Genomic DNA, 55370 nt, shown 5'->3' with positions numbered 1-55370 from the left:
GGCGATTTCCTTGACCATCTGCGGGATGACGCCCTTGCTCAGCACCAGCTGATGCGCGGTAGTCTCATTGGTGGTCAGCGCCAGGATCACCGCGTTCGGGAAGTATTTACGCACGGATTTTGCCGACTTGCCGCCGCTGGTGGCGACCACGATCAGCGGCGCGTCCAGTTTCTCGGCGGTTTCAACCGCGCCGCGGCACACCGCTTCGGTGATGCGCAGCTTGCGACGATCGTTCAGGGTGTCGATACGGCTTGGCATCACGCGATCGGTACGCTCGCAGATGGTCGCCATGATGTTGACCGCTTCCAGCGGGTATTTGCCCTTTGCGCTCTCGCCGGACAGCATGACGGCATCGGTGCCGTCCAGGATGGCGTTGGCAACGTCGCCGGCTTCCGCGCGGGTAGGGCGCGGGTTTTTGATCATGGAATCGAGCATCTGGGTGGCGGTGATGACCACTTTACGCGCACGGTTACATTTCTCGATCATCATCTTCTGGGCGAAGATCACTTCTTCTACCGGGATTTCAACGCCCAGATCGCCACGGGCAACCATGATGCCGTCGGACGCTTCGAGGATTTCGTCGAAGTTGTTCAGGCCTTCCTGGTTTTCAATCTTGGAGATGATCTGGATCTGCTCGCCGCCGTGGGCTTTCAGGTGCTCGCGGATCTCCAGCACGTCGGAGCGTTTACGGATGAAGGACGCTGCCACGAAGTCGACGCCTTGCTCGCAGCCGAAGATCAGGTCGCGTTTGTCTTTCTCGGCCAGCGCAGGCAGCTGGATGGACACGCCCGGCAGGTTAACGCCTTTGTTCTCGCCCAGGTCGCCGTTGTTCAGCACCTTACAGATGACTTCGTTCTCGGTCACGTTGGTGACTTCCATGCCGATCAGGCCGTCGTCAACCAGCACGGTGTTGCCGATCTTCAGGTCGGCGGCGAAGCCGGCGTAGGTGACCGCCACGCGCTCGCTGTTGCCGATCACGCTCTGGTCAGTGGTGAAGGTGAAGGTTTGGCCGGCGACCAGCGAGGCGTCTTTGCCGCCTTCCAGCTTCATGGTGCGAATTTCCGGGCCTTTGGTATCCAGCAGGATGCCGGCGTTGATACCGGTTTTCGCCATCACGGCGCGCATGTTCTTGATGCGGTTGCCGTGCTCTTCATAGTCGCCGTGAGAGAAGTTGAGACGCATCACGTTCATGCCCGCATTGAGCAGGTTGGTCAGCATTTCTTCCGATTCGGTTTTTGGACCGATGGTACAAACAATTTTGGTCTTTTTCATGGCGGAGTTTTCTACAAGTTGTGATGGATAAAAAAACGAATTTGACCGGCGCGGTTTACGCCGGTAGGGAATTTGGGCCGTGCCTGGTGGTGAAAAACATAGTTAAGGATAGGTGACGACAGTTGAAGTGGGGCGGAAAAATTCAGCCCGCGCGGGGGCGCGGGGATGCTGCGCAACGGGGTAAGATCACATCGTGTTGTTATTGCGTTTTCGCAGATCAAGGGCTGAAACCATTCAACTGATAGACGTTGCGCATTATAAAGGCTAAGCGGCGGGAAACAAAATAAAAAACCGCGGCGGTGCGGCGGATAGAGCAAAACGGGGCTAAATGTGGCGCAAATGCAACGCGTTGCGGGCCGCTTGTTGCGCAAATAACCTTGCTGTAAATGCAGGTTTAACGCGTTTGGGGAATTTCCAGCAGCGTGCCAGCGCTCAGGCAGAAGCAGCCGCTGGCGACGTTGGCCGGCAGGGTAAGGCTCTCACCGGCACGTACTATCCGGGTGTCGCCGCCGAGGGTGAACTCGAATTCGCCGGATATCACCCGGGTTTGCAGCGCGTGCGCGGGCTTTTGCAACTGGCCGAAGGCGCCGGCCTCGAAACGCACTTCCGCCGCCGGCGAACCGTCGCTCATCACGCCTTCACGGCGGGCAAGGCCATTGTCGAGCGGCAAAAAGGCGGTTTTGGCGGTGAAGGTGGTCATGTGGCGTTCCTTATGGCTGATGGCGGTAGTTCGGCGCAATCGACATGAAAAATCGAACGGTCGGGCAGAGACGATACAACGGGAAGTATAACGTGACAGGGAGAGATGAATCAGCAATATGGTGCGTCCGAGTGGACTCGAACCACCGACCCCCACCATGTCAAGGTGGTGCTCTAACCAACTGAGCTACGGACGCATCTTTTCCTGTCTGTCATGGCTGACAGCGGGGACGAATATTAACGAGCTACCCGCGCGCTGGCAAGGGGAAAAGCGCAATTTTATTCGGTATTTCACGCGATTGCTGAGGTTGTGCGCAGTCCGGCGTTTTTTTCCGCAAACCGCAGCCCGGCCGGGGAGGAAACCGGCCGGGTTGCGGGTTCAGCGTGTGGATCGCTGCAGGATGACGGTGGTCGGCTGTTTCTGCAGCCAGCGCATGCGCAGCGCCATCATGATGGCGGCGAAGGTCAGTCCGATGATAAAGCCGATCCAGAAACCGCTTGGCCCCATCGCCGGCACCAGCGCATCGGTTAACGCCAGCAGATAGCCGCTCGGCAGGCCCAAAACCCAATAAGCGATAAAGGTGATGAAGAAGATCGCGCGGGTATCTTTATAACCGCGCAGCACGCCGCTGCCGATCACCTGGACCGAATCCGAGATCTGGTACAGCGCCGCCAGCAGCATCAACTGCGAGGCCATCGCCACCACCGCCGGGCTGTCGTTGTACAGCAGGGCGATCGGTTCGCGGAAGGTGGCGGTAAACAGCGCGGTGCAGACGGCCATGGTGATGCCGACGCCGATGGCGGAGTAAGCGGCGACGCGCGCGCCTTCGACCGAACCTTCCCCCAGACGATAACCGACGCGGATGGTGGCGCCGACGCCCAGCGACAGCGGCAGCACGAACATCAGCGCGCTGAAGTTAAGTGCGATCTGGTGGCCGGCGACCGCGACGATCCCCAGCGGTGAAACCAGCAGCGCCACCACCGCGAACAGCGTGACTTCGAAGAACAGCGCCAGCGCCACCGGCATGCCGATGCCGATCAGGCGCCTTAGCGCCGCCCAGTCAGGGCCACCGAGATCGCCGGCCTGGCGTTTGATGTCGCGCTGCGACGGCGCGCGCTTCACGTACCAGCGCATCATCAGGAACATGATCCAGTAGACGCTGCCGGTGGCGACGCCGCAGCCGACGCCGCCCAACTCCGGCATGCCGAATTTGCCGTAGATAAAGATGTAGTTGATCGGGATATTCACCAGCAGGCCGAGGAAGCCGATCACCATGCCGGGTTTGGTTTTGGACAGCCCCTCGCACTGGTTGCGCATCACCTGGAAGAACAGGTAACCCGGCGCCCCCCACATGATGGCGTGCAGATAGCCGACGGCTTTATCCGCCAACTGCGGATCGATGTTGTGCATCATGTCGATGACAAACTTGCAGTTATACAGCACGACGATCAGCAGCACGGAGACGCCGGAGGCCAGCCAGAAGCCCTGACGCACCTGATGGGCGATGCGATCGCGACGGCCGGCGCCGTTGAGCTGGGCGATAACCGGGGTCAGCGCCAGCAGCAGGCCGTGGCCGAACAAAATGGCCGGCAACCAGATCGAGGTGCCGACCGCCACCGCCGCCATGTCGGTGGCGCTGTAAGCGCCGGCCATGATGGTATCCACCACGCCCATGGCGGTTTGTGATATTTGCGCGATGATGACCGGGATAGCGAGAGCCAATAAACTACGCGCTTCAATTAAGTACTTCTGCACGCATACACCTTTTCTATTTATATATGTGGGAGGGAGGGCTGCCGCGAGAGGACAACAATTAAAATAGCGGAATTTTGTCAAAAAGATTGTACCTGCTCGGCGTCGTTAAGCAAACGCCGCAGATAAATAGTTATTAAATGCGCAGCCATTCTTTTTTTGCCGTCGCGGATTTGGTTTTCAGCGCCAACTGGGGCAAACTGCCGGTAGCGTTTTAACCTATTTAGCAAGAAGAGGCACATATGTTCACCGGTATCGTACAAGGCACCGCGCCGCTGGTCGCCATTGATGAGAAACCCAATTTCCGCACCCACGTGATCGAAATGCCTGCCGAGCTGCTGCCGGGGCTGGAGCTGGGCGCGTCGGTGGCCCACAACGGCTGCTGCCTGACCGTCACCGCGGTGGAAGGCAACCGCGTCAGCTTCGATTTGATCAAAGAAACGTTGCGCCTGACCAACCTCGGCGATCTGGCGCTGGGCGACATCGTCAATATCGAGCGCGCGGCGAAGTTCAATGACGAAATTGGCGGCCATTTGATGTCCGGCCATATTATCTGCACGGCGGAAGTGGCCAAGATTTATACCTCGGAAAATAACCGCCAGGTATGGCTGCGCATGCCGGATGCGGAATTGATGAAATATGTGCTGCACAAAGGTTTCATCGGCATCGACGGCATTAGCCTGACCATCGGCGAAGTGGTGAATAACCGTTTCTGCGTGCACCTGATCCCGGAAACGCTGGATCGCACCACGCTGGGTAAAAAACGCCTCGGCGACAAGGTGAACATCGAGATCGATCCGCAAACGCAGGCGGTGGTGGACACCGTCGAGCGCGTGCTGGCCAATCGGGAAGCGACGTTGGCCGCGGCGATGGCGCCGGCGCACAAAGACTGACAGCGATTCTGGCGTGACCGCCGGCATCGAATCATAAGCAGAGAGGAGAAACGCGTGAAGTTTTATGGGAAAACGTTGTTGTTAACCGCGTTGCTGGCGCTGAGCGCTTGCAGCAGTTCGCCTGAGCAGGGCGCGGGCGCGCAAATGGCCGATGCGGACGATACCTGCGGCGCTTCGCAGTATCAAAATTTTGTCGGCAAACCGATGACCTCGCTGGAAGGCGTGCGGATCGACGGCAAGGTGCGAGCCATTCCGTATAACTCTGCCGTCACCATGGATTTCAACCTGCGCCGTCTGAACTTCCTTGGCGACAGCGACGATAAAATTATTCGCGTTTATTGCGGTTAACCCGCAGGGTTCGAAAGAGCAAAAAAAAAGCCCCGGCGAAGATGTTGCCGGGGCTTTTTTATCGGGAAAGCGTTCAGCGGGCGACGCGAATGCCGCCTTCAACGCCTTTCGGGCTGAACACCACCTGCCATAACTGCAGATCGCGCGCCCGGAACGCGCCGGCGCAGGCGTTCAGGTAATAGCTGAACATCCGTTCGAAGCGTTCGGAATAGCGCTCGGCGAGCTGCGGCCACGCCTGTTTGAAGCGCTCGAACCAGGCCATCAGCGTGCGATCGTAGTCGGCGCCGATGTTGTGCCAGTCTTCCATCACGAAATGGCCTTCGCTGGCCTCGGCGATATGCCTCACGGAGGGCAGGCAACCGTTCGGGAAGATATATTTGTTGATCCAGGGATCGACGTTCATGTCGGTCTTGTTGGAGCCGATGGTGTGCAGCAGGAACAGGCCGTGCGGCGCCAGATTGCGCTCCACCACGTCGAAATAGGTGCGGTAGTTTTTCGGCCCGACGTGCTCGAACATGCCGACCGAGACAATGCGATCGAACTGCTGGTGCAGATCGCGGTAATCCTGCAACAGGATCTGCACATCCAGCCCGGCGCAGCGCGCCTGAGCCAGCTTCTGCTGTTCGGCGGAAATGGTCACGCCGACCACCGACACGCCGTAATTTTTCGCCGCATAGGCGGAAAGGCCGCCCCAGCCGCAGCCGATGTCCAGCAAACGCATGCCCGGCTGCAGCTGCAGTTTCTCGCAGATCATCCGCAGCTTGGCTTCCTGCGCTTCCTCCAGCGTGGTGGCGTCTTTCCAGTAGCCGCAGGAATACTGCATGTAAGGATCGAGCATCAGGGTAAACAGATCGTTGCCGAGATCGTAATGTTCTTTGCCGACGATCCAGGCGCGCTTTTTCGATTGCAGATTGGTCAGGCGCGCGGCGGCGATACGCAGGGTATCTTTCAGGTGGTGGGGGAGTTTCTTCTCCAGCCCGGCGCTGACCACGCGCTGGAAGAACATATCCAGCCGCTCGCACTCCCACCAACCGTCCATATAGCTTTCGCCCAGGCCCAGGGATCCTTGCTGCAAAACGCGTTTAAAGAATTCGGGATTTTTAACCTGAATATCGAAAGGGCGCGATCCGTTGATTTCGATACCGGCCAGACCGAGCATTTCGTGCGCGATACGGTACCACTGATTATCCTGGATGCTCAGATCTTCTATACACGATGAACTCATAGCTTCTCCATCACCTTCTTCTGACTGATGACCCGTTAGGAAACAGCTTAGACAATTTCTGCGGGTGCATACCTATACCAACGGGAAATAAGCCCGCGGCGTCTGATATCCGACTATGAACAGAGGAAATTTAAAGAAACGGCCCGACGCAAACGGCGCAGGATTAACGCCCCTTTAAAAAAAAGAGTGTGACGCAAGGCGCGTACACAATAGCTGATTGAGATATAGAGATTATAAGGTGTTACTTTACAAGGTTGTTTTTGAGTATAGGCGTGCCGAGGCGTTGACTCAACTGTAAATCGCACTCGGCACACATATTCTTTAAGTGATTATTAATCTTGGCAATTATGACGCTGAGTTAGCATGTTCCCGCTGTGCCTTTTGCTGCGCATCGGCCGCTTTTCCCCGCTGCAGGAAATAACCCAGCGCGGCCAGGACTACCGTAGATACCATCACCGTCACCGTCGCCAACAGCGGCTGGGCAATAAACGCCGACACCAGCATGCTTGCCACAAAACACAGCCCCAATTGCAGCGTATTTTGCAGCGCGGCGGCTTTGCCGCTGCTTTCCGGGAACGGCATCAGCGCATTCGCCACCATGATCGGGTAGCCGGCGCCGTTGACCAGCGCCATCACGCAGAACGGGATCAGCAGCGTGGTGAGCGTCGGATTGGTCAGGGTCGCCACCAGATACAGCGCCACCATGCTGACACCATAAGCTACCAGCAGCCACGGCAGCAGAGTTTTGCCATTGATGCGCTTAAGCGCGGCGCGGCAGCCGTAGCCGCCCAGCAGGAAGGCCAGCGTTTGCGGCACATAGCTCAGACCGATGTCGCTCGGGCTATAGCCCATATCGCCGAGGATGAACGGCGAACCGGTCAGCCAGGCGAAGAAACCGGCCGAGCAGGCGGCGTACATAGCGACGTTGCCGCTGAACACCGGAGATTTCAACAGTTGCCAGAAGCTGACGCCGTTTTTCGGCGCGTCGGCGGCGGGGGGCGTTTTGGCGCGCTCTTTGAGCAGCAGCGTCGGCAGCAGCAGCAGTGCGGTGATCACCAACAGCGCGGCGAAGATCGCACGCCAGCTGGCGTGGTTCAGCAGCCAGGCGCCAAGCAGCGGCGCCAGCGCTGGTGACAGCGCCACCAGCGGCATGATGGTGGCGAACACGCGGTTGGCCTGGCCTTCGCGATAGCGGTCGACCACCAGCGCTTGCCAGATGGCGGTGGCGGAACAGACGCCGACGGCCTGAATAAAGCGCAGTATCCAGAGCTGCACGGCATTTTCTACCCACAGCATGCCCAGGCAGCCGAGCGCGAACAGCGTCAGGCCAATCAATAATACCGGTTTGCGGCCCAGTCGGTCGGAGAGGGGCCCCCACAGCAGTTGCGCGAAGGCGAAGCCGGCCAGAAAGATGCTCAGGCTGGCGCTGACCGCGCCGGCGGAAATTTGCAGTTCCTCCCGCATGGCGCCGAAGGCGGGCAGGTACATATCGGTCGCCAGATAACCCAGCATGCTCAGGCCGGCGAGGTAGAACATAAAGCCAAAAGAATTTCGCATGGTATTTCTCGTTAATATTTTAGTGTCGCAGGTTTTTAGCGCCGGCCAGTGTATCCGGCTGGATCTCTGCTTGTGAAACGGTAATATTTGCAAAGTGCTGTTAAAAAAATTGAAGGCAAAGCGATGTGGTCTGAATATTCTCTTGAAGTTGTTGACGCGGTCGCGCGCACCGGCAGTTTCAGCGCGGCGGCGCAGGAGCTGCACCGGGTGCCGTCGGCGGTGAGCTATACCGTGCGGCAACTGGAACAATGGCTTGCGGTGCCGCTGTTTGAGCGGCGTCACCGTGATGTGGAGTTGACGCCGGCCGGCGCGCTGTTTATCAAGGATGCGAGAGTTGTTATCAAAAAAATGCTCGACACCCGTCGCCACTGTCAGCAGGTGGCCAACGGGTGGCGCGGCCAGCTGAATATCGCAGTCGACATCATCGTCAAACCCCAGCGCAGCCGCCAGCTGGTGCTGGATTTCTACCGCCATTTCCCCGATGTTGAACTGATGCTGCAACCCGAAGTGTTCAACGGCGTTTGGGATGCGTTGGTGGACGGCAGGGTGGACATGGCGATCGGCGCCACGCGCGCGGTGCCGGTCGGCGGCGGCTTTGCCTTCCGCGATATGGGCTACATGAACTGGCTGTGCGTAGTCAGCCCACAGCATCCGCTGGCGCAGCTGGCAGGGCCGTTAAATGACGATCGGTTGAGGCCGTACCCTGCGCTTTGTCTGGAAGACACCTCGCGCAATCTGCCCAAGCGCGTCACCTGGACGCTGGATAACCAGCGGCGGCTGGTGGTGCCGGACTGGACATCGGCGCTCGACTGTCTGTGCGCCGGGCTGTGCGTCGGCATGATGCCGGCGCATCGGGCGCTGCCGCTGGTGCAGCGCGGTGAGCTGAAGGCGTTGCAGCTGCAGCAGCCGTTTCCCGCCAGCCCTTGCTGCCTGACCTGGCAGCAGGATAAACCGTCGCCGGCGATGAGTTGGCTGCTGGCGTATCTGGGCGATGGCGAGACGCTGAATCAGGAGTGGCTGAGCGAGGCGGCGCCGGAAGCCGTGCAGGCTTCCGGCTCAGGGGATTAGCGGCGGTAGTCGATGAACGGACCGTCGGCGACCGAACGGCGTTCCACCAGCTTCGGATGCACTTCGATCACCTGCGATTCTTCGCGCTTGCTGATGATGCGATCCAGCAGCATGGTGAAGGCCATTTCTCCCAGGCGCTCTTTAGGCTGGTGAATGGTGGTCAGCGCTGGAGTGAAGTAGCGGGCGTTGCGCACGTTGTCATAGCCGATCACGGAAATATCCTGCGGCACTCGCAGCCCCAGCTCATCAGCGGCGCAGATGGCGCCCATCGCCATGATGTCGCCGCCGCAAAATACCGCGGTCGGCCGCTGTTTTTGCGACAGGATTTGGTGCATCGCCTTGTAGCCGGACTCCGGCTCGAAGTCACCCTGGACGATCCACTCTTCGCGAATGTCGATATGCGCTTCCTGCAGCGCCTTCATAAAGCCCTGATGACGGCCGCCGCCGGTGTTGCGCGACAGCTGGCCCGGGATGGCGCCGATATCGCGGTGACCGCGCTCGATCAGGTAACGGCCGGCCAGATAGCCGCCTTCGAACGCGTTATCGATGATGGTGTCGGTGAAGTCGCCGCGCGCAGCGCCCCAGTCCATCACCACCATCGGGATATTACGGTAGTCCTCCAGCATGCCCAGCAGTTGATCCGGGTATTCGGAACACATGACCAGCAGGCCGTCGACGCGCTTTTGCGCCAGCATCGCCAGGTAGGCGCGCTGCTTGTCCAGATTGTTGTGCGAGTTGCACAGGATCAGGGTGTAACCTTTGCTGTAGCAGCTGTTTTCCACCGCCTCGATCACTTCGGCAAAATAGGGCGCTTCGCTCGAGGTGGCCAGCAGACCGATAGACTTGGTGTGATTGACTTTCAGGCTGCGCGCCACGGCGCTCGGCGAGTAGTGCAGCTCTTTGATCGCGGCCCACACGGCCGCTTTGGTCTCTTCGGCGACGAAACGAGTCTTATTGATGACGTGCGAAACGGTGGTGGTGGAAACGCCCGCGCGTTTGGCCACATCTTTAATCGTTGCCATGTAAGGAATGACTCCTGAACTCACATGTTTACAGCATGTAAGTGTGATGTTAATCGTTTGCCTACGTAGATCCTTCTCCAGAGAAGCGAAAACTGAGTTTTTAGTGTGTTGAAGTCTTCAGCGCTTAATCAGGAGGGGCATGGATGCCGGTACGCAGTTGTGAACTGCGAATTTTGTCGCATATTGAACAAAAGTGGAAGAGGTAATCGAGATTATAAACCGGGAAATGATAACAAGATTTTATCGGCGAACTGTGGGAAAATGATTTGACGTACTAATTGTGCGCCTTTTATCCTTAGGAAAGCCCATTTTAAAGGAGTTGTCATGGATACCGATCTGAAGATGTCTCTGTTCACTACCGTCGGCGCGTTGGCGATGATCATCGCTTTCAGCTTTGTCGCCGCGTTGAACTGATCTCCCGCCGGTTTTAAAAAAGGCGCAGCCTGGCTGCGCCTCGTCACTTCGGCAAGGCCTGCGTTTACGCCAGGTTTTCCGCCGCAAATTTCCAGTTGACCAACGCCCAGAAGTTTTCCAGGTATTTTGGACGCGCATTGCGGTAATCGATGTAATACGCGTGTTCCCACACGTCAACGGTCAGCAGCGGTTTATCTTCACCGGTCAGCGGAGTTGCCGCGTTGGAGGTGTTGACGATCGCCAGCGCACCGTCTGGTTTTTTCACCAGCCAGGTCCAGCCGGCGCCGAAGTTTTTCACGGCGGCATCGGTGAACTGCTCTTTGAACGCAGCGAAAGAGCCGAAGGATTTGACGATCGCCGCCGCCAGTTCGCCCTGCGGTTCACCGCCGCCCTGTGGCGACAGGCAGTGCCAGTAGAAGGTGTGGTTCCACACCTGCGCGGCGTTGTTGAACACGCCGCCGTTGGAGGTCTTGATGATCTCTTCGAGCGATTTGCCCTCGAACTCGCTGCCTTTCACCAGGTTGTTCAGGTTAACCACGTAGGTATTGTGGTGTTTGCCGTAGTGGTATTCCAGGGTCTCGGCGGAGATGTGCGGCTCGAGCGCGTTTTTCTCATACGGTAATGCAGGTAATTCAAACGACATTGCTTCCTCCTTTACAGCGCCACTTTCTTCCCGCCCAGGCGGGAGCCAGATGGGCCGTTTTTTATTGTGGTCATTCAATCTTAACAATTTTCATCATAAAAAACAGGAGGAAAAGCGAGAAATGCGCGTGGGGGAGTGCGATGGGCGATAGCTTGAGCAGGCGGTTGCGACCGGGGCCGCAACCGCGCAGAACAGGGAATTAACGGATGGTTTTCGGCGTCACTACGCGGCGTGCGCCGATGTAATGGTTTTGCCAATAATCGTTGTCGAGCTGGCTGATGCGGATCTCTTCGCCGGTGCGCGGCGACTGGATGAATTTGCCGTTGCCGAGATAGACGCCGACATGGTCCGCCACGCCGCGGTTGTTGATGCGGAAGAACACCAAATCGCCGCTTTCCAGTTCGCTTTTCTTGATCGGCGCCGCGTCGCGAAGGTGATACATTTCGTTGGCGGTGCGCGGCATCTTGATTTTCACCACGTCCTTATAGGCGTAATAGATAAGGCCGCTGCAGTCGAAGCCGGTGCGCGGCGAGCTGCCGCCCCAGCGGTAAGGCTTGCCCATCTGATCCATCAGCTTGGCCATCGCGGTCTGTTTGGCATGCTGGTAACGTTTTTTGTGCGCCGGGCTGAGTTTTAACGGCTTTTCTTCACGCGCCAGTTTGGCGGTGGCCATACCGGCGTCGCGGTGGCGGCCATAGCCTTTTTTATAGCCCTTTTTCGGCGGGGTGACTTTAATCTTGGCGGTTTTCTGCGCTTTGGCCTTGGGTTTGGCGCTGACGATCTTTTTCGCGCTTTTCTCGCTTTTGGCCTTGGCGGTCTTGGTTTTTTTCTCGGGGGCCGTCACTTTGGCTTTTTTGGCGGCTTTATCCGCTTTCTTTTTTCTGCGGTCATCGGGCCGCGCTTCATTAGCATGGCTTTTACGCTGCTCGGCGGCAACGCGCGCCTGTGGCGCAGCGTGCGCCAAATTGAAGAAGAGCTGCGTAAACAGCAGCGCAAAGAGCGTAAGAATTAAACGCATGTCGACGTCACCAACCTTGGCCCCGAAACGGATATCGAAAGAGTTACAGTATTCCCGAACTTCACCATATAAAACAGCGAAGAACTCATAAATAATAATCCATATTGTGAGAAAACGTTAATGACATTTTTTTTGGTTTAAAATCAGCCTGTTGATGTATAAAAAAGCGCCAGGCGACGGTGGCGGATATAATTAAGCCGCGCCGGCATCGCGGCGCAATATATTAGTGAAATGGTCGGATTAAAAATGTTATTCTCAACGTATGTTTTGACCGGAATGACGTGGCCGGTGAAACGCGATCGGCGGCGGGCGAATATCCTTGCAAAAGATGGCGTTTTCTTGCGACTGTTCCAGCCGCTACAATAGCCCGCGTGATGCATGTTGTAGCCATGAAATGTGGCTTGAGGAAGCAATAAATGACGACGACACTTGAAAAAATTCAGCACCAGATCGCTGAAAACCCGATTCTGCTCTACATGAAAGGTTCGCCAAAGCTGCCGAGCTGCGGCTTTTCCGCGCAGGCTGTGCAAGCGCTGTCCGCCTGCGGCGAGCGTTTCGCCTATGTGGACATTTTGCAGAACCCGGACATCCGCGCCGAGCTGCCAAAATACGCCAACTGGCCGACGTTCCCGCAGCTGTGGGTAGATGGTGAGCTGGTCGGCGGTTGCGATATCATCATCGAGATGTATCAGCGCGGCGAACTGCAGCAACTGATCAAAGAAACGGCAGAAAAGTATAAAGCGCAGGAAGACCAGCAGTCTTAATCGACGGGCTTGCGATTATCGCGTAACGGGCGGCGCCAGTGTAACTGGGCCGCCTTTTTTGTTGGTTTTATTCGGCGAGATCGCCGTCGGGCAGCGGCCAGCCGCCGAGACGTTTCCAGCGGTTAACCAGCTCGCAAAACAGCAGGGCGGTTTGCTCGGTGTCGTACAGCGCGGAGTGCGCCTGGCTGCTGTCGAACGGCATGCCGGCGGCGATGCAGGCTTTGGCCAGCACCGTTTGCCCCAGCACCAGGCCGCTCAGCGCGGCGGTGTCGAAGGTGGCGAACGGATGGAACGGGTTGCGCTTCAGGCCGGCGCGTTCGGCCGCGGCCATCAAAAAGCTGTGATCGAAGTTGGCGTTGTGCGCCACGATAATGGCGCGATTGCAACCGCGATCCTTGAGCCCTTTGCGCACCGCTTTGAAAATGGCGTGCAGCGCGTCATATTCGCTGACCGCGCCGCGCAGCGGATTGTGCGGATCGATGCCGTTAAACGCCAGCGCTTCCGGCTGCAGGTTGGCGCCCTCGAAAGGCTCCACGTGGAAGTGCAGGGTTTCGTCCCGCTGCAGCCAGCCGTCCTCATCCATTTTCAGCGTGACGGCGGCGATCTCCAGCAACGCATCGGTATTGGCGTTGAAGCCGGCGGTTTCAACATCTATTACTACGGGATAAAACCCACGAAAACGACCACTCAGGGCGTTAAGATCACTTTTCTCGGCCATCAGTTTCTTATCTTCATCGAATGCAGCGCGCATTATGGCAAATTTTGCGCCCGGTTGCAGGCGCTATCGCGCGGAGAATCAGCAGGGCGCCAACGCGCCCTGAAGGGGAGGCTTAGTGGCCGAGGCCCTGACCGGCGTGTTTGTTTTCGATCAGCTCGATTTTGTAGCCGTCCGGATCTTCGACGAAGGCGATAACCGTGGTACCGCCTTTCACCGGGCCGGCTTCGCGGGTGACTTTGCCGCCGGCGCGACGGATGCTGTCGCAGGTGGCGGCAACGTCATCCACGCCCAGCGCCAGGTGGCCGAAGGCGGTGCCCATATCGTAGCTGTCGGTGCCCCAGTTATAGGTCAGTTCGATAACTGCGCCTTCGCTCTCTTCCGTATAGCCGACGAAAGCCAGGGAGTATTTGTACTCCGGGTTTTCGCTGGTGCGCAGCAGGCGCATGCCTAATACCTTGGTGTAGAAGTCGATGGCGCGTTGCAGGTCACCGACGCGGATCATGGTATGGAGTAAGCGCATAATTCCTCTGAATTGACTGTGCCGTGGCAGACGGCGGGTGGATTGAAGCACAAGCGAGTATAGCCTTGTCCCGCAAGGGAATTCAACGTGACGAATTAGTGACAATGTCACTTTGTGGTCTCGCGTCGAGGGTGTCTAAATATTGATCGAGTGTACCGATCGATACAGAGTAATTGATCTGCACAATCAATTATCTATTCCAGCGGCGATCGTGTAAAAATCGAACGGCAATAAAGATCAACACCAGGGAACAGCGGCCCGCCTCGTGCGGGCCTTTTTGCTTTGCGCGCGACGCATAAAAAACGGCCATGCGATTGCGTGGCCGTTGGGGTCAGGACAGATTACTTCGCCAGAAACGGATAGTCGGTATAGCCTTCGGCGCCGCCGCCGTAGAAGGTTTCCGGCTTAGGTTCGTTCAGCGGGGCGTGCTGGCGGAAACGCTCTACCAGATCCGGGTTGGCGATGTAGCTGCGGCCGAAGGCCACCGCGTCGATGAAACCTTTTTCGATCAAAGCTTCGGCTTTTTCGGCGGTGTAGGCGCCGGCACCGACGATCACCCCTTTAAAGTGGGCGCGCACCGAGTCGCGGAAGGCGTCGGAATACGGTTTGCCGCCGGCCCAGTCAGGTTCGGAGATGTGCAGGTAAGCGATATTGCGCTTATTCAGCTCTTCCACCAGATACAGCGCTGCTTCTTCCTGATCTTCGCCGTTGTCCAGCCCGTTGAACGGCCCCAGCGGCGAGATACGGATACCGATGTGTTCGGCACCCCATTCGGCGATGGTGGCGTCGACCACTTCCAGCGTCAGGCGGGTGCGATTCTCAATGCTGCCACCGTATTGATCGGTACGTTGGTTGGAAGCCGGTGACATGAACTGGTGCAGCAGATAGCCGTGGGCAGCATGCAGTTCGATGAAGTCGAAACCGGCTTCGCGCGCGTTGGCGGTTGCCTGGCGGAAATCGTTGATGATGCCCGGGATCTCGCTGGTTTCCAGCGCGCGCGGCGTGGAGGTCGGCACGCGCACCCAGGCGCCGGTTTCATCACGCACGGTGGTGCGGGTTTCGGCGTTGATGGCCGAAGGTGCGACCGGCGCTTGCCCGCCTGGCTGCAGGCTGGCGTGGGAAATGCGGCCTACGTGCCACAGCTGCACGGCGATGTGGCCGTTGTTGTCATGCACTGCCTGCGTGATGTTTTTCCATGCGGCGATCTGCTCCGGCGTATGCAAACCGGGCGCGCCGGCGTAGCCTTTCGCCTGGAAGGAAACCTGGGTCGCTTCGGTCACGATCAGGCCGGCGCTGGCGCGCTGTGCGTAATATTCCGCCATCAGCGGCGTAGGAATATCGCCCGGCTCGATGCTGCGCAAACGCGTCAGCGGAGCCATAAACACGCGGTTGGGCAGGGTGATGGCGCCAACCTTCAGCGGAGAGAGCAATTTTTCAGTCTTCATAGTGCATCCTGTATTTAATAGACCGGTCGTCTAGTAATGGGCGATAAAAAACCATGAACTGCATTTTTTCAATAAAAATAAGTTGTTACCGTTACGGTTGCGGCGGGCGCAGCAGCAACTCGATGCTTTCCAGCGCGCTGGTCAACGGCGCCAGCGAGTGACGGATCTTGGCGCGCAGCGTGGCGCCGAGCCACAGTGAATACAGCGTTTCTGCGGTTGCCGCCGGGCTCATGGCTACCGACAGCGAGCCCTCGGCGATACCGCGCTCGATGGCCTCCTGAAGGTGGCCGATCACGCGAGCGGTGCCCGTTTCCAGCGCATGGCGCATCGGTTCCGACAGATCGCTCACCTCGGCGGAAAGCTTCACCGCCAGGCAGGCGTTGTGGCATTCGCTGCGGCAGTGGTAGCTGATAGCCTGGGCGTAATAGCCGAGCAGCTGGTGGCGGGCATCACCGCGTCTGTCGGCAAACAGCGCCTGCATTTCTGCATCATAATGCGCGAAATAGCGCTGCAGCATCGCTTCGCCGAAGGCTTCCTTCGAGCGAAAATAGTGGTAGAACGAGCCTTTCGGCACGCCCGCGGTGGCCAGCAGTTCGCTCAGCCCCATGCCGGTAAAGCCCAGGCGCAGGCTGAGGGTTTCGCCGGTGGCGAGCAGATGTTCACGTGTATCCACGTTGCAATGCGTTGATTTGGTCATCATGGTGCCGAGCATAATAGACCGATTGGTCTAGGTCAATGGGAATAAAAAAACCGGCGCACAAAACGCCGGTTGTCTGCAAACTATTGTGCCCCAGCGGCACGCGGAAGTTAAGCGCTACGCCGCGTTGCGGCAGCGTTGCAGGATATCCAACTGGGATTGATATTCGCGGGTTTGTACGTTCAGCATGCCCAACAGGGTGTGGAACAGGTTGTCCTGCGAAACCTCGTCCTTTTCCGCCAGCGTATTCAGACACTGGCGATCGATGCCGAAATTGCGCTGATAGTCGGCCGACATCCACATCAGGAAAGGCACGTGCGTTTGCTGGCTCGGCGCGAAGACATAAGGCGTACCGTGCAGATACATGCCGTTTTCCCCCAGCGATTCGCCATGATCGGACAAATAGACCAGCGCGGTATTGAAACGGTCGTCATACTGCCGCAGCAGCTTGATGGTGGCATCGAGCATCGCGTCGGTATACAGGATTGAGTTGTCGTAGGTGTTCATCAATTGTTCATGGCTGCAATCCTGGATCTGATTACTGTTGCAGGTCGGCGAAAACGCCTGGAATTCTGGCGTGCTGCGGCGGTAGTAAGCCGGGCCGTGGCTGCCCATCTGGTGCAGCACGATCACGCCGTCGTCTTTCAGGCTATTGATGTAGTCGTTCAGCTTGTACAACAGCACGTTGTCCATGCAAACCTCGCCGTCGCAGTCCTGCGGCGGTTTCAGCTTGGTCATGTCGATGTGCGGCACCCGGTCGCAGGCGCCTTTGCAGCCACCGTCGTTATCGCGCCACAGCACATTGACGCCGGCATGCGCCAGCACGTCGAGCATGCCTTCCTGGTGCGTCGCCTGGGTCGCGTCGTACTCCTTGCGTGGCATGTTGGAGAACATGCAGGGCACGGAGATCGCCGTTTCGGTGCCGCAGGAGCTGGCGTTTTTGAAGTAGACCACGTTGTCCTGCTTCAGGCGCGGATTGGTTTCGCGTTCATAGCCGCCTAGGGAGAAGTTTTCGGCGCGGGCGGTTTCGCCCACGACCAGGATCACCAACGTTTTCTTGGCCTGCCTGGCGATCAGCGGCCCTTTACGCGCATCTTCGCCGATCTTGACCAGCGGCAGATTGCGGGTGAAGTAACGCTGTTCGGTAAACTTGATGGTGCCGGCCACGAAGTTGGAAGGCGTCAACATCTTCACCACGCTCTTATTGTTGCGGATCAGCGAAGCGTAGTCTTTGTAGAACAGCGCGGCGACGATCAGGATCACCACCAACGACAGCATGACGTTGGCGGCGCGCAGTCCGACCATGTACCACCAGGGGCGAGTTTGGCGAATTTGAGTGAAGCAGACCGCCACCGCCGGCAGAATGCCGAGCAGCGTCAGCCACAATCCCATGCGCGGCGTCAGCAGCGCGGTCGCCTCCTGAGGGTTGGTTTCGAAGGCGTTCTGCATCATGTTGCCGTCGATCACCACACCATAGCTGAACATGAAATAGTTGGCTGCGGCGCTGCCGAGCAAGAAAAAGATGATCAGCGGCTTGCGCAGGTAGGGCACGGTCAACACGCTGAAGATGATATTCAACGCACAGAAGATCACCACCGGCATGCTGGCGGCGAAAATCACGCTGTGGGCGCTATCGAAGGTGATATACGACCAGGCGCGCTGCAGGAATAAGGCGTTCTGAAATAAAGTGAAGAACAGGGCGGCGGCGAGGGTAAAACCGAGGCTGTTGCACCGTAAGCGTTGACGTAACCACATTGCCAAATCGGGATCCTGAAAGTAGATAATGCCTTGAAATCTACCGGATGAAACTTAAGAAAACCTTAGAAACTCAGATTACTGGCGGCGGAGAATACGCGGAAAACGCCAGGCCGAGCGGCCTGGCGGCGGGGCGGTTTAGTAGGCGGCGGTGAATTGCGCGCGAATAAACTGAGGCTTTTCAATCTCATCAACGATAGCGACCGCCAGGTCTTCCACCGAAATGCTGGCCGGCGCTTCGCCGTTCATCAGCAGTTGCGTGGTGCCGAGGCGGAACTGGCCGGTGCGTTTGCCCGGCTCCAGCAGGGCGGCCGGCGAAAGATAGGTCCAGTCGAGTGCCGACTCGTTACGCAGTTTGTTGCGCAGATCGCGCACCGCCTGCGCGCCGGGGCGGATATTTTCCGGGAACTGCGGCGTATCCACCAGTTCAACGCCCGGCGCCACTTCCAGGCTGCCGGCTCCGCCGACCACCAACAGGCGTTTGACGCCGGCCTGCTCGACCGCGGTGAGGATCTGCTGGGCGCCGCGGGTGGTTTTCTCATACAGGTTGTCTTCGCCCCAGCCGGGGTTGTAGGCGCTGATCACCGCGTCCTGGCCGCGCAATTGTCCCGCCAGCCAAGCCGTATCGGCGACGTCGCCCAGTGCGACGGTCAGATTGGCGTGCTCCGGCAACTCTTTTTTCTGGCGCGCGATTGCCGTCACCTGAATACCGCGAGCCAGCGCTTCATCCACCACGCGGCGGCCAACAAAACCGGTTGCTCCAATAATGGCTACTTTCATCTGTATGCTCCTTCGGGGATAGGTTCAGTATTGTGAGGCAGGCCGAGGTGCCTGCCGCGTGGTTTCTACTCTAGTCCTTAACAATAGCCGTGATTAGTGCCATATTCATGCTTTCTTGATTAAGTAAAACTTCATAATCGTGGATAAACTCAATCGAATGGCGGTATTCGCCACCGTGGTGGCGGAGGGCTCGCTGGCCGGTGCGGCACGGCGGCTGGGCATGACGCCGTCGGCGGTCAGCCAGCACATGCGCTCGCTGGAGAAGGCGCTTGGGGTGCCGTTGCTGCATCGTTCCACCCGCCGTCTGGCGCTGACCGAGGCAGGAGCGGCGTTCTATCCCGGCTGCGAGGCGATGCTGCAACAGGCGCTGCAGGCGGAGCAGCGGTTGGCGGAGCTGCGGGATACGCTGGTGGGGGAGCTGCGCATCGCCACCCCGGTCGGCATCGGCGGCCGATCGCTTGCGGAGGCGTTGTCGCCGCTGTTGCAGGCGCATCCTAAGCTGACGCTGCGAGTGCTGGCGGACGATCGCATCGTCGATATGATAGAACAGCGGGTCGACATTGCGCTGCGGGCCAACCGGCAGCTGGCGGACGCCAATATGATTGCGCATCCGTTGACGGCGTGGCCGATGGTGCTGTGCGCCGCACCGCGTTACCTCAGCCAGCATGGGGTGCCGGAAAAACCGCAGGATTTGGTACAGCACCGCTGGATCTCCAGCGGCTACAGCGGGGCGCATCTGGATTTGCAGCACCAGTCCGGCCAGCAGGTCAAGCTGCGGCTGGCGGAAGGACAGATCGTCAGCGAGAGCATGAACGTGATGCGCGCCTTTACCCGCGCCGGTCTGGGCATTTCCGTTCAGCCGCTGTATGAAATTGGCGACGAACTGCAGCGCGGCGAGCTGTTGCTGCTGTTGCCGGAGTGGCGGCCGGCGCCGCTGCGGCTGCACGCGCTGACGCTGGAACGCACTATGCCGGAGAAAAGCCGCCAGGCGCTGCGCTATTTGCGTGACTATTTTCGCCGCAATGGAGAAAAGGGACTTGCCAGCGGCGGCGATGGCGTCTTCAATTAGCAAGAGAACGCAGGAGGAGCCCCGTGGCGCAGCAGCTTGAGTTTTTCGACATCCCCAGCCCGTGTCGCGGCATTTGTCAGGCCGACGATCGTGGATTCTGCCGTGGCTGCCTGCGCAGCCGCGAGGAGCGTTTCGGCTGGATGAACATGAGTGATGCGCAAAAGCGCGAGGTGTTGCGCCTGTGCCGTCAACGCTTCCTGCGGCTGCAGCGCGCCAATAAAGCGCCTGACGAGCCGCTGCCGGAGCAGCCGTCGTTGTTTTAACCTTTCCTGATCTGCCGCACGTTCGTGTGGCTTACCGCTTCCCTGTGCCTCACCGGCTTGTGTATGCTGGCTGACAACTAATGTCATGAGGTTTTCGCAATGGTAGAACGTATTCGTCTCGCGCCGCAGGGGCCTGAATTTTCCCGCATGATTTGCGGTTACTGGCGGTTGATGGAGTGGGGCATGTCACCGCAGCAGCTGCTGACGTTCATCGAACAGCATGTCGAACTGGGCGTCACCACCGCCGATCACGCCGATATCTACGGTGGCTATGCCTGCGAACAGGCGTTCGGCGACGCGCTGCGTCTGAAGCCGGCGCTACGCCAGTCGCTGGAATTGGTGACCAAGTGCGGTATCGCCACCACCGCCAAGCCCGGTAACCCGATTGGGCATTACATCACCGACCGCGATCATATCGTGCAGAGTGCGGAACAGTCACTGCGCCATCTGCATACCGATTACCTCGATCTGCTGCTGATCCACCGCCCGGATCCGTTGATGGACGCTGACGACGTAGCCGAAGCCTTCGTTGCGTTGCACAAAAGCGGCAAGGTGCGCCATTTCGGCGTATCCAACTTTACGCCCGCGCAGTTCCAACTGTTGCAGTCGCGTCTGCCGTTCACGCTGGCGACCAACCAGGTGGAGATCTCGCCGATTCACCAACCGGCCATTCTCGACGGCACGCTCGACCAGTGCCAGCAACTGCGCATCAAGCCGATGGCCTGGTCCTGCCTGGGCGGCGGGCGCCTGTTCAACGACGCCGAGTTTCAGCCGCTGCGCGACGAGTTGCAGCGGGTGGCGCAAGAGATCGGCGCGGAGACCATCGAGCAGGTGGTGTACGCCTGGGTGATGCGCCTGCCGTCGTCGCCGTTGCCAATCATCGGCTCCGGCAAGATTGAGCGGGTGCGTTCGGCGCTGAAGGCGCAGAAACTGGTGCTGAGCCGCCAGCAGTGGTTCCGCATTCGCAAGGCGGCGCTGGGGTATGACGTGCCTTAAGGCGGGCAGAAAGAGGAAAGCCGGGCGGCGAAAGCGCCCGGCTTTTTTTATGCCGATCTTTAGGCCAACACCACCTGATCGGTGCTGATGTGATCGAGCGAGACGCCGATCAGCGTGACCTGGCTGTGGCCGAAGGCCAGCACCAGATCGTCGTTTTGCTGCGTGGCGTAGTCGCGGATATTGCCGCTGGCGCCTTCGGTGCCGATAAATACCAGTTTATCGCTGGCGTTGAAGCCATACAGCTGGTCGCGGCCGAAATCGCCGCTGAACAGGAAGGTGTTGCCGTTGCCGACGCCCTTCAGGATGTCATCGCCGCTGCCGCCGACGAAGGTCAGGTTGCCGCCGGCGTGGCCGATCAGCGTGTCGTTGCCGGCGTTGCCGAACAGCCAGGCGTCGTGGCTGCGAGCCTGCAGCACGTCATCGCCGTCGCCGCCGGTGGCGGCGGCGGCATAGGCTTTGAGGCCTGAGTCCGATTTCAATCCGGCGGCGGTTACCTGATGATCCACTTCTTTGTTGAAGATAAGCCAGGAGGTTTCTTTGCTGCGCAGGGTGCTGATGTCGTCCGCCAGCGTAATGCCGCCCTTGGCGTCGCGCAGGTAAAGCGTGTTGCCGTCGTAGGCGACCTCGGTATTCTTCAACGCCTGCTGGGTATCGAAGATATTGTGGCCTTTGCCGCCGGCGATCAGGTTATAGCCGCCGGCGTCGCGGAAGATATCGTCGCCGTCGCGGCCCTCGAGATAATCGTTGCCTTTGCCGCCCTTGATCAAATCATTGCCGTCGCTGCCGATGATAAACGTCGGCCCGCTGTGCGTTTCCGCGTTGCGGTTCAGGTCTTCCACCCAGGTACTGCCGCGCGTCACGTTCGACAGGTTGGAGACGATGATGGTCGAGTCTTTGTCGGTCAGCGAATAAAACTCGGAGTTCAGCACCCGCATCAGGCCATCCTGATAGAAGAACGGCAGGTGGGATAGCCAGGTCGGAATGTTGAGAATGGAGAACGGCAACAGATTCCAGGCGTCCGACGCGTAGTGGTCGTTGAAGTTGACGATATTGTTGGTGGCGGAGGTATGCGGCGCATCGTGAACGCCCAATGACGGCAGGGTCAGCGAGGTGCCGTCGAGCGCGCGAAACACCGGATCGTTCTCATAACCGATGTTGATCACCTTGCCGCCGGCTTCGTACTGGGTCGGCGAGGCGAAGGCGACATAGTTGGACTGCGCGTAGAAGCCGCCCCAGTTGGCGTCGCTCTGCGCCGCCATGCTGTTGACCGCCAGCCCGCCGAGGCTGTGGCCGCTGACCACCACGTCCTCGCCGCTCAGCCCGTGGGCCTGCGCGAATTTCGCCACGTCGCCCAGCAAGTTGCCGAACGCCTTCAGCGTATAGCCGTCGGCGTAACCTTTCGGCCCGAACCCGGCCAGCAGATCGTTAATCACATCGCCGATGGTATCGCCGATCAACGACTCGCGCGGGCCGCTGGTGCCGCGAAATGAGATGCCAATGGCGGTGAGATTGCCTTCGCTGTCATATTTGCCCAGCACCTCGGCCTGCGCGGTGGTGTAACCGGCGGTCTCGCCGTAGTAGGTGCCGCGCGCATCGGTTTTGCCGGCGTAACCCAACTGCGTGGCATCGATCACCGACCAGCCGGCATTATTTACCGCTTCCTGCGCGGCCTGTTCGGAGTCGGGGTTCCAGGGCAGGCCGGGCAGGCCGCCCTGCGACTGGGTGCTGCCGATGAGCGCCGTGATCAGCGTCAGCGGCAGACCGAGCCCGAAACCGGTCTGGTGATAGCCTTCATCGAAGCCGTTATCGATATTGTGGTAAGCGTAGGTAGAGATGGCCAAGGCGTCGGAAAACAGCGCCTTTGACGCGTTTTCGTCCAGATCCTTATAGCTAAAGATGCCCATATCAGTTCCTTATGAAGTATGCCGCCTGGCCGGGAAGTGAACTCTCGCGCGTCGGCGGTGGAAACAGGGAAACAACGTTAGCCGAACGACAGCTGGTCAGAGGACCAACATCGGTAGAATTATTATTGGTGCTAAATATTAGGCCCGCGAATCAAATTGGCGAGATTGTGCGTTGGTTAACAGTGCTGGCGTTGGCTCTCCTATACTGATAACTCGATATAGTCATTAAGGAGACTGATTGATGAAACGTTATTGGTATGCGGCGCTTGGCCTGATGGCCTGCGGGGCCGCTCAGGCGGCGACGGTCGACGTTGAGATGAATTTGGTGACCGGGCAGGGTATCGGTCAGGATATCGGCAAAGTGGCCATCAGCGAAACGCCTTACGGCTTACTGTTCACGCCGAGCCTGAAAGCCTTGCCGGCCGGGGTGCACGGTTTCCATGTGCATGAGAAAGGCAGCTGCGAGCCGGGCATGAAGGACGGCAAGGCGGTGGCGGCGCTGGCGGCTGGCGGGCATTTTGATCCGCAAAAAACCGGGAAACACCTCGGACCCTATGCCGACGGGCATCTGGGCGATTTGCCGGCCATCTATGTGACCGCCGACGGCATGGCGAACGATCCGGTGTTGGCGCCGCGGCTGAAAAAAATCAGCGAAATTGAGGGCAAGGCGCTGATGGTGCACGCCGGCGGCGATAACCACTCGGATCATCCACAGCCGCTCGGCGGCGGCGGTGCGCGCTTCGCCTGCGGCGTGATCAAGTGATCACCCGCCGCTAACGGCCGGTGTGGCGGCGGGCTGGCCCATCGCCTGTTGCAACTGCTGCAGCGAGCAGTAGAGCCGCCAAATCAGGCCAGCCAGATCGCGCGCCGCCTGTTCCGGGTGGTGCGCCAGCGCGTTGCTCATGCGCAGCAATTCCTGCAGCGTGGCGTCCAGCGAACTGTGCTGCACGCCTTTCTCCGTCATGATGCCGCGCAGGCAGTGGATACAGACGTTGCGCACCGCCGACAGCGGATCTGATCGGGTTTGCCAGTCGCGCAGTTGCCAGACGATATGGCTGCAGTTGAGCAGCACCACGCCCCAGCGCAGTAACCAGGTGCGCGCCTCCTGATCCTGACTTTGATTGAGCTGGCTGATGCGATGGTAGATCAGCGATTCAAACTGGCTTTCGCTCTGCTGCGGCCGTTTGCTCAACTGATCGATAAAGTCGCGCCGCAGCGCGCGGATAATGCGGCGGCTTTTGCGTTTGTCCGAGCTGGGGCGCAGGATCTGAAACGCCAGCCCGGCCAGCAGCACGCCGACGACTTTAGCGATGTTGTCATTGATAAAGGACTGGTAGTCATAGCTCGGCGGATTGCTGACGGTCAGAAACGAGCCCATAAAGACGATCAGCTGCCCCCAAAGCGCGGCATAAGGCGGGTTCTGCAGCTTGAGCATCTGCATGGTCACCAGGATCGGGAACAGGAAGGCGCAGAACACCCAGAAATCGTCAATCTGGATCATCAAACCGAATTTCACCACGAAGCAGGCGACCGAGAGCAGCAGCACCGCCTTGAGCAAGGTGCTGACGCTGTTGATCGGCGAAGGCGTGGAGGAGTAGAGCACGCAGCTGATGGCGGTGAGCGTCAGCGCCGCGCTGCCGGCGTCCCATTGCGTGTTGATCCAGTAGGCGCAGCCGATCACGATGCACAAAAAGGTGCGCAGGCCATTGTAGGCGGCTTCATAGCTGTCGGTATGGCGCGCCAGCGAAGTGGCGCGCGGCGGTTGGAGATCGCTGACCGCCGTGGCGCTTTCCAACCGCCGCAGCCAGCGGCTGCAGCGCAGGTAAAGCCAACAGAAATCGCGCAACCGCAGCCAGAAGGCGCGATGGCGATAGTCCGCGGGATCGTGCGGCGCGATCTGCTGGAGCAGGCGCGCCAAGCGATATTTATCGGTGGCGGGATCGCGCAGCTCGTCCAGCAGTTGCGTCAGCACCGGCATCAGATTGACGGGGCGATCCGGCCAGTTCAGCAGCATGCGGCGCAGGCTGGAGATGACGCTGGTAATGCGCAGCTGCTGGTGCAGCAGATAGTTGAGCAGGTTATTTTGCCGCCGCAGCCGGTAGTGGCTCCAGAATGCCTGAATGCGCAGCAGGTTCATGGTCAGGATCTGGCCGATGACCCCTTCGTGCGAGGTGCGCATCTGCGCGGTGACCTCCGGCTGCCACAGCATGGCGGCGTGCTCCAGCAGGCGCAGTTGCATGCGCCGCAGCGAGGTCATCAGGGCTTCGCCGTCGGAGGTGCTGGGCAGGATCATCATCATCAACCCGCCGCACAGAATGCCGGTGATCACTTCGCAAACTCGCGCCTGGGCGATGTCGAAGATCTGCTGGGTATCGGTGACGTTGACCGTGCCGAAGGCGATGATGGCGGCGGTATAGCCCGCCAGCGCGAAGGCATAAGAGACGTTGTTTTGGTAATGGTTGGAGACGTAGGTGCACAACCCGATCCAGGCGGCGATGAACAGCGTAAACAGCCAGGGATCGTTCAGGCAGTGGCCGGCGATCGCCACCGAGGCGGCGGCGCCCACCAGGCTGCCGAAGATGCGGCCGATGCTTTTGCTGATCACGCCGCCGATGGTGGGGAAGCTCACCACCGCGGCGGAGGTAAGCGCCCAATAGGGTTCGTCGAGTTCGAGCACGAACGCGACCCACAGCGCCAGACACATCGCCAGCGAGTTGCGCAGCGCATAGCGCCATTGGCCGCCGGTCGCCTTACCCCAGGGGGTACGGCTCCACTCCAGAAAGGGCAGGTTCACACTTTAGTTCCGCTGATGAATCGAAATGGTGCAGGTGGTGCCGGCAACCAGCGTCAAATCGGCGGGCACGTTGAGCAATTTTATCCGCACCGGCACGCGCTGAGCCAAACGCACCCAGGGAACATTGGGCTTAACATCCATTAATAGATCGTTGTTGCTGTCAACGCTCTGATCGTAAATGGCGCGGCCGATACTCTCTACTTCTCCCTGCAGCGGGGTGTTGCCGTTATATAAGACAATATCGGCTTTATTGCCTTCTTTTATATGTTTCAGCTTGGTTTCTTCGAAATAACCGAGTACATAAAACGAATGGACATCCACCAACGCGACCAAAGGCGTGCCGGCGTTGGCGTAGTTCCCGACCCGCGCCTGCAGATTGGTGATATAACCGTCGGTCGGCGCGTAAATTTTAGTTTTGCTCAAATTCCATTTGGCCTGTTCCAGGTTGGCCAGGGCGGCTTTATAGGCGGCCTTCATTGCCTGAGCGGCTAAATTGGACTCGTCCAAATCTTCAGCGGAAATAACGTTGCGCGGCAACCCGCGGCGTCGGGCGGCTTCGTGGTCTGCCTTGGCCAGATCCGATTGCGCTTTTGCCACCGCGGCCTCGGCATTGTCCAGCGCGATCTGGTAGGGCACCGGGTCGAGGGTAAAAATCAGACTTCCCGCAGGTACGAACTGATTGTCATTCGCGCTTATTTTCTCTAATCTTCCAGAGACTTCAGGGGTGATATTGACGAGTTCGGCGCGCACTTTTCCATCACGGGTCCATGGGGATTGCATATAATAATTCCAGAGCCACCAACCGGCGCAGACGGCAATGGCGCAGACGATCACCGTAGAGAAGTATTTTAATGTTTTATGCTGCATGGGTTACCAACTCGCTAAAATCCATAAGGAACCGCTGACGGTCAGAACGAAAATGGACAGGTCCATCAACATGGGATGCCAGATTTCACCGGAATACATCCAGTCTCTCAGCAGTTGATGAATCAGCAGCCATAAGACCAGTCCTAGTAAAAAAGCTTTAAATATAGGTGGAAAATAAAGCGATGCCCCCAGGACCAAATCGGGTAAGGGGGATGAGGTGTGTAACCATGATGTATTCACATTAACAATCCCTAAGGGTGAATATGTTGAATATTTGCATAACGATTAAACGATAACGGCCGAAAATAGTGGCTATTTCCACAATATACATTATATACATTTGTGTTTTTAATGTGAGTTACCCAAAATAGTCTAAACTCTGGGAGGTAATGTTAGCATGCTAATTATAAGGAGGGGGAAGTGGAGTCAACATTAGGTTCAGATTTAGCACGATTAGTTCGTGTTTGGCGCGCGCTCATCGATCATCGGCTCAAGCCGTTGGAGCTGACCCAAACGCACTGGGTCACTTTGCACAATATCAATCGTTTGCCGCCGGAGCAGTCGCAAATCCAGTTGGCCAAGGCGATCGGTATCGAGCAACCGTCACTGGTTCGCACGCTGGACCAATTGGAGGAGAAGGGGCTGATCACGCGTCACACCTGTGCCAACGATCGCCGCGCGAAGCGCATCAAGCTGACCGAAGCGGCCGATCCGATCATCAGGGAAGTGGACAGTGTGATCACGTCTACACGCAGTGAGATTTTAAGCGGCATTACCGCCGACGAAGTGCATCTGTTGGTAGGGCTGATTGGCAAGTTAGAACAAAATATCACCGAACTGCAGAACAAATAATAATATTCTTATTTTTCTACGATTACAGTTTCACAGCATCAGAAATAAAACCGGAGGCGATTGCCTCCGGTTTGCCGTGTGCCGCCTGCTGACTTACAGCGGAGAGACGGTGATGGTGTCGCCCATGCGCGCCATGCGCACGCGCTGACCCGGGCTGAACTTGGTGTCGCCTGCTTTCTGCACCACCACGATGTTCTCTTTCTGGTCGGTTTTGATTTCCAGCTCGTAGCCTGAGGTACGACCGGCCACTTCACCGATGCTGTTGCCCGCCGCGCCGCCGGCGATAGCGCCCGCCGCGGTAGCCAACGTACGGCCGGTGCCGCCGCCAACGGTGTTGCCCAACAACCCACCAATTACCGCGCCGCCGATCATCCCCAAGGCGTTGGAGCCTTCGCCGCCCTGAATTTTAACCGGACGCACGGAAACCAGCGTCCCGTAAGTGACGTTCTGCACCTGCTTGGCCTGCGAGGACGAGTAGACATCGCCGGACATGGATTCATTGGCACACCCAGCCAACGTAACGGCGGCGACGGCAACGACGAGAAGACGCTTGATCATATAAAACTCCTGATGGTAGTAGTCCATAACCTGGCAATGCTCACCAGGCAAGATTCAGTGAAAATGATAGACAAAGTATGGCTGAAAGTTGATACAGCGCCATGCCTCATCGCTGCACGCAGCTTAACTTTTCTCTGTTCAACCAATAATAAACCGCGGTTTACCTTTATGACAGCCTCACCGACATTCCGTCGCCTGTTATGGCACGGTTTAACACATAGCCCGTGCCACAGCGGCGCCAGAAGGCATCTGGCTCACGGTACGTAAAAAAAGCATCATAATTCATGGCGTTAATCCGGCAATTCTGGTTTATTTGTCAGGATAAATTTTGCTTACTGCGCGGGTTAGAGGATGTTGCTATGAAGTCAGGCCGCTATATAGGCGTCATGTCCGGCACCAGTCTGGACGGAATCGATGTGGTATTGGCCGCGATCGACGATCGCATGGTGGCGCAGCAGGCCAGCTATAGCCATCCGATGCCGATGGCGTTGAAAAAAGAGATCCTGGGGATGTGCCAGGGGCAGCAAACTACGTTGGCCGCCGTCGGCCGGCTGGACGCGCAGTTGGGTACGCTGTTCGGCGAGGCGGTGCTCGGCCTGCTAAAGCAAACCGGCATCGACGCGGAGCAGGTCACCGCCATCGGTTGCCACGGGCAGACGGTGTGGCACGAGCCGGAAGGCGACGCGCGTTTCTCGATGCAGCTCGGCGATAACAACCGCATCGCCGCGCTGACCAATATCACCACCGTCGGCGATTTCCGCCGGCGCGACATGGCGTACGGCGGGCAGGGCGCCCCGCTGGTGCCGGCGTTTCATCAGGCGCTGCTGGGGCATCCCGTCGAGCGGCGAATGGTGCTAAACGTCGGCGGCATCGCCAACCTTTCTCTGCTGTTGCCCGGTACGGCGGTGCGCGGTTTCGATACCGGGCCGGGCAACATGCTGATGGACGCCTGGGTGTGGCGCCACCGCGCGCAGCCTTACGATCAGGACGGCGGCTGGGGGATGCAGGGGCGGGTCTGCTTGCCGTTGTTGCAGCAGATGCTGGCGGATCCGTACTTCGCGCAGCCGGCGCCGAAAAGCACCGGCCGCGAGTATTTCAATATCGCTTGGCTGGAGCGGCAGCTGGCCGGATTGCCGGCGATGGTGCCGGTCGACGTCCAGGCCACGCTCACGGAACTGACCGCCGTCAGCATCAGCGAACAGGTGCAGCTGGCCGGCGGGTGCGAACGTCTGTTGGTGTGCGGCGGCGGGGCGCGCAACACGCTGCTGATGGCGCGTTTGTCGGCGCTGCTGCCGGGCACGGAAGTTGGGCTGACCGACGATTTCGGCGTCAGCGGTGACGACATGGAGGCGTTGGCCTTTGCCTGGCTGGCCTTCCGTACGCTGTCCGGCCAGGCCGGCAACCTGCCTTCGGTAACCGGCGCCAGCCGTGAAACGGTGCTGGGTGGGATTTATCCGGTTTTGCCATTGGGGGGCCGTTAGCTCTGTTAGGATAGCCTGTGAAGGATTTTTCTAAGGAGCAACAGCATGAAAAAAGTCATTTTCGTCGCCGGCGCGCTGGCGCTGTCCGGCTGCAGTTACATCCTGCCGCAGAGCAGCCAGACGATGCACTATCAGTGTGGCACCACGCCGCTGACGGTGGCGCTCGACGGCAAGGCGAGTGAAGTCAGCCTGCTGATGGATGGCGAGCAGCTGCATCTTAAGCAGGTGCTGGCGCTGACCGGCGCCAAATACAGCGACGGTAAATACACTTTTTGGTCGAAAGACCGTAACGCCTATCTTGAGCGCAACGGCAAGGTAGTCATGAGCGACTGCGTGTTGACGGAGTGAGGGTTGACGGCGGCGTCGGAGCGATTGAGTTCCTGACGCCGCAGGCGCAGAATGTAACGACGGATTTTTTCAGTTGGTCGATAACCCAGATGATTGAAAAGAATGAGTTTGATGTTGCGGACCTGCGCCGTGAATACACCCGGGGCGGCCTGCGCCGCAACGATCTGACCGCCAGCCCGCTCGAACTGTTCGAACGTTGGTTGAAACAGGCCTGCGACGCGCGCCTGGCGGATCCCACCGCCATGTGCGTCGCGACCGTCGACGAACACGGCCAGCCTTATCAACGCATCGTGCTGCTGAAGCATTTCGATGAGCAGGGGCTGGTGTTCTACACCAACCTCGGCAGCCGCAAGGCGCAACAGCTGGCGCACAACCCGCATATCAGCCTGCTGTTCCCCTGGCACATGCTCGATCGCCAGGTGATTTTCCTCGGCCAGGCGGAGCGTCTGTCGACGCTCGACGTGCTGAAGTATTTCAACAGCCGGCCGAAGGACAGCCAGATCGGCGCCTGGGTCTCGCAGCAATCGTCGCGCATTTCCGCGCGCGGCGTGCTGGAGAGCAAATTCCTCGAGCTGAAGCAGAAGTTCCAGCAGGGCGAGGTGCCGTTGCCGAGTTTCTGGGGCGGATTCCGCGTGAAATTCGACTCCGTCGAGTTCTGGCAGGGGGGCGCCCATCGCCTGCATGACCGTTTCCTGTATCAGCGGGACGGGAATGACTGGAAAATTGACCGACTGGCACCCTGAAGGCGGAAAATCCTCTCTAAGCGCTGGTGCTGATGCCGCCGGCGCTTTATTCTATGCGTTACCCTGAATTTTTATTTCGCCACTGGGCGAAAGGCCGTGTACCGGCAAAGGTGCATTCGTTTATACATGGAGTCATTGATGGCAAGCAGCAACTTGATTAAACAACTGCAAGAGCGGGGCCTCGTTGCCCAGGTTACGGATGAGGAAGCGTTAGCGGAGCGACTGGCGCAAGGGCCAATTGCACTGTATTGCGGTTTCGATCCGACCGCTGACAGCTTGCATTTGGGCCATCTGGTTCCTCTGTTGTGCCTGAAGCGCTTCCAGCTGGCCGGCCACAAGCCGGTAGCGTTGGTGGGCGGCGCCACTGGCCTCATCGGCGATCCGAGCTTCAAAGCGGCGGAGCGCAAGCTGAACACCACCGATACGGTGAACGAGTGGGTCGAGAAGATCCGCAAACAGGTTTCCCCGTTCCTCGATTTCGACTGCGGCAGCAACAGCGCTATCGCGGCCAACAACTACGACTGGTTCGGCGGCATGAACGTGCTGACCTTCCTGCGTGATATCGGCAAGCACTTCTCCGTCAACCAGATGATTAACAAGGAAGCGGTTAAGCAGCGCCTGAATCGCGACGACTCCGGCATCTCCTTCACCGAGTTCTCTTATAACCTGCTGCAGGGCTACGATTTCTCCGAGCTGTATAACCGCCACCAGGTGGAGCTGCAGATCGGCGGTTCCGATCAGTGGGGCAACATCACCTCGGGTATCGATCTGACGCGCCGTCAGCATCAGAAGCAGGTGTTCGGCCTGACCGTGCCGTTGATCACCAAAGCCGACGGCACCAAGTTTGGTAAAACCGAAGGCGGCGCGGTCTGGCTGGCGCCGGAAAAAACCAGCCCGTACAAGTTCTACCAGTTCTGGATCAACACCGCCGACGCCGACGTCTACCGCTTCCTGAAGTTCTTCACCTTCATGAGCCTGGAAGACATCAACGCGCTGGAAGAAGAAGACAAGAACAGCGGTAAGGCGCCGCGCGCCCAATACGTGCTGGCGGAAGAAGTGACCGGCATGGTGCACGGTGCGGAAGGCCTGGCGGCCGCCAAGCGCATCACCCAGAGTCTGTTCTCCGGTGCGCTGCACGACATGACCGAAGCGGACTTCGCCCAGCTGGCGCAGGACGGCATGCCGACCATCAAACTGGACCGCGACGCCGATCTGCAGCAGGCGCTGGTGAATGCCGAGCTGGTACCGTCACGCGGCCAGGCACGCACCATGATCGGCTCCAACGCGGTAACCATCAACGGCGAGAAGCAGTCCGATGCCGAATACCGCTTCAGCGATTCAGACCGTCTGTTCGGCCGCTACACGCTGCTGCGCCGCGGCAAAAAGCATTACTGCCTGGTGGATTGGCAGTAAATAAAATAGTCCCATATGAATGGCCCGAAATATTTCCGGGCCATTTTTTTAAGCAAAATAGTCCGGCGCAAAACCGTTAAGATCAATTGTAGGAGCTTGATAATGAAGAGTATTTGCTAATGAATAGATATTTTCATTTGCGATAGAAAAAACAGTATCATTTTCGTCGAATTTCTGATTGTGGTTTTTGTCGATAATAACATAGATGTTGTCACCCATTCCCACTGCGCCCACCTCAGCTAAACTATTTTCACTGGCACCTTTGGTGATTTTTGACATTGCCTTGGCTAAAACATCAAACGCACGATCAGTGTTATTTATTGCCAATGAATTAAATAACGTATTAATTTGATTAGGTTGACTAATGTTACCATAAATTTCAATGTTACCTTTTTCATTCGGCCCAAAATTCCACTTTCTATCAGCTGACCCAGCATGTATTTGATCGTAACTGTATCTATTTAAGGTGACCAAATCCTCTATATTACTATTTTCGAAGGATACGTTTCGCACGCCAGTTGTTGAGTTTCCAATGATTGTATTGCCATGTACCGTAAAGTTACCGCCGTTGAAGGTTTCTATATCCAATAAGTTACCAAAAAGACTGCTAATGATATGCTCGTAAGGGGATATGTTGTTTAGAGAAGACAGAAGCGAATAGAAAGCGCCACCACCACTACCACCTTTCTCGAGGAAAAGATCAATGACGGCATTGTGGCGTGGATCATTTTCAGGTAATTCTATGGATTGCAGCGTATCACTAAAATCCTCTTTAATGGTTAGGTATAGTCGTGTACTGGCGGTAACTGTGATATTTGATATATTGTTATCGCTTCCCCCGAGTGAAATTGTATTTATTGTGTTTCCACTTGACTCTAATTTCAGACTTTCTTGTGTCGTTTTATCTTGACTAATTATATTTATTTCTCCTGCATTAATCCATCCGCCATTATTAGCGCCTATGTTGATTTTGAAAGCATCATCGACGAGGTGTTTTGCCATTTCAAGCGTCAATTTACTGCTAGCAGAGGCATCCCCATTTATCGTAAGCATACTGGACCAACTGGTATTAATTACCTTTACATCATCAGCCATACCGGACAAGATTAATCCCGAAGAGCCAGTGGCTTTACCTCCATCGGTAGGTGTTTTCGGTAGTTCACCTTGAGCCAGAATCTTTATTGGCTGAGGATGAGTGCCATAGACCTTGGCAGTTTGGTTTAATAGACCGAAATCAAAAATATTTTTTCCCTCGGTTGAGATTAACTCACCGTTAAGATAGATGTTTCCTGTACCACGATAACCACCAAGTTCTATACCGCCAAAATACAAAAACTGATTTATATTACTTATAATTTCGGCGTCATATCCATTGCCGCCGTTAGATGTCAAGTATACGTTTTTGCTGATAAAATTAGCAGAAATACTGCTCTGCGAAGAAGAAGACTTGGCTAAAAACGTTGCCAGAAACTCTTTATCGATAGCGTTTGCTCCCCCTGCAATACTATTGCCATTCCATAGCAATCGAGTGAGTTCGTTTCCACTGAGACTCATATTTATTTTCGAGTCGGCAATATTGAGTTGATCGGCTATCAATCGGCTACTGGCAAGTTCGGTGAGCTCAATGATATTGTCTGCATTTAACAGATTGTTTTTGTTGAGGTAAAGAGTTATCGATCTTCCACTCAATGAGTTAATAACAATGGCATTGGCGGCGTAATCGCCTTGTAATGTTAAGTTTTTTAATGATTTTGCAAATCTAAGATCGATTGCGCTGGCATAATTAACATCCAGAGAAGCAGAGTTAAGGACGCCAATTTCGGCATGTGATAATCTATGAATGCTCCCTGAGTTAATATCGCCAATCAATGCGCCGTCTCGATCCAGTGTGATTTTTCCATTCTCCTGGTAACCTAATTTTTCGCCTATCTGTTGTTCAAGTGTGGCAATGTCTTTGGTTAGCGGGAGAGGGCCATCATTCAATGGTGATTTCCCATTGCGATATGCCTCTATAATATTTAATGTCGCCTGTAAGGCGTTGTTCTCCGCTTGTTGCAATATAACGTTTTTTTGCTCATTAGTTAAAGCTTGGCCATATAGTTTGATATAAAGTGAACTAAAATCTGAGGCGGAACTAAAATGTGAGGTAGACTGCGTAAGAAGTGTCAATAATGCTAGTTCAGATTTTCCACTGTCTAACATTCTACTAAAACTGTCAAGTCCTCTGGCATCTAATCCGGTAGTTGTCGTCAGTAATTGGAATAATACCGCTACATTTTCTTGCATCTTTAATGGCGTGAATTCTCCAGAGCCATAGACGTGCGTGGCTTTTAGAAAGTTTTGTTTGGCAATACTGTTATCTACATCATTGCGAACGTCGGTCATTAAACGGATGATGACGTCGCCTCGTGTTTCGCTATTGTTATTTAGACCTGAGGTGTATTTAGCTACGATTGTAGTATCGGGGGTTAAGTCGTAAATGCACTTGTATATTCTCTTGACGAATTCGTCATTATTCAATGAAAGCAACCATGCTCGTGATTCTACAAAGTTATTAGCGACATAATTAACACTAACCCGTCCATCCGCAATAGCCTTGCTCCAATAATTGACGCCATCAGCATTAAATAGACTGCCAATAGTATAATAAATCCCTTGTACGTCAGCTGCAGCACTAGTAGCCGAGGTCGCTGGTGTTGGATATAGCGTAGCGTTAATAGTCTCGAACATGTGTTTTTGCTGAGCTGTTGTAGTGGGGTCGTTGCCGATGTAATGACGAGTGTCGTTTATTAAGTTACTGACTAACTGACCTAAAGAGAGTCCCGCGTTGACTTGATTGACTAACAAGTCCAACTTGGTCGGTGAAGGAGATTGGCCGGTCGCATTATGATAGATATATTCTACTTTTTGCACAGTAGTTAAGCCGTTATAGCGAAGATGGCCACTGGGAGAGTCAATAAGCTGGTTAGCCAAATATACATTGTCGTATAACGCTTTCTCGATTTGCCTTGTAAAGTATGTCAATTCTTGGTTGTCTGCATATCGGCCCATGATTGCATAGAAAATAATGGCTGTATCTTGTTGTAATGAAATGAAATTCATTTTTCCTCCCCAAATGCAAGACTCAGTGAACTTTAAGTACAGCCAAGAATGACAAAAAAGCAAATCGGTTGTTTTGAGTGCACATACGCCGTTGGTACGGTTACCTGTAGGATATGCGCTTTTTTTGCCGATGTGTTTTCGCTACAATATGCCGCCGTCGAAAGCATAAAAATTCCTCTTATTTCTTGTTTTTAACAGCGCCGGCATGACGTTTTCGCGTTGTGCACCCATTATCATTTCGCCGCGGGCTGATGCACACGGCATGGCGAGGTCAGTTGTTCCGATGAAAAACATTCTTTCTATCCAGTCGCACGTGGTGTTTGGTCACGCCGGCAACAGTGCGGCTGAATTTCCGATGCGCCGCATGGGCGTCAACGTCTGGCCGCTAAACACGGTACAGTTCTCCAACCATACGCAATACGGCCAGTGGACCGGCTGCGTCATGCCGGCCAATCACCTGACCGAGATCGTGCAGGGCATCGCCAATATCGATCAACTGAAGCGCTGTGATGCGGTGTTGAGTGGCTATATCGGTTCGCCGGAGCAGGGCGACCATATTCTGGAGATCGTGCGCCAGGTTAAGCAGGCGAACCCGAATGCCTGGTATTTCTGCGATCCGGTGATGGGACATCCGGAAAAAGGCTGCATCGTGGCGCCGGGCGTGGCCGAGTTTCACTGCCGCCAGGCGTTGCCGTGCAGCGACATGATGGCGCCGAACCTGCTGGAGTTGGAGATGCTGAGCCAGATGGCCGTCGCCAACGTGGCCGATGCGGTGCAGGCCGCCCGCGCGCTGATCGCCAAAGGGCCGCGGCTGGTGCTGGTCAAGCATCTGGCCCGGGCCGGCTATCACGCCGACTGTTTTGAAATGCTGCTGGTGACGGCGGACGAAGCCTGGCACATCAGCCGGCCGCTGGTGGACTTCGGGGCGCGTCAGCCGGTCGGCGTCGGCGATTTGACCAGTGGTCTGCTGCTGGTGGATCTGCTGAAGGGCGAGGCGCTGGATAAAGCGCTGGAGCACGTGACCGCCGCCGTGTATGAGGTGATGCTGACCACGCAGGCGATGGGAGAATACGAGCTGCAAGTAGTGGCGGCGCAGGATCGGATCGTGCAACCGCGCAGCGAATTCAAAGCGGTAAAACTGTAAGTGCATCGGGCCCCGGCGAGAGCCGCCGGGGCTGAACCTTACTTCAATCCTTCGGCGTTCAGCGCCGCATCTACCGCCGGGCGTGCCGCAACGCGATCGAACCAGGCCGCCAGATGGGCGTGCTTGCGCACATCGAACTGCAGGGCGAATGCCCAGCGCAGCACGGTGAACAGGTAGGCGTCGGCCACGCTGAAACGGCTTCCCAACAGGAAGTGCTGCTTCGCCAGTACCGAATCCAGATAGCTGAACTGCTGCTCCAGCCTGGCGCGCGCGATGGTTTTATATTCCTCGGGCGTTTTCGGGTTGAACAGCGGGCTGAACCCTTTGTGCAGCTCGGTGGCGACGTAGTTCAGCCATTCGATCGCGTGGTAGCGCGACAGGGTGCCCGCCGCCGGGATTAGGTTGCGATCCGGCACACGGTCCGCCAGATATTGCACGATCGCCACGCCTTCGGTCAGCAGGCTGCCGTCATCCAGCAGCAGCGCCGGGACCTGTCCCTTGGGGTTGATGGCGAGGTAATCGGCGCCGCTCTCGGTTTTCTTCTGCGCCAGATCGACCTTCTCCGCCGTAAAATCCAGCCCTGCCTCACGCAGCACGATATGCGGGGACAGCGAACAGGCGCCGGCTTTATAGAACAGTTTCATCGGAAGCTCCTTGTTGATGACGAATGACGGGCATGCTTAACCACTCATCGTAGTCCCATAGCACCAAAATTACAGCGGCTTAGCTAACAAATTTAACCGACGATCGCCTCGGCGGGCTGCAGCTGCGCCAGCGTCGCGGCGATCTGCTGCTGCAGCGCCGGCGGCGCCACCTGCATCGGCGAACGCAACTCGTTGGCGATCAGCCCCTGCTGGGCCAGCACCGTCTTGACCGGCGCCGGATTCGGGAAGCTGAACATCTGGTGGATCATCGGCAGCAGCTCATAGAAGTTGCTGCGTGCCGCAGCCAGATCGCCGGCGGCGACCTGCTGCACCAGCTGGACGAAACGTTCCGGGTGAACATGCGCGGCGGCGGAGATGGCGCCGGTGCCACCGAGGCACAGCGTGGTGAGGATCAGATTGTCTTCCCCGGTCATCACATCGATTTCGCCATCGGCGATCAGCGCCATGGTGGTGTCAGGGTTGCCGCCGCAGTCCTTGATGGCGGTGATGCGCGGATGGCGTGCGAGCCGGCGCAGCGTGGCCAGCTCCATGGCGATGCCGGTGCGCTGCGGAATGTTGTACAGGATCACCGGCACGGTGGAGGCGTCGGCCAACTGGGTAAAATAGTCGATCAGGCCGCATTGCGAAGGGCGGATGTAGTAAGGCGCCGGGATCAGCACGCCGGCGATGTCGCGCAGCTGAATGGCCTGCTGCATTTGCAGCGTGGCGGCCATGTTATTGCCGGAAAGGCCCATCACCACCTGGCGTGCAGGCGCCACTTCCAATACGGCGTCGAGCACCGCCAGCTGTTCTTCTTTGCTCAGCGCGGCGGCTTCACCGGTGGAGCCGCAGACCACCAGACCATCGATGCCGGCGTCGAGCAGGTGCCGCGCCAGGCGTTGTACCGCCGGCAGGTCGACGGCGTCGTGATTGAAAGGGGTAACCATCGCCACCCAAACACCCGAAAATGAGGCCATAAAATATTCCTTCTGTGTGACCGACAGAGAAGCCAGATGAGAAAATTGAAGGCGGGGCGTTGCGTGCCATCCAGTCAGCTCATCTGACGGGACAGCGCGCCCCGGTCAAATGAGCGTCTGTTTCTTTGATGTAACCGCCGCCAAACCGCCAAGGGGCAACGCAGGCGTCATCAGAATATCAGCGTTGCGTGGGTAGGCCATGGCAGTCTCGCGAAAAGGGGAAGTGGGGTGATAATGAATATTCTTCATCAGGCTGTCAATTTACAACAGATTGATAACATTGTTATTCATGATTCGCCGGTGAGGATGAGTTTGGCTAATAAATAAAAATCCCCGCCGCGGCGGGGAGGGTTGGCTCAGCGCGGCGGGCGGGAGCCGATGGTGGCAGACCAACTGAAAGTGTCGCCACTTGGCCGGTAGCGGTTGGCTTTGCGTTCTGCACGCTCCGCCTTGGCGAGCTTCGCTCTGGCGGCCATGATGCGCGCCACCACTTCATCCTTGACCTTGTGCTGTTCGGCGTTGGTCAGCGGCCTGCCATGGCTTTTACGCGCCTTGTCCAATTCGGTTTTCACTTCCCGCTGTTCGCTTTCCGTCATCTCTTTCAACGTCAACTTTTTCATCTGTGCCGCCCGTTCGGTGAAGTTGACTTACAGTTTAGCGGCGTTATATGACCGAAAATGTTATGGGCATAACGAAAATGCCCCGTAGGCCGGCATTACACCTCCTCCAGCAGATCGTCGACAAAGCGCCGCATGCGTTCGGTGCGCTGTTCGGCCATCTGCCGCCCGGCGGCGGTCTGGAAGCCGTCTTGCAGCTTGAACAGTTTGGTTTCGAAGTGGTCGAGGCAGAAACGCTTGTCGTCGTATTGACGATGTTCGGCCCGCGGATCGGCGGCGTCATACAGCGCGCTGCGCATGCGGCCGCCGATATAGAAGCAGCGCGCCACGCCGATAAGGCCGATAGCGTCGAGGCGATCAGCATCCTGCAGGATCTTCGCCTCCAGCGTTTGCGGCGGGATGCCGGCGGAAAAACTGTGCGCTTCAATGGCGTGAGCCACCGCCGCGATGTCCGCCGGCGCCCATTCCAGCCGGGCCAGCGTCAGCGTGGCTTGCTCTGCCGCCATGCGCGAGGCCAGATGGCGCTGCGGCGAATTCTTTTCCACCGCGACGGCGTCGTGCAGCAGCACCGCCGCGCAGAGAATGCGCCGGTCGCCGCCTTCCTGCTTGCTGATCCGACGGCAGTTCTTCCAGACCCGGTGCAGGTGCGCGACGTCATGCGAACCGTCGTCCGACTCGAGGGTGAGCGGCAGCAACGTTTGTGCCAGCGCCTGGTAGGGGGAAAACGGTTGTAACAGCTCTTGCGTCAGCGAGGGTAAAGACACGTTCAGCTCCTGTTGGGGGAAATCGGTCAATCAGCATAGCCGTGCCGGATGCCGGGAGGATGACAGTAAAACGGCTATTGTTTACTAAAGTGCAACCCACTATTGTCATAACTGCGGTTTTTGCAGCGAAACAAGCAACCTAGAATAGCCGAATTCCGCCGTCTCCGCTTGGTGAGAGCCTGTGTCCGCGGGGATGGCCGGAATATCCTCATCAGCCATGGGAGAAGAGACATGCCAACCCCTCTTGAAATAGTGCGCGCAACCTATGAAGGCAGCTCCGAAGAAAACGGCCGCAATCTGCTGGCGGCGCTGGCTCCCGATGCCGAGTGGACCGAAGCCGCCGGTTTCCCTTACGCCGGTACCTATATCGGCCCGGAGAACATCATCAAGAACGTGCATCAGCGCCTGGGCAGCGAATGGCAAGGTTACCGCGCCGACGTCGATCACTTTTACGACGCCGGCGACAACGTGATCGCTCAGGGTTTTTATCACGGCACCTACCGGGCCACCGGCAAATCCTTCAGCGCCTCTTTTGCGCATATTTATACGCTGCGCGCCGGCAAAATCGTGAAGTTCGTGCAGATCGTCGACAGTGCTAAAGTGCTGGAGGCGATGCAGCCTTAATCGCCGCTGCGCTTGCCGAATTTGCGGTCAAACTCGCGCCGGTAACCCCGGGCCTTGTTGCGATCGCGGATCCACAAATAGCCGCACACCAGCGCAACCGCTCCCGAGAAGGTGACGTTGCGCATATCCCGGTCATACCAAAACACCAACAGCGCATCCAGCGCCGCAATCAGCGCGATCCATTTGTACATATGGGATTGGCGCCGCGTGGCGGCGTTGAGTCGTTTTAACTGTCTGGCTTCGTCCAACACCGGTTTTTGCTGCATAGCGTTTCGTTATCGTCAGGCTGTTCACGCTAAATTAGCAGAATTTCCCTCACCGTCGCAAAGATTAACGCGCGGCGTCATGCGGTTTTCACCGCCCCTGGCGCGGCGCAGAAAATTTATGCGTGGGCGCTTGAATTGTTCATTGGGCGTGGTAGGTTATTTATTCGTTATTTTTGGGTTTTTATTCATAATTCGCCGTGTCATCAAGCTGCAGCACTGGGCGGTTAACGTGATGGGTTCGACGCATGCGGCGGTTAACTTCGGCAGGAGGATGTGATGAACGATAAAACGGCACGCCCGCAGGATGTGGTTCAACAACAGCTTGACGCCTATAACGCCCGCGACATCGAGGCCTTTATGGCCTGCTGGGCGGACGACGCCCAGTATTACGAGCATCCAGACACGCTGCTGGCCAGCGGCAAGGCGGCGATCCGTGAACGGCATCTGGTGCGTTTCCAGGAGCCGAGTCTGTATGGCGAACGGATAAAACGCATGGCGGTAGGCAATATGGTGGTCGATCAGGAAGTGGTGACGCGCAATTTCCCGCAGGGGCGCGGCAAAATGGATGTCATCGCCATCTATGAAGTGGAACAGGGGAGGATCGCCAAAGCCTGGTTCAAGATCGGCCCCTGCGTGCCGGATGAGGGCGCGCTCTAGCCGCGCATTACTGCAACGCCATCACCGCCTCTATTTCCACACACACCGCGGGTGAGAACAACGCGCTGACCGCCATCAGTGAACAGGCCGGCAGCGCGCCATCGAAATAGTCAAACAGCACCGGGCGCACGCCCGCCAGATCGGCGATGTCGGTCAGGAACACGCTGATTTTAATCAATGCCTTGAGGTTGACGCCTTCGCTGGCGGCAATGGTGGCCAGCTGTTCGAGGATCTCCTGCGTTTGCTCCGGCGCGCTCAATCCCTGAGCGTCGGTGGCGTAGGCCGTCAAGCCGGAAACGTATAAGCGATCGCCGTGGCGCACCGCATGCACATAGGGGCCGCCCGGCGTCGGCAACTGCGGATAATTCGTGCGTTTTAATGATGTCATGGTCAAACCCCGCGCAAGACCGGTTAATAAAATCGACAAACTTGGTTAGGATACTGAAGAAACGGCGGCCAGGCGCCGCGCACCGATGATATTTGAGAGTATCATCCCTCTTTATTTTATACGTCGTCTTCACCCGAATGTGACAGTGCGGCGCAGCTCGGCCACAAGGACGCATGAGACGATGAACCCGATTTTTACTCCCTACCTGCAACGCTGGCAACTGGAACAGGATGGCAAAGCCTTCGAAACCCACAGCAGTCTGCTGATGCCGGTGCGTTACCGGGGCGAGGCCGCCATGCTGAAGATCGCCCGCGAGCAGGAGGAGCGCTTCGGTGGACGGCTGATGTGCTGGTGGCGCGGGGAAGGCGCCGCGCTGGTGCTGGCGTGGCACGACGACGGCATTCTGCTGGAGCGCGCGCAGGGCGAAGGTTCGTTGGCGCAGTTGGTGCGTGATGGCGACGATGAACAGGCCACGCAGATCCTGTGCCGGGCGATCGCCGCCTTGCATGCGCCGCGAGAGGCACCGCTGCCCGAATTGATCCCGCTGCAGGAGTGGTTCAGCTCGCTGTGGCCGGCGGCGCAGGCGCACGGCGGCATGCTGCGCCTCAGCGCCACAACGGCGGCGGAATTGCTCAGCAGCCCGCGAGAAGAAAGCGTGCTGCACGGCGATATCCACCATGACAATGTGCTCGACTTCGGCGAACGCGGCTGGCTGGCGATCGACCCCAAGCGTTTGTACGGTGAACGGAGCTTCGATTACGCCAATATCTTCTGCAATCCCAACTACGGTATCGCCACCGATCCGGCCATTTTCCAGCGCCGCGTGGAACAGGTGTGCCGGTTGGCCGGGTTAGATCGCCGGCGCTTGCTGCAATGGATCCTGGCCTGGTCGGGGCTCTCCGCCGCCTGGTTCATGGAAGACGGGCAGGCGGCTGACATTGACTTTCGCGTGGCCGAACTGGCGGCGCGCGCGTTGGATATCCCGTTGCCGGACGGCGATTCAGGGTTCATCCTGCCAGTAATCGAGCGAGGTTGAAGGGCGCTGCAGGTAGCGCACCTGCTCGCCGTCTGCGCTGCGCGCCATCGCCTGGTATTTGCCGGAATCCGGGTACATCACCAGCTCCGGCTGTTCGCGCGTGCTGACGGACAGGTACTTCAGCGGCGCATCGGAAGTGTTGATGATCTGGTGCGGGTATTCCGGGCCCGGCGGAATGAAAATGACATCCCCGCTGACGATCGGCAGCATTTCTCCGGCCACTCGCAGCGTACCGCTGCCCTCCAGAATGATGAACATTTCCTCCTGAGCGTAGTGAAAATGGTAGGGGCAGGAACGCATGCCCGGCGCCACACAATCGAAAGAGGCGCCCAGCTTGTCGGCGGCGGTGCCGGTGCCGAGACGGGCGCCGACGCTGTCATACAACGGCGGCCGCCGGTCATGTTTCATCTCTACCTGTTCGACATTGCGTATCAGGCGCTGAGCCAACAGCGCGGCTTTCTCAGTCATAAGCTTCCTTGGTGACGGCGTCACTTATTAGGTGAATTGACAGTCAGACGACAGAGAAAGTGAAGGCGCCACGGCGTCGCTTGTCAATGTAGACCGCCCGTTACGCCTCGGAGGTTCGCCGCGGCAGCGACAGCAGCAGATGGGCGATGGCGCCGCCGACAATGCCCCAGAAGGCCGAACCGATGCCGAGCAGCGTGACGCCGGAAGCGGTGATGAGGAAGGCGATCAGCGCCGCGTCGCGCTGTTTTTCATCATGCAGCGCGCGTTGCAGGCTGCCGCCGATGGTGCCGAGCAACGCCAGCCCGGCGATGGTGTGGATCAGGGCGACCGGCAACGCGCTGAACAGCAGGCCGATGGCGCCGCCGAACAGCCCGGCCAGCAGGTAGAAACCGCCGGCGGCCACCGCGCCCATATAGCGCCGCTGCGGATCGGGATGCACGTCCGGCCCCATGCAAATGGCGGCGGTAATGGCGGCGATGCACACCGAGAAACCGCCGAATGGCGCCAGCAGCAGCGCGGTCAGCGCCGTCCAGGCGATCAGCGGTGAGGTGGGGACACGGTAACCCGCCGCCTGCAGCGTAGCGATCCCGGGAGCGTTTTGTGAAGCCATGGTCACCACGAAGAAGGGCACGCCGATGCCGAGCAGCGTCGGCCAGCTGAAATGCGGCGCGATAAATTCCGGCACGGCGAACGCCGGCGTCTGTTGCGTCAGCTGGATATCGCCCTGCAGCGCGGCGATCGCCAGCCCAATCGCCAGCGTCAATACGATGGCGTAGCGCGGCAGGTAACGGCGGCTGAGCAGATAGGCCAGCCCCATACCGGCGCTGAGGAGGAAATTGAGCTGCAGCGAAGCGAAGGCGTCCAGCCCGAAACGCAGCAGGATCCCCGCCAGCATCGCGGCGGAAATCGCCTGCGGAATATAATCCATCAGGCGAGCGAACAGCCCGGTGACGCCGCACAGCAGGATCAGTCCCGATGCGAAGATAAACACCCCGATCGCCTCGTTGATCGGCGTGCCGGGCAGGCTGGTGACCAGCAGCGCCGCGCCGGGCGTCGACCAGGCGGTGAGGATCGGGGTGCGATAGTAAAGCGACAGCCCGAGGGAAGTGACGCCCATTGCGATCCCAAGTGTGCTCAGCCAGCCGCCGATCTGCGCCGGCGTAGCGCCCGCGGCGGCGGCGGCCTGGAAAATGATGGCGGCAGAGCTGGTGTAACCGACCAGAACGGCGACAAAGCCGGCCATGATGGCGGGCAGGGTCAGATGACGCAGGGTGACGGCAGGGCGCATGAGCAGCTCCAATCGGTGGTTGTGCGTTATAACGCACGGCAAGAAATCAGCATAGCACCGTGCGCTATAGCGCACAAGCGGGTATAATCGGGCACGATACGCAGAGGAGAACAGGATGCAGGAACTGGCCGGCCATTTGGCGCACACCCTTCGCACGCTGCGCGCACAGCGCGGCTGGAGCCTGACGCAGGCGGCGGAATACACCGGCGTCAGCAAGGCGATGCTCGGGCAGATTGAACGCGGCGAGTCCAGCCCGACGGTGGCGACGCTGTGGAAGATCGCCACCGGTTTCAACGTGGCGTTTTCCGCCTTTCTTGAGGCCTCACCCGCCCAGCAGCAGGCGACGTTGCACCGCTATGGCGATCTGCCGGTATACGATCAGGACAACGCCGACATGCGCGTGGTGCCGCTGTTTCCCTACGATCGCCAGCTGGGTTTCGATATGTTCGTCATCGATCTCGCGCCGGGTGCGCTCAGCGAATCGTCGCCGCATGAGCCGGGCGTGATCGAGCATGTGATCGTGATCAGCGGCCGATTAGAATTGGCGATAGACGGCGCGTGGCACAGCCTGGCGGCCGGCGAGGCGATGCGCTTTCAGGCCGATCGGCCGCACGCTTACCGCAACGCCGGTTCGCAAACGGTGCGTATCCACGATCTGATCCACTATCCTCAATCCTGATTCAACGCGGCGGCCATGGGCTTTGACTCCGCGCCGCCAAACGCCTACCTTGTTGAAAATGACTCTTATTTCACAGGCTGTCGCCCATGACGGGGCGGCGTTGCAGCCGACTCAAAAGGAGCTTGATTTTGCCGGTCACCAATCGACGTCAGTTCATTAAACTCAGTGCGCAAACCGCAGGAGCCGTATTCGCGATGACTTCATTACCTAACAGTATCCGCCTGGCGATGGCGGCGGAGGGCGGCGCGGCCGCCGGCGATGAATTCCTGTGGCTGGAAGAGCTGCAGGGTAAAAAAGCGCTGCACTGGGTGCAGCAGGAAAATCAGCGCACCGTGGCACGTTTCGGTCAGGGCGAAGACTTTCAGCGCATTGAGCGCGAAGTCCTGGATATCCTCAATAAAGACACCCAGATCCCGTGGGTGAGCAAACGCGGCGAGTACTATTACAACTTCTGGCAGGATCAGGCCAACCCGCGTGGCCTGCTGCGGCGCACCACGCTGGACGAGTACCGCAAGGCCAAACCGGCCTGGGAGACGGTGCTGGATATCGATGCGTTGGGCAAAGCCGAGGGCAAGGATTGGGTTTATCAGGGCTCGCAACCGCTGGCGCCGGAATACCGTTATTGCCTGATGCAGCTGTCGCCGGACGGCGGTGACGCCACCGAAATCCGCGAATTCGATCTGGTTGCCAAACGTTTCGTCAAAGACGGTTTCAACGTGCCGGTGGCGAAAAGCCGGGTTTCCTGGGTCGATCGGGACACGCTGTTCATCGCCACCGATTTCGGCCCCGGCTCGATGACCCAGTCCGGCTACGCGCGCATCGCCAAACGCTGGCGGCGCGGCACGCCGCTGAGCGCCGCCGAAACGCTGTACGAAGCGCAGCCCGAAGACATGGCGGTCTTCGCCTATCACGACCGCACGCCGGGCTTTGAGCGCGATTTCGTCGGCCGCAGCCTGGACTTCTATCGCCGTGACTATTTCTTGCTGGCTCAGGATGGTCGGCAGAAAAAAATCGACATCCCGTCCGACGCCGAGCTGGACACGCATCGGGAATGGCTGCTGATCAAACCGAGCAGCGACTGGGAAGTGGGCGGCAAGCGTTATCCGTCCGGCGCGCTGCTGGCGGCCAACTTCGATGACTATCTGGCGGGCAAGCGCGAACTGCAGCTGCTGTTTACCCCGACGGCGGAGCAGGCGCTGAGCGGCTACAGCGGCACCCGCGATCACCTGATCCTCAGCATCATGGATAATGTGGTCAACCGGCTGGAGGTGCTGACGCCGCAGGGCGGCAGCTGGCAGCGTCGTCCGCTGGGCAACCCCGGCGCCATCAGCACCCTTTCCGCCGGCGGCATCGACGAAGAGAGCAACGCCTATTTCCTGACCGTCAGCGGGTTCCTGCAGCCGACCTCGCTGTATATGGGCAATCTCGACGGCGGTGAGGCGACGCTGTTGAAACAGGCGCCGCAGGACTTTGACGCCGCCGGCTATCAGGTCAGCCAGCATTTCGCGCGCTCCAAGGACGGCACCCGCGTGCCGTATTTCCAGATCGCCGCCAAAGATCTCAAGCTGGACGGCAGCACACCGACGCTGCTGTATGGCTACGGCGGGTTTGAGGTGTCGCTGTTGCCGGGCTATCTTGGCGGCAAGGCGCCGGCCTGGCTGGAGCGCGGCGGGGTGTACGTGGTGGCCAACATCCGCGGCGGCGGCGAATATGGCCCGGCCTGGCATCAGGCGGCGCTCAAGCAGAACCGCCATCGCGCCTATGAGGATTTCGCCGCCGTGGCCGAAGATCTCATCGCACGCAAGGTGACCTCGGCGCCGCATCTCGGCGCACGCGGCGGCAGCAACGGCGGCCTGCTGGTGGGCAATATGCTGACGCTGTATCCGCAGCTGTTCGGCTGCATCGTCTGCGAAGTGCCGCTGCTGGACATGCAGCGCTATACCCAGCTTTCCGCCGGCGCGTCGTGGATCGCCGAATACGGCGATCCGAGCAAGCCGGAGGAGTGGACCTACATCAAGACCTTCTCGCCATACCACAACATTCAGGCGCAGACGGCCTACCCGCCAGTGCTGTTCTATACCGCGACCAGCGACGATCGGGTCAACCCGGCCCACGCCCGCAAAATGGCGGCGCGCATGCAGGCTATGGGGTATCAGCAGGCCTATTTCTATGAAAATACCGAAGGCGGGCACAGCGCCGCCGCCGACAAGCAGCAGGCGGCGTTCCACAGCGCACTGGTAAGCGAATTCATGTGGGCCAACCTGAGCGGCAAACCCAAGTCAGCGTAAACCTTTTTCTTGCGGCATAAAAAAACACCGGGGCGTTAACCCCGGTGTTTTTATTTACGCTCAATCCGCCGGCGGTCAGCGAGCCGCAGTGGCTTCCTGCGCTTTCTGATTGGCGTCTTCGGTGGTGTCCAGCGTCATGCGGTACAGCTTCGGCGCGGTCAGCATCATCAGGATAGCGATGACGGCGGTGACGATGCCGATCTGCATAAACACATGGCTGTAGATGGCCAGCGAAGCGTGCGCGTCGTTGATGTCGCTTGGCACGGCGGTCAGACCGGCAACCTTACCGGCGATCAGCGCGGCGGCGGCGGTAGTCAGGAACCAGGAGCCCATGATGAAGCCCATCAGACGCTGTGGCACCAGCTGTGCCACCATCGCCAGACCCAGGCCGGAAATCATCAGCTCGCCGATGCTCTGCAGCGCGTAGCTCAGGATCAGCCAGTTGACCGACACGATGCCCTGTTCGTTGGCGAAGCTGGCGCCCCATGGCAGCACCAGGAAGGCGCAGGAGCAGAGGATCATGCCGAAAGCGAACTTGTGCGGCATCGGCAGGCGATCGCCCATTTTGTTATACAGCGCGGCCAGAATCGGGCTGGCGAGCATGATCCAGAACGGGTTCAGCGCCTGATACTGCTCCGGCTCGAAGGCGACGCCGAAGATGCTGTGTTCCACGTTATGGATGGCGAAGAAGTTCAGCGAGGTTGGCATCTGGCTGTACAGCACGAAGAACACCACCGCTTCCAGCATCAGCAGGAAGGCGACGATCATCTTGCGGCGTGCGGCGCCGTGCAGGGCGAAGGTTTCCTTGGCGAACACCAGAACGATACCGGCGGAAACGAGGGCCAACGCCCAGCGCGCGATCACCTGGTTGTGCAGCAGCCAGCTGGACACGGCGATCAACGCCACGATGCCGACCAGCACCATCAGCAGCTTCGGCAGATGCAGCGGCTTGAAGTCAGGTCTGGAGCCGTTTTCCTTCACCCACTTGTGGCACATCATAAAGTTGACCAGGGTGATCAGCATGCCGACCACGCTCAGGGAGAACGCCACGCTCCAGCCGTATTTCGCCGCCAGCCACGGGGTGGCCAGCATGGAGAAGAAGGAACCGATGTTCACCGACATGTAGTACATGGTGAAAGCGCCGTCGATGCGCGGGTCATCTTTCTCATAGCAGGTGGACAGCAGGGAGGACGGGTTAGCCTTGAACAGGCCGCTGCCCACGGCGATGGTCGCCATGCCCATGTAAACCCAGAAGATGTCGTGGCCGGAGTAGGCCACCATGGCGTAACCGGCGGCCAGCACCAGTGCGCCGAGCACGATCACGCGTTTGGCGCCCAGCACCTTGTCGCCCAGCCAGCCGCCGATGGCGACGAAGCCGTATACCAGGGCGCTGAAAGAAGAGAACAGGGTGATGGAATCGGCTTCGCTCATGCCGAGCATCTTGACCAGATAAACCGCCATGATGCCCTGCAGGCCGTAATAGCCGAAACGCTCCCACAGTTCGATCGAGAAGATCAGGTAGAACGCTTTCGGTTGTTTGAACGCGTTAAGGCTAACGCTCTCCGGGTGTTGGTTGTTTGCTGTTGACACTGGTACCTCTGTTTTTTCGCAGCCCGTCTTTGGAGGACGGGAAAGTACAAAAGTTGATGCGGAACGGCATCCTTTTGCGTTGTTATAGGATGGGGACGGCGGTTAATGTTCACTATCTTTGTCAACGTGGCAAGCAGTTTGTCATATTCGGTTACATTTAACGCTCGCAGGATTATGCTGCGATGTTGCAAATGTTATGCAGTATTAACTTTCGGGTTTTAATGGTTTGCCGATTTTTTGTTTTGATTAAAAGCTATACGGATTTTAAACAGGGATATATTCTGCTGAATTGCTATTTTTTAGCGCATCAGTGTATGTGTGGTTGTTAATCCATTGGAATGTTGTGCATATGCAGCGTTTTGTAAAATTATAGAAATTTAGGAAAACGGGACTGGCATTTGTGAACGCCTTGTGATCCTGAAAGCGTGACGTTCACCGCAATTTTTGACTAATTTTTCGCTTGAAAATAACGCGGCACTGAGTTTTTCACTGAAAACCGCGATAACGCCGGGGTTACTGCTGCGCGATATCACATTTCCGATAAAAAAGAGGCGCTGGCGGGGGGAGTGGCGGCGACGGGTGCGGTTTGCCGCACCCGTCAGACTCAGGATTCCGGATAAACCTTCTCTTTATACTCGCACAGATCTTCGATGATGCAGGAGCCGCAGCGCGGTTTGCGCGCGATGCAGGTGTAGCGCCCGTGCAGGATCAGCCAGTGGTGGCAATCGACCTTGAATTCGGCGGGCACCACCTTCAACAGCTTCTCTTCCACCTGTTCGACGTTCTTGCCAGGCGCGAAGTGGGTGCGGTTGCACACCCGGAAGATGTGGGTGTCCACGGCGATGGTCGCCCAGCCGAAGGCGGTATTGAGCACCACGTTGGCGGTCTTGCGGCCGACTCCCGGCAGCGCTTCCAGCGCGGCGCGATCTTCCGGCACTTCGCCGCCGTGCAGCTCCAGCAGCATACGGCAGGTTTTGATCACGTTTTCGGCCTTGCTGTTGAACAGGCCGATGGTCTTGATGTACTCCTTGACGCCATCAACCCCCAGCGCCAGCATGGCGGCGGGGGTGTTGGCGACCGGGTAAAGTCTGGCGGTCGCCTTGTTGACGCTCACGTCGGTGGCCTGCGCAGACAGCAGCACGGCAATCAGCAGTTCAAACGGCGTGGTGTACACCAGCTCGGTGGTCGGGTGCGGGTTGTTGTCGCGCAGCCGGGTCAGAATTTCCAGTCGCTTCTGCTTGTTCATCAGGCCTTCTCAGCACGTCCTTGTTCCAGCAGCGGTTCCGCCGCCACGGCGCGGGCTTTGCGCGCCTTCATTTTTTCGTCGATCAGATACTTGACCGCCAGCAGCAGCCCCAGGCCGATAAAGGCGCCCGGCGGCAGCATCGCCAGCAGGAATGGGCTGTCGAAATGCACCACTTCGATGCGCAGCGACTTGGCCCAGCCGCCCAGCAGTTGGTCGGCGCCGTCGAACAGCGTACCGTTGCCCAACAGTTCGCGCATCGAGCCCAGCGTCACCATCACGCCGGTGGCGCCAAGGCCGATGGCCATGCCGTCCAGCGCCGAGAGGCCGACCGGCTTCTTGGCGGCCACCGCTTCGGCGCGGCCGACCACGATGCAGTTGGTCACGATCAATGGAATAAAGATGCCGAGCGACTGATACAGGCCGAAGGCATAGGCGTTGATCAGCATCTGCACGATGCTCACCACCGCGGCGATGATCATCACGTAGATCGGAATACGCACTTCGCTCGGCACCCAGCGGCGCACCGCGGAGATGGAGGCGTTGGTCAGCGTCAGCACCAGCGTGGTGGCCAGCCCCAGGCCCAGCGCGTTGGTGACGGTGGAGGTCACCGCCAGCAACGGACACATGCCCAGCAACTGCACCAGGGCGGAGTTGTTTTTCCACAACCCCTGAACGATCAATTCTTTGGCTTCACTCATTCGGCGGCTCCACACGCAGGTAAGCTTTCAAGTTTAGGCGGCAGCGTTTCCATATACAACGCCGTGCGGCGCACCGCATTGACCACCGCCCGCGGGGTGATGGTCGCGCCGGTGAACTGGTCGAACATGCCGCCGTCTTTCTTCACCGCCCAGCGTTTGTCGTCCGGGCCGTCGAATTTCTTGCCGCTGAAGAAGGAAATCCAGTCGGAAATGCGCAGTTCAATTTTGTCACCCAGCCCAGGCGTTTCGTGGTGTTCAATCACCCGGGTGCCGAGCACCGTGCCGTTGAAATCGGCGCCGACCAGCAGCTTGATGGCGCCTGAATAGCCGTCCGGCGCGGTGGTTTCCAGCGCGGCGGCCGTCGGCTGCCCGTTTTTGCGCGCCAGGTACAAGCGGTGCGGCGCGCCGTCGCCCAGCGCCGGATCGCTGACCAGCAGGCATTCGTTCTGCATGATGTTGTCGTAGTTTTCCGGCGGTACCACCTGATCGAGCAGCGCTTTTTGCTGCAGCGCCGCCTGATGGGCGATGGTGGTTTTCGTCAGGGCGTAAACCACGGCGGTCAGGCCGGTGGTGACCGCCGCAAACACCGCCAGCGTGGTGCCGTGCTTTCTCATGGAATTCAGCATGGCGGCTCCTTAGCGATGGCCGTACACGCGCGGCTGCGTGTAGTGGTCGATTAACGGGACGGTGATGTTGGCGAGCAGCACGGCGAAGGCCACACCATCAGGGTAGCCGCCATAGACGCGGATCAGCCAGACCAGCATGCCGATCAGCGCGCCGTAGATTAAGCGGCCCTTCGGCGTGGTGGAGGCGCTGACCGGATCGGTGGCGATAAAGAACGCACCCAGCATGCTGGCGCCGGAGAACAGGTGGATCAGCGGTGAAGCCTGATGCGCCGGATCGATCCACCAGGTCAGACCGGAACAGAAGGCGATGGCGGCCAACATGCTGAAAGGGATTTGCCAATGGATCAGGCGGCGCGCCAGCATAAACAGGCCGCCGGCCAGGAAACCGAGGTTGACCCACTGCCAGCCGATACCGGCCAGCGCGCCGCCGAACAGCGGCTGCTGCAACACCTGTTCCACGCTGTGGCCGCTGCGCAGGCCGGTTTTGAAGCCGTCGAGCGGCGTGGCCTGGCTGATGCCGTCCACGCCCATCTGCAGTTCGTGCAGCGTCGCGCCCTGTGCGGTATGGCCGCTGAAAATCGCCAGCAGCGTGTCGTGGAGCGAAAGCGCGGCGGCGCGCAGTTCATCCGGCGGCAGCCAACTGGTCATCTGCACCGGGAAGGAGATGAGCAGCACTACGTAACCGACCATCGCCGGGTTGAACGGGTTCTGCCCGAGGCCGCCATACAGCTGTTTGGCGATAACGATGGCGAAGAAGGTGCCGATGACGATCATCCACCACGGCGCCAGCGGCGGCAGGCTGATGCCGAGCAGCAGCGCGGTCAGCAGGGCGGAGTTATCCGCCAGCCGGCTGCGCACCGGCAGCTTGCGCAGCTTGAGGATCGCGCCTTCTGCAGCCAGCGCGACGATCGCCGCCAGCGCCACCTGAATCAGCACGCCGTAGCCGAAAAACCAAATCTGCGCCGCAATGCCGGGAATGCACGCCAACATGACCCATAGCATAATGCGGCTGGTGCTTTGCTGGTTGTGGGTGAAAGGCGAGCTGGCGATGTGTAAGCCTTTGGCGGCTGTGGGTGATACCGGCCTGAACTTCATAGAGTAACGATACCTTCTGCGCCGCGCCTGCGGCAGTTTCGATGCGCCATACTGCGGGCGCGGCAAAAATGATAGCCGAGCATTCTACCTGATTCGATGCGAGGGTAATACGCCTTAATGATAGGGGTATTCGGCTTTCCGCACATCTGGCGATCGGGGTGGCGCGATTTGATTTTTTTTTGGCCGGGAAATGGGCTAACGTGAGGAATTGTCAGTGGAACTTGCGCCGTCATCGACCGCGGAAAATGGGGTAAACGTCTGAATGAGATATCATTTTTCTCCAGATTTCCGCACAAAATAACAACTTTCACATAATCCGTGTAGGTTACTATCGCGAACATTATTGAGTCAGTGAATCCATAATAATGACAAATGAAGACATTTTTTTTATTGAAGAGCTAATTGAGTGGGTGGAGATACATCTGGAGAAACGGCCAAACCTGGATGAAGTCGCGCGTATTTCGGGCTATTCCAAGTGGCATCTGCAGCGTAAATTCAAGCGTATTACCGGCATTCAACTCGCCACCTATATCCGTTCGCGCATCCTGACGCGCGCCGCGGTGGCGTTGCGCATTACTCGTCGCTCCATCATCGATATCTCCGATGAGCTGGGCTTCGACTCTCAGCAGACCTTTACCCGCATGTTCAAGCAGCGCTTCGGCACTACCCCCAATCGCTACCGCTCGATGGAGCACTGGGACGTGAAAAACCTGATGCCGCGCTTTAACTTCGAAGCCAGCTACGGCGCCGGTTATTACCCGGAAGTGAAGCGGCTGACGCTGCCCGACATGCAGCTGGTCGGCTTCACTCGCCGGCTGGATTTCGCCTCCGAACAGGAACTGGAGTACTCTTCCTGCATGGCGATGAAGGATGAGATTTTCAACGACTTCTTCAAGGGGCTGCACGTCGACTGTCGGCGGATTTACAGCATCTACTCCCCTCATGCCGGGGAGGGCGACGAGCTCTCATCCACGCTGGTGATGGCGGTCGATCCTGAACACAGAAAGGATATTCTTTCCAACCATCAGATAGACACCTTCCATTTGCCGAGCCGCGAGTTTATCTCTATCAACCATAAGGGGTCGGCGAAAGAGTGTTTGCAGTTTTTCGGCTACCTGATGTCGCATGTGATGCCGGGGTTGAAGGATAAAGTGCGCGGCAGTATGGAAATGGAGATCATTCAAACCAAAGAGTGGAATCCTGAATCCAAACTGCGTCAGATTGAAGTGGATTACACCTACCTGATTTCTATCGATTAAATGGCGCCTGGCGTCAGCCAGGCGCCGCTATCATTATTTGTCTTCCGTTTCCGCCGCCAGCGATTCTCTGGCGGCTTTTTTGGCCTTGGCGCGGGCGATAGCCGCCGCGACCGCCGCCTTGCGCGGATCTTCTTCGGCTGCAGCCGGCGCCGGTTCCGTCGGTGCAGGGTCATCCGCCTGCTGCGCCGCTTTCTTGGCTTTTACGCGCGCCAGTGCCGCCGCGACCGCCGCCTTGCGCGGATCTTCTTCGGCGGCAGCCGGCGCCGACTCCGTCGGTGCAGGGGCATCCGCCTGCTGCGCCGCTTTCTTGGCTTTTACGCGCGCCAGTGCCGCCGCGACCGCCGCTTTGCGCGGATCTTCTTCGGCGGCAGCCGGCGTCGTTTCCGCCGGCGCAGGGGCATCAGCCTGCTGCTCTGCCTTTTTGGCCTTCACGCGCGCCAGGGCGGCCGCAACGGCCGCTTTACGCGGATCGTCCTCTGTTGCCGCCGGGGCGGAGTTGTTTGCCGCCGGCGCCTCTTTGCGCGCTTTCACGCGGGCCAGCGCCGCGGCCACGGCGGCTTTACGCGCGTCGTCGCCGGCGGTCGCCGGTGGCGCTTCCGTTTCCACCTCGGCAGCCAGCTGGGCACGACGTTCGCGCGCCTGCGCTTTACGTGCTTCGCGGGCAGCGATCATCTCGCTGTTATCCGGCTGCTGGCCGTTGACCGGCGTAACCGCCGCTTCGGCATTCTTGCTGCGCACGCGCGCCAGCGCGGCCTGCACTGCGCCCTGATCGTCGTCGGTCAGTTTGACGGCGGCCTTTTTATGTCGCTCTTCACGCGCCAGTTTTTCACGCTCCAGACGCGCCAGCTTGGCCTCGTAACGCGCCTTGGCCTCGGCGGTGCGCGCCGCTTCCAGATCGATAGCCTTGATTTCGGCCTTTTCCTGCCGGTAGTACTGTACCAGCGGGATATTGCTGGGGCAGACGAACGCGCAGGCACCGCATTCGATGCAGTCGAACAGGTTATGGTTGCGCGCCTTGTCGTGCTCCTGCCCGCGGCTGAACCAATACAGCTGTTGTGGCAGCAGCCCGGCAGGGCAAGCGTCTACGCACAGGCCGCAGCGGATGCAGGACTGCTCCGGTTCCTGTGGCGTCATTTCATCCACCGTCGGTGCCAGAATGCAGTTGCTGATCTTGACGATCGGCACGTTCAGCGCGGGCAGGGTGAAGCCCATCAGCGGGCCGCCCATGACCACCATCTGCTGCGCCTGCGGGCGGAAACCGACGAAGTCGAGCAGGTGCTGCACCGGCGTGCCGATGCGAGCCCACAGATTGCCGGGGTGCTCGATCGCCTCGCCGGTCAGGGTCACTACGCGCTCAATCAGCGGTTCGCCGTCGACGATCGCTCGCTTGATGGCGAAGGCGGTGCCGACGTTTTGCATCAATACGCCGATAGCGGAGGAGTGCTTACCGTGCGGCACTTCCTTACCGGTCAAAATTTTGGTCAGCTGCTTGGCGCCGCCGGACGGGTATTTGGTCGGGATGACGCGCAGCGCAATGCCGGGCTGGCCGCGCAACGCCAGTTTCAGCGCCGCGATTGCCTCCGGTTTATTGTCTTCGATGCCGATCAACGTGAGCTTGGGTTGCAGAATGTGTTGCAGGATCTGCGTGCCTTCAATGATCTGATCGGCATGTTCCTGCATCAGACGGTCGTCGGCGGTAATGTAAGGCTCACACTCGGCGGCGTTGAGGATCAGCGTTTCCACGCCGTTCATGCCGCCTTGCAGTTTGCTGGCGGTCGGAAAACCTGCGCCGCCCAGGCCGGCGATGCCGGCCTGATGAATACGTTGAATCAGTTCCGCGGCGGGCGATTGGCGATAGTCGGCCACCGGATCGCGCTCGCACCAGCGGTCTTCCCCGTCTGCCTCGATAATCACGCACAGCTCCGTCAGCCCGGACGGGTGCGCGGTGATGTGCGGCGTAATGGCGCTGACGGTGCCCGAGGTCGGGGCGTGCACCGGCACGGTGCGGCCGCGGCCGACGGTCAGAGGCTGGCCT

At 58.4% G+C, this 55370-nt stretch carries 55 protein-coding genes and 1 tRNA gene (2 of these 56 only partly in view); 21 read left to right on the top strand and 35 right to left on the bottom strand.

Annotation, left to right across the window (positions count from 1 at the left end; genetic code table 11):
- The 4 genes from pykF to AC2CGQ_RS08425 all read right to left on the bottom strand — a co-directional run.
- On the bottom strand, nucleotides 1-1272 hold the 5' portion of the coding sequence (pykF, locus tag AC2CGQ_RS08440; RefSeq protein ID WP_004931353.1) for a pyruvate kinase PykF. The gene continues 141 nt to the left of window position 1, outside the view; only the first 1272 of its 1413 coding nucleotides appear in the window; it begins with the start codon at nucleotides 1270-1272; its stop codon lies off the left edge, out of view.
- Nucleotides 1273-1666: 394 nt separating this feature from the next.
- A complete protein-coding gene (locus tag AC2CGQ_RS08435) occupies nucleotides 1667-1972 on the bottom strand; it encodes a cupin domain-containing protein (RefSeq protein WP_015377721.1) in 306 nt (101 codons plus the stop codon).
- 119 nt (nucleotides 1973-2091) lie between these two features.
- Nucleotides 2092-2168 (bottom strand) — tRNA-Val (locus tag AC2CGQ_RS08430).
- A gap of 182 nt (nucleotides 2169-2350) precedes the next feature.
- Nucleotides 2351-3727 carry an MATE family efflux transporter gene (locus tag AC2CGQ_RS08425; protein WP_049240188.1) on the bottom strand — a complete coding sequence of 459 codons (1377 nt, stop codon included), beginning with the start codon at nucleotides 3725-3727 and terminating at the stop codon, nucleotides 2351-2353.
- Between the two features lie 239 nt (nucleotides 3728-3966).
- Between AC2CGQ_RS08425 and AC2CGQ_RS08420 the strand changes: the two genes are divergently transcribed.
- On the top strand, nucleotides 3967-4617 hold the full coding sequence (locus AC2CGQ_RS08420; protein WP_004931347.1) for a riboflavin synthase: 651 nt from the start codon (nucleotides 3967-3969) through the stop codon (nucleotides 4615-4617).
- Nucleotides 4618-4671: 54 nt separating this feature from the next.
- Nucleotides 4672-4965 carry an I78 family peptidase inhibitor gene (locus AC2CGQ_RS08415; protein WP_004931344.1) on the top strand — a complete coding sequence of 98 codons (294 nt, stop codon included), beginning with the start codon at nucleotides 4672-4674 and terminating at the stop codon, nucleotides 4963-4965.
- A gap of 73 nt (nucleotides 4966-5038) precedes the next feature.
- Here AC2CGQ_RS08415 and cfa read toward each other — a convergent pair whose 3' ends face one another.
- Together cfa and punC are read right to left on the bottom strand one after the other, a co-directional pair.
- A complete protein-coding gene (gene cfa / locus AC2CGQ_RS08410; protein WP_004931341.1) occupies nucleotides 5039-6190 on the bottom strand; it encodes a cyclopropane fatty acyl phospholipid synthase in 1152 nt (383 codons plus the stop codon).
- A 345-nt stretch (nucleotides 6191-6535) separates the two neighbouring features.
- Nucleotides 6536-7747 (bottom strand): purine nucleoside transporter PunC, encoded by a 1212-nt coding sequence (gene punC, locus AC2CGQ_RS08405; protein ID WP_015377723.1) that lies wholly within the window; start codon nucleotides 7745-7747, stop codon nucleotides 6536-6538.
- Between the two features lie 123 nt (nucleotides 7748-7870).
- Between punC and punR the strand changes: the two genes are divergently transcribed.
- A complete protein-coding gene (gene punR, locus AC2CGQ_RS08400; protein ID WP_004931338.1) occupies nucleotides 7871-8815 on the top strand; it encodes a DNA-binding transcriptional activator PunR in 945 nt (314 codons plus the stop codon).
- Here punR and purR read toward each other — a convergent pair.
- Complete coding sequence (purR, locus tag AC2CGQ_RS08395) at nucleotides 8812-9837, bottom strand: HTH-type transcriptional repressor PurR (RefSeq protein ID WP_004931336.1); 1026 nt, start codon at nucleotides 9835-9837, stop codon at nucleotides 8812-8814. The genes punR and purR overlap by 4 nt on opposite strands.
- A gap of 324 nt (nucleotides 9838-10161) precedes the next feature.
- Here purR and cydH point away from each other — a divergent pair, with 324 nt between their 5' ends.
- On the top strand, nucleotides 10162-10251 hold the full coding sequence (gene cydH / locus AC2CGQ_RS08390; protein ID WP_004931335.1) for a cytochrome bd-I oxidase subunit CydH: 90 nt from the start codon (nucleotides 10162-10164) through the stop codon (nucleotides 10249-10251).
- Nucleotides 10252-10315: 64 nt separating this feature from the next.
- Here the strand turns inward: cydH and sodB are convergent, their stop codons facing one another.
- Both sodB and AC2CGQ_RS08380 read right to left on the bottom strand, forming a co-directional pair.
- The gene (sodB, locus tag AC2CGQ_RS08385; RefSeq protein WP_021505464.1) at nucleotides 10316-10894 is read right to left on the bottom strand and encodes a superoxide dismutase [Fe]; all 579 of its coding nucleotides are present in this window, start codon (nucleotides 10892-10894) and stop codon (nucleotides 10316-10318) included.
- Between the two features lie 199 nt (nucleotides 10895-11093).
- On the bottom strand, nucleotides 11094-11912 hold the full coding sequence (locus AC2CGQ_RS08380) for a C40 family peptidase (protein WP_004931330.1): 819 nt from the start codon (nucleotides 11910-11912) through the stop codon (nucleotides 11094-11096).
- 416 nt (nucleotides 11913-12328) lie between these two features.
- Here AC2CGQ_RS08380 and AC2CGQ_RS08375 point away from each other — a divergent pair, with 416 nt between their 5' ends.
- The gene (locus AC2CGQ_RS08375) at nucleotides 12329-12676 is read left to right on the top strand and encodes a Grx4 family monothiol glutaredoxin (protein WP_004931329.1); all 348 of its coding nucleotides are present in this window, start codon (nucleotides 12329-12331) and stop codon (nucleotides 12674-12676) included.
- 67 nt (nucleotides 12677-12743) lie between these two features.
- Here the strand turns inward: AC2CGQ_RS08375 and rnt are convergent, their stop codons facing one another.
- The 6 genes from rnt to AC2CGQ_RS08345 all read right to left on the bottom strand — a co-directional run bounded on the left by rnt (nucleotide 12744) and on the right by AC2CGQ_RS08345 (nucleotide 18591).
- The gene (rnt, locus tag AC2CGQ_RS08370) at nucleotides 12744-13427 is read right to left on the bottom strand and encodes a ribonuclease T (RefSeq protein WP_484593570.1); all 684 of its coding nucleotides are present in this window, start codon (nucleotides 13425-13427) and stop codon (nucleotides 12744-12746) included.
- A gap of 79 nt (nucleotides 13428-13506) precedes the next feature.
- Nucleotides 13507-13914, bottom strand: a complete 408-nt coding sequence (gene gloA / locus AC2CGQ_RS08365) for a lactoylglutathione lyase (protein ID WP_004931325.1) — start codon at nucleotides 13912-13914, stop codon at nucleotides 13507-13509.
- A 341-nt stretch (nucleotides 13915-14255) separates the two neighbouring features.
- Nucleotides 14256-15359 carry an alkene reductase gene (gene nemA / locus AC2CGQ_RS08360; RefSeq protein ID WP_004931322.1) on the bottom strand — a complete coding sequence of 368 codons (1104 nt, stop codon included), beginning with the start codon at nucleotides 15357-15359 and terminating at the stop codon, nucleotides 14256-14258.
- 91 nt (nucleotides 15360-15450) lie between these two features.
- On the bottom strand, nucleotides 15451-16071 hold the full coding sequence (locus AC2CGQ_RS08355; protein WP_021505463.1) for a TetR/AcrR family transcriptional regulator: 621 nt from the start codon (nucleotides 16069-16071) through the stop codon (nucleotides 15451-15453).
- Nucleotides 16072-16173: 102 nt separating this feature from the next.
- Nucleotides 16174-17811: a phosphoethanolamine transferase EptA gene (eptA, locus tag AC2CGQ_RS08350; protein ID WP_484593569.1), complete on the bottom strand. Its 1638-nt coding sequence runs from the start codon at nucleotides 17809-17811 to the stop codon at nucleotides 16174-16176.
- A 138-nt stretch (nucleotides 17812-17949) separates the two neighbouring features.
- Nucleotides 17950-18591 (bottom strand): NAD(P)-dependent oxidoreductase, encoded by a 642-nt coding sequence (locus AC2CGQ_RS08345; protein ID WP_004931317.1) that lies wholly within the window; start codon nucleotides 18589-18591, stop codon nucleotides 17950-17952.
- Nucleotides 18592-18730: 139 nt separating this feature from the next.
- On the opposite strand from AC2CGQ_RS08345, the gene AC2CGQ_RS08340 reads away from it, so the two are divergent.
- The 3 genes from AC2CGQ_RS08340 (at nucleotide 18731) to AC2CGQ_RS08330 (ending at nucleotide 20919) form a co-directional block, all read left to right on the top strand.
- Nucleotides 18731-19660 (top strand): LysR substrate-binding domain-containing protein, encoded by a 930-nt coding sequence (locus AC2CGQ_RS08340; protein WP_193152098.1) that lies wholly within the window; start codon nucleotides 18731-18733, stop codon nucleotides 19658-19660.
- 23 nt (nucleotides 19661-19683) lie between these two features.
- A complete protein-coding gene (locus AC2CGQ_RS08335) occupies nucleotides 19684-19923 on the top strand; it encodes a DUF1289 domain-containing protein (protein WP_015377731.1) in 240 nt (79 codons plus the stop codon).
- 99 nt (nucleotides 19924-20022) lie between these two features.
- The gene (locus AC2CGQ_RS08330; protein ID WP_004931312.1) at nucleotides 20023-20919 is read left to right on the top strand and encodes an aldo/keto reductase; all 897 of its coding nucleotides are present in this window, start codon (nucleotides 20023-20025) and stop codon (nucleotides 20917-20919) included.
- Nucleotides 20920-20978: 59 nt separating this feature from the next.
- Here AC2CGQ_RS08330 and AC2CGQ_RS08325 read toward each other — a convergent pair whose 3' ends face one another.
- Nucleotides 20979-22823 (bottom strand): polyurethane esterase, encoded by a 1845-nt coding sequence (locus tag AC2CGQ_RS08325; RefSeq protein ID WP_044031338.1) that lies wholly within the window; start codon nucleotides 22821-22823, stop codon nucleotides 20979-20981.
- A gap of 241 nt (nucleotides 22824-23064) precedes the next feature.
- Between AC2CGQ_RS08325 and sodC the strand changes: the two genes are divergently transcribed.
- The gene (gene sodC, locus AC2CGQ_RS08320) at nucleotides 23065-23586 is read left to right on the top strand and encodes a superoxide dismutase family protein (protein WP_015377733.1); all 522 of its coding nucleotides are present in this window, start codon (nucleotides 23065-23067) and stop codon (nucleotides 23584-23586) included.
- On the opposite strand, the gene AC2CGQ_RS08315 is transcribed toward sodC, so the two are convergent.
- Genes AC2CGQ_RS08315 through AC2CGQ_RS08305 form a run of 3 tightly spaced genes read right to left on the bottom strand, consistent with a single transcriptional unit; the run spans nucleotide 23587 to nucleotide 26724 of the window.
- Nucleotides 23587-25617 (bottom strand): FUSC family protein, encoded by a 2031-nt coding sequence (locus AC2CGQ_RS08315; protein ID WP_160125428.1) that lies wholly within the window; start codon nucleotides 25615-25617, stop codon nucleotides 23587-23589. It lies immediately after the preceding gene.
- Nucleotides 25618-25620: 3 nt separating this feature from the next.
- Nucleotides 25621-26484, bottom strand: coding sequence for an efflux RND transporter periplasmic adaptor subunit (locus AC2CGQ_RS08310; protein WP_015377735.1), 864 nt, complete (start codon nucleotides 26482-26484; stop codon nucleotides 25621-25623).
- Between the two features lie 3 nt (nucleotides 26485-26487).
- Nucleotides 26488-26724: a DUF1656 domain-containing protein gene (locus tag AC2CGQ_RS08305; RefSeq protein ID WP_004931303.1), complete on the bottom strand. Its 237-nt coding sequence runs from the start codon at nucleotides 26722-26724 to the stop codon at nucleotides 26488-26490.
- A gap of 180 nt (nucleotides 26725-26904) precedes the next feature.
- On the opposite strand from AC2CGQ_RS08305, the gene slyA reads away from it, so the two are divergent.
- On the top strand, nucleotides 26905-27336 hold the full coding sequence (gene slyA / locus AC2CGQ_RS08300) for a transcriptional regulator SlyA (RefSeq protein WP_004931301.1): 432 nt from the start codon (nucleotides 26905-26907) through the stop codon (nucleotides 27334-27336).
- 93 nt (nucleotides 27337-27429) lie between these two features.
- Here slyA and AC2CGQ_RS08295 read toward each other — a convergent pair whose 3' ends face one another.
- The gene (locus AC2CGQ_RS08295) at nucleotides 27430-27894 is read right to left on the bottom strand and encodes an outer membrane lipoprotein (protein WP_025159710.1); all 465 of its coding nucleotides are present in this window, start codon (nucleotides 27892-27894) and stop codon (nucleotides 27430-27432) included.
- A gap of 359 nt (nucleotides 27895-28253) precedes the next feature.
- Between AC2CGQ_RS08295 and anmK the strand changes: the two genes are divergently transcribed.
- From anmK to tyrS, 4 genes are all read left to right on the top strand, one after another.
- A complete protein-coding gene (anmK, locus tag AC2CGQ_RS08290) occupies nucleotides 28254-29375 on the top strand; it encodes an anhydro-N-acetylmuramic acid kinase (protein ID WP_484593568.1) in 1122 nt (373 codons plus the stop codon).
- 45 nt (nucleotides 29376-29420) lie between these two features.
- Nucleotides 29421-29723 carry an MliC family protein gene (locus AC2CGQ_RS08285; protein WP_004931294.1) on the top strand — a complete coding sequence of 101 codons (303 nt, stop codon included), beginning with the start codon at nucleotides 29421-29423 and terminating at the stop codon, nucleotides 29721-29723.
- 89 nt (nucleotides 29724-29812) lie between these two features.
- Nucleotides 29813-30466, top strand: a complete 654-nt coding sequence (gene pdxH / locus AC2CGQ_RS08280) for a pyridoxamine 5'-phosphate oxidase (RefSeq protein ID WP_004931292.1) — start codon at nucleotides 29813-29815, stop codon at nucleotides 30464-30466.
- 138 nt (nucleotides 30467-30604) lie between these two features.
- A complete protein-coding gene (gene tyrS, locus AC2CGQ_RS08275; protein ID WP_048323245.1) occupies nucleotides 30605-31879 on the top strand; it encodes a tyrosine--tRNA ligase in 1275 nt (424 codons plus the stop codon).
- A 48-nt stretch (nucleotides 31880-31927) separates the two neighbouring features.
- On the opposite strand, the gene AC2CGQ_RS08270 is transcribed toward tyrS, so the two are convergent.
- Nucleotides 31928-34981: a DUF4214 domain-containing protein gene (locus AC2CGQ_RS08270; protein ID WP_172574674.1), complete on the bottom strand. Its 3054-nt coding sequence runs from the start codon at nucleotides 34979-34981 to the stop codon at nucleotides 31928-31930.
- A gap of 283 nt (nucleotides 34982-35264) precedes the next feature.
- Between AC2CGQ_RS08270 and pdxY the strand changes: the two genes are divergently transcribed.
- On the top strand, nucleotides 35265-36125 hold the full coding sequence (gene pdxY, locus AC2CGQ_RS08265) for a pyridoxal kinase PdxY (protein WP_156865611.1): 861 nt from the start codon (nucleotides 35265-35267) through the stop codon (nucleotides 36123-36125).
- 38 nt (nucleotides 36126-36163) lie between these two features.
- Here pdxY and gstA read toward each other — a convergent pair whose 3' ends face one another.
- The 4 genes from gstA to AC2CGQ_RS08245 all read right to left on the bottom strand — a co-directional run bounded on the left by gstA (nucleotide 36164) and on the right by AC2CGQ_RS08245 (nucleotide 39157).
- Nucleotides 36164-36769 (bottom strand): glutathione transferase GstA, encoded by a 606-nt coding sequence (gene gstA / locus AC2CGQ_RS08260; protein ID WP_033633168.1) that lies wholly within the window; start codon nucleotides 36767-36769, stop codon nucleotides 36164-36166.
- Nucleotides 36770-36861: 92 nt separating this feature from the next.
- Nucleotides 36862-37746: a 4-hydroxy-tetrahydrodipicolinate synthase gene (gene dapA, locus AC2CGQ_RS08255; protein WP_156865612.1), complete on the bottom strand. Its 885-nt coding sequence runs from the start codon at nucleotides 37744-37746 to the stop codon at nucleotides 36862-36864.
- Nucleotides 37747-38102: 356 nt separating this feature from the next.
- The gene (locus tag AC2CGQ_RS08250) at nucleotides 38103-38366 is read right to left on the bottom strand and encodes a YjbD family protein (RefSeq protein WP_004938373.1); all 264 of its coding nucleotides are present in this window, start codon (nucleotides 38364-38366) and stop codon (nucleotides 38103-38105) included.
- 95 nt (nucleotides 38367-38461) lie between these two features.
- Nucleotides 38462-39157 (bottom strand): HD domain-containing protein, encoded by a 696-nt coding sequence (locus tag AC2CGQ_RS08245; protein ID WP_021505451.1) that lies wholly within the window; start codon nucleotides 39155-39157, stop codon nucleotides 38462-38464.
- A 201-nt stretch (nucleotides 39158-39358) separates the two neighbouring features.
- Here AC2CGQ_RS08245 and AC2CGQ_RS08240 point away from each other — a divergent pair, with 201 nt between their 5' ends.
- On the top strand, nucleotides 39359-39751 hold the full coding sequence (locus AC2CGQ_RS08240; RefSeq protein WP_004938379.1) for a nuclear transport factor 2 family protein: 393 nt from the start codon (nucleotides 39359-39361) through the stop codon (nucleotides 39749-39751).
- On the opposite strand, the gene AC2CGQ_RS08235 is transcribed toward AC2CGQ_RS08240, so the two are convergent.
- Nucleotides 39748-40017: a hypothetical protein gene (locus AC2CGQ_RS08235; RefSeq protein ID WP_004938382.1), complete on the bottom strand. Its 270-nt coding sequence runs from the start codon at nucleotides 40015-40017 to the stop codon at nucleotides 39748-39750. The two genes, AC2CGQ_RS08240 and AC2CGQ_RS08235, sit on opposite strands and share 4 nt — an antisense overlap.
- A 276-nt stretch (nucleotides 40018-40293) precedes the next feature.
- Here AC2CGQ_RS08235 and AC2CGQ_RS08230 point away from each other — a divergent pair, with 276 nt between their 5' ends.
- A complete protein-coding gene (locus AC2CGQ_RS08230) occupies nucleotides 40294-40674 on the top strand; it encodes a nuclear transport factor 2 family protein (RefSeq protein WP_015377744.1) in 381 nt (126 codons plus the stop codon).
- 7 nt (nucleotides 40675-40681) lie between these two features.
- Here AC2CGQ_RS08230 and AC2CGQ_RS08225 read toward each other — a convergent pair whose 3' ends face one another.
- Nucleotides 40682-41062 carry a RidA family protein gene (locus AC2CGQ_RS08225; RefSeq protein ID WP_015377745.1) on the bottom strand — a complete coding sequence of 127 codons (381 nt, stop codon included), beginning with the start codon at nucleotides 41060-41062 and terminating at the stop codon, nucleotides 40682-40684.
- A 190-nt stretch (nucleotides 41063-41252) separates the two neighbouring features.
- On the opposite strand from AC2CGQ_RS08225, the gene AC2CGQ_RS08220 reads away from it, so the two are divergent.
- Nucleotides 41253-42098, top strand: a complete 846-nt coding sequence (locus AC2CGQ_RS08220; RefSeq protein WP_484593716.1) for an aminoglycoside phosphotransferase family protein — start codon at nucleotides 41253-41255, stop codon at nucleotides 42096-42098.
- Here the strand turns inward: AC2CGQ_RS08220 and AC2CGQ_RS08215 are convergent.
- Entirely contained in the window at nucleotides 42063-42566 is a 504-nt protein-coding gene (locus AC2CGQ_RS08215) for a cupin domain-containing protein (RefSeq protein ID WP_004938395.1), read from the bottom strand. The two genes, AC2CGQ_RS08220 and AC2CGQ_RS08215, sit on opposite strands and share 36 nt — an antisense overlap.
- Before the next feature lie 100 nt (nucleotides 42567-42666).
- A complete protein-coding gene (locus AC2CGQ_RS08210; protein WP_118911586.1) occupies nucleotides 42667-43854 on the bottom strand; it encodes a benzoate/H(+) symporter BenE family transporter in 1188 nt (395 codons plus the stop codon).
- Nucleotides 43855-43969: 115 nt separating this feature from the next.
- Between AC2CGQ_RS08210 and AC2CGQ_RS08205 the strand changes: the two genes are divergently transcribed.
- Nucleotides 43970-44533: a helix-turn-helix domain-containing protein gene (locus tag AC2CGQ_RS08205; RefSeq protein WP_015377747.1), complete on the top strand. Its 564-nt coding sequence runs from the start codon at nucleotides 43970-43972 to the stop codon at nucleotides 44531-44533.
- 194 nt (nucleotides 44534-44727) lie between these two features.
- Nucleotides 44728-46821: a prolyl oligopeptidase family serine peptidase gene (locus AC2CGQ_RS08200; RefSeq protein WP_484593567.1), complete on the top strand. Its 2094-nt coding sequence runs from the start codon at nucleotides 44728-44730 to the stop codon at nucleotides 46819-46821.
- Between the two features lie 75 nt (nucleotides 46822-46896).
- On the opposite strand, the gene dtpA is transcribed toward AC2CGQ_RS08200, so the two are convergent.
- From dtpA to rsxD, 5 genes are all read right to left on the bottom strand, one after another.
- A complete protein-coding gene (gene dtpA, locus AC2CGQ_RS08195) occupies nucleotides 46897-48411 on the bottom strand; it encodes a dipeptide/tripeptide permease DtpA (protein WP_004938405.1) in 1515 nt (504 codons plus the stop codon).
- Between the two features lie 604 nt (nucleotides 48412-49015).
- On the bottom strand, nucleotides 49016-49657 hold the full coding sequence (gene nth / locus AC2CGQ_RS08190; RefSeq protein ID WP_103085597.1) for an endonuclease III: 642 nt from the start codon (nucleotides 49655-49657) through the stop codon (nucleotides 49016-49018).
- On the bottom strand, nucleotides 49657-50355 hold the full coding sequence (locus AC2CGQ_RS08185; RefSeq protein WP_004938409.1) for an electron transport complex subunit E: 699 nt from the start codon (nucleotides 50353-50355) through the stop codon (nucleotides 49657-49659). The genes nth and AC2CGQ_RS08185 overlap by 1 nt, the downstream gene beginning before the upstream one ends.
- Nucleotides 50352-50981, bottom strand: coding sequence for an electron transport complex subunit RsxG (gene rsxG, locus AC2CGQ_RS08180; protein WP_484593566.1), 630 nt, complete (start codon nucleotides 50979-50981; stop codon nucleotides 50352-50354). The genes AC2CGQ_RS08185 and rsxG overlap by 4 nt, the downstream gene beginning before the upstream one ends.
- 9 nt (nucleotides 50982-50990) lie before the next feature.
- Nucleotides 50991-52076 (bottom strand): electron transport complex subunit RsxD, encoded by a 1086-nt coding sequence (gene rsxD / locus AC2CGQ_RS08175; protein ID WP_103085596.1) that lies wholly within the window; start codon nucleotides 52074-52076, stop codon nucleotides 50991-50993.
- A gap of 365 nt (nucleotides 52077-52441) precedes the next feature.
- On the opposite strand from rsxD, the gene AC2CGQ_RS08170 reads away from it, so the two are divergent.
- Nucleotides 52442-53335, top strand: coding sequence for a helix-turn-helix domain-containing protein (locus tag AC2CGQ_RS08170; RefSeq protein ID WP_004938420.1), 894 nt, complete (start codon nucleotides 52442-52444; stop codon nucleotides 53333-53335).
- A 33-nt stretch (nucleotides 53336-53368) separates the two neighbouring features.
- Here AC2CGQ_RS08170 and rsxC read toward each other — a convergent pair whose 3' ends face one another.
- Nucleotides 53369-55370, bottom strand: the 3' portion of a protein-coding gene (gene rsxC, locus AC2CGQ_RS08165; RefSeq protein WP_484593565.1) for an electron transport complex subunit RsxC. It continues 200 nt past the right edge of the window; the window shows 2002 of its 2202 coding nt (coding positions 201-2202); its start codon lies beyond the right edge, outside the window; it ends in the stop codon at nucleotides 53369-53371.

It is taken from the genome of Serratia sp. DFXYC6 (assembly GCF_057196085.1).
The sequence above is the reverse complement of the archived record's forward strand: the minus strand, read 5'-3'. Positions and strand labels throughout refer to the sequence as shown.

What these genes read in the sequence shown, in the direction of transcription:
- AC2CGQ_RS08270 (WP_172574674.1), bottom strand. Translation starts at nt 34,981, where the DNA reads ATGAATTTCATTTCATTACAACAAGATACAGCCATTATTTTCTATGCA.
- AC2CGQ_RS08345 (WP_004931317.1), bottom strand. Translation starts at nt 18,591, where the DNA reads ATGAAAGTAGCCATTATTGGAGCAACCGGTTTTGTTGGCCGCCGCGTG.
- AC2CGQ_RS08230 (WP_015377744.1), top strand. Translation starts at nt 40,294, where the DNA reads ATGAACGATAAAACGGCACGCCCGCAGGATGTGGTTCAACAACAGCTT.
- AC2CGQ_RS08250 (WP_004938373.1), bottom strand. Translation starts at nt 38,366, where the DNA reads ATGAAAAAGTTGACGTTGAAAGAGATGACGGAAAGCGAACAGCGGGAA.
- AC2CGQ_RS08295 (WP_025159710.1), bottom strand. Translation starts at nt 27,894, where the DNA reads ATGATCAAGCGTCTTCTCGTCGTTGCCGTCGCCGCCGTTACGTTGGCT.
- AC2CGQ_RS08235 (WP_004938382.1), bottom strand. Translation starts at nt 40,017, where the DNA reads ATGCAGCAAAAACCGGTGTTGGACGAAGCCAGACAGTTAAAACGACTC.
- nth (WP_103085597.1), bottom strand. Translation starts at nt 49,657, where the DNA reads ATGAACAAGCAGAAGCGACTGGAAATTCTGACCCGGCTGCGCGACAAC.
- rsxG (WP_484593566.1), bottom strand. Translation starts at nt 50,981, where the DNA reads ATGCTGAATTCCATGAGAAAGCACGGCACCACGCTGGCGGTGTTTGCG.
- dapA (WP_156865612.1), bottom strand. Translation starts at nt 37,746, where the DNA reads ATGGCCTCATTTTCGGGTGTTTGGGTGGCGATGGTTACCCCTTTCAAT.
- AC2CGQ_RS08225 (WP_015377745.1), bottom strand. Translation starts at nt 41,062, where the DNA reads ATGACATCATTAAAACGCACGAATTATCCGCAGTTGCCGACGCCGGGC.
- gstA (WP_033633168.1), bottom strand. Translation starts at nt 36,769, where the DNA reads ATGAAACTGTTCTATAAAGCCGGCGCCTGTTCGCTGTCCCCGCATATC.
- AC2CGQ_RS08310 (WP_015377735.1), bottom strand. Translation starts at nt 26,484, where the DNA reads ATGCAGCATAAAACATTAAAATACTTCTCTACGGTGATCGTCTGCGCC.
- punR (WP_004931338.1), top strand. Translation starts at nt 7,871, where the DNA reads ATGTGGTCTGAATATTCTCTTGAAGTTGTTGACGCGGTCGCGCGCACC.
- punC (WP_015377723.1), bottom strand. Translation starts at nt 7,747, where the DNA reads ATGCGAAATTCTTTTGGCTTTATGTTCTACCTCGCCGGCCTGAGCATG.
- rsxD (WP_103085596.1), bottom strand. Translation starts at nt 52,076, where the DNA reads ATGAAGTTCAGGCCGGTATCACCCACAGCCGCCAAAGGCTTACACATC.
- pdxY (WP_156865611.1), top strand. Translation starts at nt 35,265, where the DNA reads ATGAAAAACATTCTTTCTATCCAGTCGCACGTGGTGTTTGGTCACGCC.
- nemA (WP_004931322.1), bottom strand. Translation starts at nt 15,359, where the DNA reads ATGAAGACTGAAAAATTGCTCTCTCCGCTGAAGGTTGGCGCCATCACC.
- purR (WP_004931336.1), bottom strand. Translation starts at nt 9,837, where the DNA reads ATGGCAACGATTAAAGATGTGGCCAAACGCGCGGGCGTTTCCACCACC.
- AC2CGQ_RS08435 (WP_015377721.1), bottom strand. Translation starts at nt 1,972, where the DNA reads ATGACCACCTTCACCGCCAAAACCGCCTTTTTGCCGCTCGACAATGGC.
- pdxH (WP_004931292.1), top strand. Translation starts at nt 29,813, where the DNA reads ATGATTGAAAAGAATGAGTTTGATGTTGCGGACCTGCGCCGTGAATAC.
- eptA (WP_484593569.1), bottom strand. Translation starts at nt 17,811, where the DNA reads ATGTGGTTACGTCAACGCTTACGGTGCAACAGCCTCGGTTTTACCCTC.
- AC2CGQ_RS08185 (WP_004938409.1), bottom strand. Translation starts at nt 50,355, where the DNA reads ATGAGTGAAGCCAAAGAATTGATCGTTCAGGGGTTGTGGAAAAACAAC.
- AC2CGQ_RS08285 (WP_004931294.1), top strand. Translation starts at nt 29,421, where the DNA reads ATGAAAAAAGTCATTTTCGTCGCCGGCGCGCTGGCGCTGTCCGGCTGC.
- cydH (WP_004931335.1), top strand. Translation starts at nt 10,162, where the DNA reads ATGGATACCGATCTGAAGATGTCTCTGTTCACTACCGTCGGCGCGTTG.
- rnt (WP_484593570.1), bottom strand. Translation starts at nt 13,427, where the DNA reads ATGCGCGCTGCATTCGATGAAGATAAGAAACTGATGGCCGAGAAAAGT.
- AC2CGQ_RS08330 (WP_004931312.1), top strand. Translation starts at nt 20,023, where the DNA reads ATGGTAGAACGTATTCGTCTCGCGCCGCAGGGGCCTGAATTTTCCCGC.
- AC2CGQ_RS08215 (WP_004938395.1), bottom strand. Translation starts at nt 42,566, where the DNA reads ATGACTGAGAAAGCCGCGCTGTTGGCTCAGCGCCTGATACGCAATGTC.
- AC2CGQ_RS08205 (WP_015377747.1), top strand. Translation starts at nt 43,970, where the DNA reads ATGCAGGAACTGGCCGGCCATTTGGCGCACACCCTTCGCACGCTGCGC.
- AC2CGQ_RS08355 (WP_021505463.1), bottom strand. Translation starts at nt 16,071, where the DNA reads ATGCTCGGCACCATGATGACCAAATCAACGCATTGCAACGTGGATACA.
- AC2CGQ_RS08420 (WP_004931347.1), top strand. Translation starts at nt 3,967, where the DNA reads ATGTTCACCGGTATCGTACAAGGCACCGCGCCGCTGGTCGCCATTGAT.
- AC2CGQ_RS08210 (WP_118911586.1), bottom strand. Translation starts at nt 43,854, where the DNA reads ATGCGCCCTGCCGTCACCCTGCGTCATCTGACCCTGCCCGCCATCATG.
- sodB (WP_021505464.1), bottom strand. Translation starts at nt 10,894, where the DNA reads ATGTCGTTTGAATTACCTGCATTACCGTATGAGAAAAACGCGCTCGAG.
- gloA (WP_004931325.1), bottom strand. Translation starts at nt 13,914, where the DNA reads ATGCGCTTACTCCATACCATGATCCGCGTCGGTGACCTGCAACGCGCC.
- AC2CGQ_RS08240 (WP_004938379.1), top strand. Translation starts at nt 39,359, where the DNA reads ATGCCAACCCCTCTTGAAATAGTGCGCGCAACCTATGAAGGCAGCTCC.
- anmK (WP_484593568.1), top strand. Translation starts at nt 28,254, where the DNA reads ATGAAGTCAGGCCGCTATATAGGCGTCATGTCCGGCACCAGTCTGGAC.
- tyrS (WP_048323245.1), top strand. Translation starts at nt 30,605, where the DNA reads ATGGCAAGCAGCAACTTGATTAAACAACTGCAAGAGCGGGGCCTCGTT.
- AC2CGQ_RS08380 (WP_004931330.1), bottom strand. Translation starts at nt 11,912, where the DNA reads ATGCGTTTAATTCTTACGCTCTTTGCGCTGCTGTTTACGCAGCTCTTC.
- AC2CGQ_RS08375 (WP_004931329.1), top strand. Translation starts at nt 12,329, where the DNA reads ATGACGACGACACTTGAAAAAATTCAGCACCAGATCGCTGAAAACCCG.
- cfa (WP_004931341.1), bottom strand. Translation starts at nt 6,190, where the DNA reads ATGAGTTCATCGTGTATAGAAGATCTGAGCATCCAGGATAATCAGTGG.
- sodC (WP_015377733.1), top strand. Translation starts at nt 23,065, where the DNA reads ATGAAACGTTATTGGTATGCGGCGCTTGGCCTGATGGCCTGCGGGGCC.
- AC2CGQ_RS08170 (WP_004938420.1), top strand. Translation starts at nt 52,442, where the DNA reads ATGACAAATGAAGACATTTTTTTTATTGAAGAGCTAATTGAGTGGGTG.
- AC2CGQ_RS08325 (WP_044031338.1), bottom strand. Translation starts at nt 22,823, where the DNA reads ATGGGCATCTTTAGCTATAAGGATCTGGACGAAAACGCGTCAAAGGCG.
- AC2CGQ_RS08200 (WP_484593567.1), top strand. Translation starts at nt 44,728, where the DNA reads ATGACTTCATTACCTAACAGTATCCGCCTGGCGATGGCGGCGGAGGGC.